Annotated in this window: 57 protein-coding genes (2 of these 57 running past the window's edge); 25 read left to right on the top strand and 32 right to left on the bottom strand. The window is 59.1% G+C overall.

Going from position 1 to position 57155, the window contains the following annotated elements; all coding sequences use genetic code 11:
• The 9 genes from alaS to flgB form a co-directional block, all read right to left on the bottom strand.
• Positions 1-1619 carry the 5' portion of an alanine--tRNA ligase gene (gene alaS / locus RH950_RS07095; protein WP_350055113.1) on the bottom strand. Its footprint begins 1042 nt before the window's first position, so only the first 1619 of its 2661 coding nucleotides appear in the window; it begins with the start codon at positions 1617-1619; its stop codon lies off the left edge, out of view.
• Between the two features lie 301 nt (positions 1620-1920).
• Positions 1921-2997: a recombinase RecA gene (recA, locus tag RH950_RS07090; RefSeq protein ID WP_350055111.1), complete on the bottom strand. Its 1077-nt coding sequence runs from the start codon at positions 2995-2997 to the stop codon at positions 1921-1923.
• A gap of 272 nt (positions 2998-3269) precedes the next feature.
• Positions 3270-5297, bottom strand: coding sequence for an ATP-binding protein (locus RH950_RS07085; protein WP_350055109.1), 2028 nt, complete (start codon positions 5295-5297; stop codon positions 3270-3272).
• 58 nt (positions 5298-5355) lie between these two features.
• Positions 5356-6432 (bottom strand): flagellar biosynthesis protein FlhB, encoded by a 1077-nt coding sequence (gene flhB / locus RH950_RS07080; protein WP_350055107.1) that lies wholly within the window; start codon positions 6430-6432, stop codon positions 5356-5358.
• Between the two features lie 56 nt (positions 6433-6488).
• Positions 6489-7253 carry a flagellar biosynthetic protein FliR gene (gene fliR / locus RH950_RS07075; protein WP_350055105.1) on the bottom strand — a complete coding sequence of 255 codons (765 nt, stop codon included), beginning with the start codon at positions 7251-7253 and terminating at the stop codon, positions 6489-6491.
• A 15-nt stretch (positions 7254-7268) separates the two neighbouring features.
• Positions 7269-7535 (bottom strand): flagellar biosynthesis protein FliQ, encoded by a 267-nt coding sequence (fliQ, locus tag RH950_RS07070; protein WP_350055103.1) that lies wholly within the window; start codon positions 7533-7535, stop codon positions 7269-7271.
• A 93-nt stretch (positions 7536-7628) separates the two neighbouring features.
• Positions 7629-7934: a flagellar hook-basal body complex protein FliE gene (fliE, locus tag RH950_RS07065; protein WP_350055101.1), complete on the bottom strand. Its 306-nt coding sequence runs from the start codon at positions 7932-7934 to the stop codon at positions 7629-7631.
• Between the two features lie 80 nt (positions 7935-8014).
• Entirely contained in the window at positions 8015-8425 is a 411-nt protein-coding gene (gene flgC, locus RH950_RS07060; protein WP_350055099.1) for a flagellar basal body rod protein FlgC, read from the bottom strand.
• A gap of 29 nt (positions 8426-8454) precedes the next feature.
• Positions 8455-8862 carry a flagellar basal body rod protein FlgB gene (flgB, locus tag RH950_RS07055; protein ID WP_350055097.1) on the bottom strand — a complete coding sequence of 136 codons (408 nt, stop codon included), beginning with the start codon at positions 8860-8862 and terminating at the stop codon, positions 8455-8457.
• Between the two features lie 98 nt (positions 8863-8960).
• Here flgB and RH950_RS07050 point away from each other — a divergent pair, with 98 nt between their 5' ends.
• The 4 genes from RH950_RS07050 to fliP all read left to right on the top strand — a co-directional run bounded on the left by RH950_RS07050 (position 8961) and on the right by fliP (position 10952).
• Entirely contained in the window at positions 8961-9395 is a 435-nt protein-coding gene (locus tag RH950_RS07050; RefSeq protein WP_350055095.1) for an EscU/YscU/HrcU family type III secretion system export apparatus switch protein, read from the top strand.
• The gene (locus tag RH950_RS07045) at positions 9392-9724 is read left to right on the top strand and encodes a hypothetical protein (protein ID WP_350055093.1); all 333 of its coding nucleotides are present in this window, start codon (positions 9392-9394) and stop codon (positions 9722-9724) included. Before RH950_RS07050 ends, RH950_RS07045 begins: the two co-directional genes overlap by 4 nt.
• A gap of 116 nt (positions 9725-9840) precedes the next feature.
• On the top strand, positions 9841-10179 hold the full coding sequence (locus RH950_RS07040; RefSeq protein ID WP_350055091.1) for a FliO/MopB family protein: 339 nt from the start codon (positions 9841-9843) through the stop codon (positions 10177-10179).
• A complete protein-coding gene (gene fliP, locus RH950_RS07035) occupies positions 10176-10952 on the top strand; it encodes a flagellar type III secretion system pore protein FliP (protein WP_502889736.1) in 777 nt (258 codons plus the stop codon). The genes RH950_RS07040 and fliP overlap by 4 nt, the downstream gene beginning before the upstream one ends.
• Positions 10953-10988: 36 nt before the next feature.
• Here fliP and RH950_RS07030 read toward each other — a convergent pair whose 3' ends face one another.
• From RH950_RS07030 to RH950_RS06990, 9 genes are all read right to left on the bottom strand, one after another.
• On the bottom strand, positions 10989-14666 hold the full coding sequence (locus RH950_RS07030) for a tetratricopeptide repeat protein (protein WP_350055089.1): 3678 nt from the start codon (positions 14664-14666) through the stop codon (positions 10989-10991).
• On the bottom strand, positions 14666-15382 hold the full coding sequence (locus RH950_RS07025; RefSeq protein ID WP_350055087.1) for an OmpA/MotB family protein: 717 nt from the start codon (positions 15380-15382) through the stop codon (positions 14666-14668). The genes RH950_RS07030 and RH950_RS07025 overlap by 1 nt, the downstream gene beginning before the upstream one ends.
• Positions 15383-15390: 8 nt before the next feature.
• Complete coding sequence (locus RH950_RS07020; RefSeq protein WP_350055085.1) at positions 15391-16035, bottom strand: hypothetical protein; 645 nt, start codon at positions 16033-16035, stop codon at positions 15391-15393.
• A 3-nt stretch (positions 16036-16038) separates the two neighbouring features.
• Positions 16039-16500 carry a protein phosphatase CheZ gene (locus RH950_RS07015; RefSeq protein ID WP_350055083.1) on the bottom strand — a complete coding sequence of 154 codons (462 nt, stop codon included), beginning with the start codon at positions 16498-16500 and terminating at the stop codon, positions 16039-16041.
• Between the two features lie 43 nt (positions 16501-16543).
• A complete protein-coding gene (locus RH950_RS07010; RefSeq protein WP_350055081.1) occupies positions 16544-16933 on the bottom strand; it encodes a response regulator in 390 nt (129 codons plus the stop codon).
• Positions 16934-17123: 190 nt separating this feature from the next.
• Positions 17124-17753, bottom strand: a complete 630-nt coding sequence (locus RH950_RS07005; protein ID WP_350055079.1) for a MotE family protein — start codon at positions 17751-17753, stop codon at positions 17124-17126.
• A 230-nt stretch (positions 17754-17983) separates the two neighbouring features.
• Positions 17984-18541: a DUF6468 domain-containing protein gene (locus tag RH950_RS07000; RefSeq protein WP_350055077.1), complete on the bottom strand. Its 558-nt coding sequence runs from the start codon at positions 18539-18541 to the stop codon at positions 17984-17986.
• A 9-nt stretch (positions 18542-18550) separates the two neighbouring features.
• Positions 18551-19585, bottom strand: coding sequence for a flagellar motor switch protein FliM (fliM, locus tag RH950_RS06995; RefSeq protein ID WP_350055075.1), 1035 nt, complete (start codon positions 19583-19585; stop codon positions 18551-18553).
• A gap of 9 nt (positions 19586-19594) precedes the next feature.
• Entirely contained in the window at positions 19595-20134 is a 540-nt protein-coding gene (locus RH950_RS06990; RefSeq protein ID WP_350055073.1) for a flagellar basal body-associated FliL family protein, read from the bottom strand.
• Between the two features lie 448 nt (positions 20135-20582).
• On the opposite strand from RH950_RS06990, the gene flgF reads away from it, so the two are divergent.
• From flgF to flgH, 4 genes are read left to right on the top strand one after another with little or no spacing between them, the layout of a single operon-like run.
• A complete protein-coding gene (flgF, locus tag RH950_RS06985) occupies positions 20583-21308 on the top strand; it encodes a flagellar basal-body rod protein FlgF (RefSeq protein ID WP_350055071.1) in 726 nt (241 codons plus the stop codon).
• A 24-nt stretch (positions 21309-21332) separates the two neighbouring features.
• Positions 21333-22118 (top strand): flagellar basal-body rod protein FlgG, encoded by a 786-nt coding sequence (flgG, locus tag RH950_RS06980; RefSeq protein WP_350055069.1) that lies wholly within the window; start codon positions 21333-21335, stop codon positions 22116-22118.
• A 34-nt stretch (positions 22119-22152) separates the two neighbouring features.
• Positions 22153-23139 carry a flagellar basal body P-ring formation chaperone FlgA gene (gene flgA / locus RH950_RS06975; RefSeq protein ID WP_350055067.1) on the top strand — a complete coding sequence of 329 codons (987 nt, stop codon included), beginning with the start codon at positions 22153-22155 and terminating at the stop codon, positions 23137-23139.
• Between the two features lie 25 nt (positions 23140-23164).
• The gene (flgH, locus tag RH950_RS06970; protein ID WP_350055065.1) at positions 23165-23929 is read left to right on the top strand and encodes a flagellar basal body L-ring protein FlgH; all 765 of its coding nucleotides are present in this window, start codon (positions 23165-23167) and stop codon (positions 23927-23929) included.
• A gap of 137 nt (positions 23930-24066) precedes the next feature.
• Here flgH and dksA read toward each other — a convergent pair whose 3' ends face one another.
• Both dksA and RH950_RS06960 read right to left on the bottom strand, forming a co-directional pair.
• Positions 24067-24483 (bottom strand): RNA polymerase-binding protein DksA, encoded by a 417-nt coding sequence (gene dksA, locus RH950_RS06965; RefSeq protein ID WP_350055063.1) that lies wholly within the window; start codon positions 24481-24483, stop codon positions 24067-24069.
• 175 nt (positions 24484-24658) lie between these two features.
• Positions 24659-25081, bottom strand: coding sequence for a flagellar assembly protein FliX (locus RH950_RS06960; RefSeq protein WP_350055061.1), 423 nt, complete (start codon positions 25079-25081; stop codon positions 24659-24661).
• A 223-nt stretch (positions 25082-25304) separates the two neighbouring features.
• Here RH950_RS06960 and RH950_RS06955 point away from each other — a divergent pair, with 223 nt between their 5' ends.
• Genes RH950_RS06955 through RH950_RS06945 form a run of 3 tightly spaced genes read left to right on the top strand, consistent with a single transcriptional unit; the run spans position 25305 to position 27255 of the window.
• Positions 25305-26459 carry a flagellar basal body P-ring protein FlgI gene (locus RH950_RS06955; RefSeq protein WP_502889734.1) on the top strand — a complete coding sequence of 385 codons (1155 nt, stop codon included), beginning with the start codon at positions 25305-25307 and terminating at the stop codon, positions 26457-26459.
• A gap of 12 nt (positions 26460-26471) precedes the next feature.
• Positions 26472-26807, top strand: coding sequence for a rod-binding protein (locus tag RH950_RS06950; protein ID WP_350055059.1), 336 nt, complete (start codon positions 26472-26474; stop codon positions 26805-26807).
• A gap of 1 nt (position 26808) precedes the next feature.
• Positions 26809-27255 (top strand): hypothetical protein, encoded by a 447-nt coding sequence (locus tag RH950_RS06945; RefSeq protein ID WP_350055057.1) that lies wholly within the window; start codon positions 26809-26811, stop codon positions 27253-27255.
• Positions 27256-27302: 47 nt separating this feature from the next.
• On the opposite strand, the gene RH950_RS06940 is transcribed toward RH950_RS06945, so the two are convergent.
• The 4 genes from RH950_RS06940 to flgK all read right to left on the bottom strand — a co-directional run bounded on the left by RH950_RS06940 (position 27303) and on the right by flgK (position 31507).
• Positions 27303-28247, bottom strand: coding sequence for a tetratricopeptide repeat protein (locus tag RH950_RS06940; protein WP_350055055.1), 945 nt, complete (start codon positions 28245-28247; stop codon positions 27303-27305).
• A 192-nt stretch (positions 28248-28439) separates the two neighbouring features.
• Entirely contained in the window at positions 28440-28838 is a 399-nt protein-coding gene (locus RH950_RS06935; protein ID WP_350055053.1) for a hypothetical protein, read from the bottom strand.
• Between the two features lie 178 nt (positions 28839-29016).
• Positions 29017-30021: a flagellin N-terminal helical domain-containing protein gene (locus RH950_RS06930; RefSeq protein WP_350055051.1), complete on the bottom strand. Its 1005-nt coding sequence runs from the start codon at positions 30019-30021 to the stop codon at positions 29017-29019.
• A gap of 13 nt (positions 30022-30034) precedes the next feature.
• Positions 30035-31507: a flagellar hook-associated protein FlgK gene (flgK, locus tag RH950_RS06925; protein WP_350055049.1), complete on the bottom strand. Its 1473-nt coding sequence runs from the start codon at positions 31505-31507 to the stop codon at positions 30035-30037.
• Positions 31508-31591: 84 nt separating this feature from the next.
• On the opposite strand from flgK, the gene RH950_RS06920 reads away from it, so the two are divergent.
• Positions 31592-33382, top strand: a complete 1791-nt coding sequence (locus tag RH950_RS06920; protein WP_350055047.1) for a tetratricopeptide repeat protein — start codon at positions 31592-31594, stop codon at positions 33380-33382.
• Between the two features lie 30 nt (positions 33383-33412).
• Here RH950_RS06920 and flaF (RH950_RS06915) read toward each other — a convergent pair whose 3' ends face one another.
• The 7 genes from flaF (RH950_RS06915) to RH950_RS06885 form a co-directional block, all read right to left on the bottom strand.
• Positions 33413-33787 (bottom strand): flagellar biosynthesis regulator FlaF, encoded by a 375-nt coding sequence (gene flaF, locus RH950_RS06915; RefSeq protein WP_350055045.1) that lies wholly within the window; start codon positions 33785-33787, stop codon positions 33413-33415.
• 33 nt (positions 33788-33820) lie between these two features.
• Positions 33821-34639, bottom strand: a complete 819-nt coding sequence (locus RH950_RS06910) for a flagellin (protein ID WP_350055043.1) — start codon at positions 34637-34639, stop codon at positions 33821-33823.
• A gap of 258 nt (positions 34640-34897) precedes the next feature.
• Positions 34898-36847, bottom strand: a complete 1950-nt coding sequence (locus RH950_RS06905) for a tetratricopeptide repeat protein (protein ID WP_350055041.1) — start codon at positions 36845-36847, stop codon at positions 34898-34900.
• A gap of 55 nt (positions 36848-36902) precedes the next feature.
• Positions 36903-37340, bottom strand: coding sequence for a flagellar biosynthesis regulator FlaF (gene flaF / locus RH950_RS06900; protein WP_350055039.1), 438 nt, complete (start codon positions 37338-37340; stop codon positions 36903-36905).
• Between the two features lie 3 nt (positions 37341-37343).
• Positions 37344-37757, bottom strand: coding sequence for a flagellar biosynthesis repressor FlbT (locus RH950_RS06895; protein WP_350055037.1), 414 nt, complete (start codon positions 37755-37757; stop codon positions 37344-37346).
• A 215-nt stretch (positions 37758-37972) separates the two neighbouring features.
• Positions 37973-38800, bottom strand: coding sequence for a flagellin (locus RH950_RS06890; RefSeq protein ID WP_350055035.1), 828 nt, complete (start codon positions 38798-38800; stop codon positions 37973-37975).
• A 343-nt stretch (positions 38801-39143) separates the two neighbouring features.
• Positions 39144-39971: a flagellin gene (locus tag RH950_RS06885; protein ID WP_350055033.1), complete on the bottom strand. Its 828-nt coding sequence runs from the start codon at positions 39969-39971 to the stop codon at positions 39144-39146.
• A gap of 442 nt (positions 39972-40413) precedes the next feature.
• Here RH950_RS06885 and RH950_RS06880 point away from each other — a divergent pair, with 442 nt between their 5' ends.
• The 4 genes from RH950_RS06880 to sciP all read left to right on the top strand — a co-directional run bounded on the left by RH950_RS06880 (position 40414) and on the right by sciP (position 45020).
• Entirely contained in the window at positions 40414-42441 is a 2028-nt protein-coding gene (locus tag RH950_RS06880) for a flagellar hook-length control protein FliK (RefSeq protein WP_350055031.1), read from the top strand.
• 12 nt (positions 42442-42453) lie between these two features.
• Positions 42454-43119, top strand: a complete 666-nt coding sequence (locus RH950_RS06875; RefSeq protein WP_350055029.1) for a flagellar hook assembly protein FlgD — start codon at positions 42454-42456, stop codon at positions 43117-43119.
• 111 nt (positions 43120-43230) lie between these two features.
• Positions 43231-44541 carry a flagellar hook protein FlgE gene (locus RH950_RS06870; RefSeq protein WP_350055027.1) on the top strand — a complete coding sequence of 437 codons (1311 nt, stop codon included), beginning with the start codon at positions 43231-43233 and terminating at the stop codon, positions 44539-44541.
• A gap of 164 nt (positions 44542-44705) precedes the next feature.
• Positions 44706-45020: a CtrA inhibitor SciP gene (gene sciP / locus RH950_RS06865; protein WP_350055025.1), complete on the top strand. Its 315-nt coding sequence runs from the start codon at positions 44706-44708 to the stop codon at positions 45018-45020.
• 1 nt (position 45021) lies between these two features.
• Here sciP and RH950_RS06860 read toward each other — a convergent pair whose 3' ends face one another.
• Positions 45022-46584, bottom strand: a complete 1563-nt coding sequence (locus RH950_RS06860; RefSeq protein ID WP_350055023.1) for a tetratricopeptide repeat protein — start codon at positions 46582-46584, stop codon at positions 45022-45024.
• Between the two features lie 264 nt (positions 46585-46848).
• Between RH950_RS06860 and fliF the strand changes: the two genes are divergently transcribed.
• The 9 genes from fliF to RH950_RS06815 all read left to right on the top strand — a co-directional run.
• Complete coding sequence (gene fliF / locus RH950_RS06855; RefSeq protein WP_350055021.1) at positions 46849-48540, top strand: flagellar basal-body MS-ring/collar protein FliF; 1692 nt, start codon at positions 46849-46851, stop codon at positions 48538-48540.
• Between the two features lie 49 nt (positions 48541-48589).
• On the top strand, positions 48590-49486 hold the full coding sequence (locus RH950_RS06850; protein ID WP_350055019.1) for a FliH/SctL family protein: 897 nt from the start codon (positions 48590-48592) through the stop codon (positions 49484-49486).
• Positions 49487-49514: 28 nt separating this feature from the next.
• Positions 49515-49889 (top strand): flagellar motor switch protein FliN, encoded by a 375-nt coding sequence (gene fliN / locus RH950_RS06845; RefSeq protein ID WP_350055017.1) that lies wholly within the window; start codon positions 49515-49517, stop codon positions 49887-49889.
• A gap of 22 nt (positions 49890-49911) precedes the next feature.
• Positions 49912-50769, top strand: coding sequence for a motility protein A (locus RH950_RS06840; RefSeq protein ID WP_350055015.1), 858 nt, complete (start codon positions 49912-49914; stop codon positions 50767-50769).
• A 47-nt stretch (positions 50770-50816) separates the two neighbouring features.
• A complete protein-coding gene (locus tag RH950_RS06835; protein ID WP_350055013.1) occupies positions 50817-52283 on the top strand; it encodes a sigma-54 interaction domain-containing protein in 1467 nt (488 codons plus the stop codon).
• A gap of 67 nt (positions 52284-52350) precedes the next feature.
• Entirely contained in the window at positions 52351-54489 is a 2139-nt protein-coding gene (gene flhA, locus RH950_RS06830; protein ID WP_350055011.1) for a flagellar biosynthesis protein FlhA, read from the top strand.
• A gap of 47 nt (positions 54490-54536) precedes the next feature.
• Positions 54537-55532: a flagellar biosynthesis protein FlhF gene (locus tag RH950_RS06825; protein WP_350055009.1), complete on the top strand. Its 996-nt coding sequence runs from the start codon at positions 54537-54539 to the stop codon at positions 55530-55532.
• A 36-nt stretch (positions 55533-55568) separates the two neighbouring features.
• A complete protein-coding gene (locus RH950_RS06820) occupies positions 55569-56360 on the top strand; it encodes a MinD/ParA family protein (protein ID WP_502889729.1) in 792 nt (263 codons plus the stop codon).
• A 407-nt stretch (positions 56361-56767) separates the two neighbouring features.
• Positions 56768-57155 carry the 5' end (the start) of a hypothetical protein gene (locus RH950_RS06815; RefSeq protein ID WP_350055007.1) on the top strand. Its footprint extends 1598 nt past the window's final position, so only the first 388 of its 1986 coding nucleotides appear in the window; the start codon lies at positions 56768-56770; the stop codon falls past the right edge of the window.

The following is a 57155-nucleotide window of genomic DNA, read 5'->3' as shown; positions in this document are numbered from 1 at the left end:
GACTCCAACTTGGCAAAATGCACCCAGAGATCACCGACCTTCTTCTGGGTGTCGGAAATCTCGATCTCGGTGCCGCCGAATGTCTTCGCCACACCGGCATCGCCGACCTGACCGCCGGACTCGCCGTAGAACGGGGTCTGGTTGACGATCATGGCGAATTCGGCCGGTCCTTCGATCCGCTTCGCAGGCTTGCCGTCCAGCACCAGCGCCTCGATCTGACCTTCTGCGTGGTCCGTGCCGTAGCCGAGGAACTCGGTGGCGCCGCACTGCTCTCGCAACTCGAACCAGACCGTATCGGTCGCCGCATCGCCGGAGCCGGACCAGGCCGCCCGGGCAGCGGCCCGCTGCCGGTTCATCGCGGTCTCGAAGCCGTCCGTATCCACAAGCCGGCCCTGGCCGCGCAGGATGTCCTGGGTCAGGTCGAGCGGGAAGCCGTAGGTGTCATAGAGTTTGAAGGCCACATCGCCGGCCAGGGTCTCGCCATCTCCAAGCCGGGAGGTTTCCTCCTCCAGATGCTTCAGGCCGCGATCCAGGGTTTCCTTGAACCGGGTTTCCTCCAGCTTCAGGGTTTCCTTGATCAGACTTTCCGCCCGGCCAAGTTCCGGGAAGGCGTCGCCCATCTGCTTGACCAGCGCCGGCACCAGCTTCCAGACCAGCGGGTCCCGGCAGCCCATGATATGGGCGTGCCGCATGGCCCGGCGCATGATCCGGCGCAGCACGTAGCCCCGGCCTTCGTTCGACGGCAGCACGCCATCCGCGATCAGGAAGCTGGAGGCGCGCAGATGGTCCGCCACCACCCGGTGCGAGATCTTGAACGGCCCGTCCGGATCGACATTCGCCTCATGGGCGGATGCCTCGATCAGGGCCCGCATCAGGTCGATGTCGTAATTGTCGTGCTGGCCCTGCAGCACGGCGGCGATGCGCTCCAGCCCCATGCCGGTATCGATGGACGGGCGCGGCAGGTTCACCCGGTTGCCCGGCGCGATCTGCTCGTACTGCATGAAGACCAGGTTCCAGATCTCGATGAACCGGTCGCCGTCCTCGTCCGGGCTGCCCGGAGGGCCGCCGGGGATGTCCGGGCCGTGATCGAAGAAGATCTCGGAACAGGGGCCGCACGGGCCGGTATCGCCCATCGCCCAGAAATTGTCGGAAGTGGCGATGCGGATGATCCGGTCATCGGACAGGCCGGCGATCTTGCGCCAGAGTGCCGCCGCATCCTCATCCTCGTGATAGACCGTCACCAGCAGCTTGTCGGCCGGCAGGCCGTAGCGCTTGGTGATCAGGGTCCAGGCATGCTCGATGGCCTGTTCCTTGAAATAATCGCCGAACGAGAAATTCCCGAGCATCTCGAAAAAGGTGTGGTGCCGGGCCGTGTAGCCGACATTCTCGAGATCGTTGTGCTTGCCGCCCGCGCGCACGCATTTCTGCGAGGTGGCCGCCCGGTTGTAGTCGCGGTGCTCCTGTCCGGTGAAGACATTCTTGAACTGCACCATGCCGGCATTGGTGAAGAGCAGCGTCGGGTCGTTTCGCGGCACCAGGGGGCTGGAGGCAACCTCTTCATGACCGTTCTCGACAAAGTAATCGAGGAATGTGCGTCGGATCTCATTCGCGGTCTGCATTCTGTCCCTCCGGGCCGGCGGCAATCGTCAGCTCTGCCGCTGGTATAGCCGTGCCTCTCCGTCCGCCGCGCCATCGCAGCAAGCGGGCTCCGCTTTTACTGAAGAAGCCCGGTTCTGTCCAGCACGGGCCCGCCGGGAATCCGCCGTTTTCCACATCCATGGCGGCATGGCGCGGACGCGGGCGCCGCCGTGCCGTCCTGATCTCGCGAAAGAAAACCCCGGCGCCGAGATCGGGCCGGGGTTTGTCACAGTCGAACAGCGGCGAAATACCGGCCCGGAAGCCAATTCTCAAACCTGCAAATCAGGCCCCGGCTTCCGGTGCCGTGTCATCCGGGCCCTGCATCATCGCATCCGCGACGAGGCCCGCATTCTGCCGGATCTGCTTTTCGATCTGGTCGGCGATTTCCTTGTTTTCGGACAGGAACCGCTTGGCATTCTCCCGGCCCTGGCCGATGCGCTGGCCGCTATAGGAGAACCAGGCGCCGGATTTCTCGACGATCCCGGCATTCACCCCGAGATCGAGGATCTCGCCATTCTTGGAAATGCCCTCACCATACATGATGTCGAACTCGACCACCCGGAAGGGCGGTGCCATCTTGTTCTTCACCACCTTGACCCGGGTCTGGTTGCCGATCACCTCGTCCCGGTCCTTGATGGCGCCGATCCTGCGAATATCCAGGCGTACCGAAGCGTAGAACTTGAGCGCGTTGCCGCCGGAGGTGGTTTCCGGGTTACCGAACATCACGCCGATCTTCAGGCGAATCTGGTTGATGAAGATCACCAGGCAGCGGGATTTCGAGATCGAGGAGGTCAGCTTGCGCAGCGCCTGGCTCATCAGCCGGGCCTGCAGGCCGACATGGCTGTCGCCCATCTCGCCTTCGAGTTCCGCCCGCGGCACCAGAGCGGCGACGGAATCGACCACCAGCACATCGATGGCTCCCGAGCGCACCAGCGTATCGGTAATTTCAAGCGCCTGCTCGCCCGCATCCGGCTGCGAGATCAGCAACTCGTCCAGATCGACGCCGAGCTTGCGGGCATAGATCGGGTCGAGCGCATGTTCCGCATCGACAAAGGCGCAGGTCCCGCCATTCTTCTGGGCCTCGGCAATGGCATGCAGCGCCAGCGTGGTCTTGCCGGAACTTTCCGGGCCGTAGATCTCGACGATACGGCCCCGCGGCAGTCCGCCGATGCCGAGCCCGATATCGAGCCCAATCGAACCGGACGAGACGGCTTCGGCTTCAGCCACCTGCTCGTTCTTGCCGAGCCGCATCACCGAGCCCTTGCCAAATGCCTTCTCGATCTGGCCGAGGGCAGCTTCCAACGCCTTAGTCTTGTCCATGGGGTCCCGTTCGATGACTCTGAGTGCTAGTTCCGACATACCCGATCCTCCATATCTCACAGGGACGCCTGTGAAGGCAATCAGTGCCGCCCCGCCCGTCCGATTTACCCAATGGAAGGGACGGGGCTGAATTTCGGATTGCAGTATGTACCATCTTTGTTCTCTTTTGCAAGAGAATATTCCCTGTTTGTTCTTGTTCGAAATCTAGGATTTACAATTCCGCCATCCACGACATTTTGCGTTTTCAGTGTGAAAACCTTTGTGTGTTCTCACCATGTTCCAAATCAGACAACCGAATCATCCGAACTCACTCATAGCGGGTGGAGCACATCCTTCACGGTACCGGCGAGCTGTTTCAGGCTGAATGGTTTCGGCAGAAAATGAATGTTGGTGTCCTCCTCGATGCGTTGGCGCAACGCATCCTCGGAATAGCCCGAAATACAGATCACCCTGAGATCCGGCCGGTCCTCGCGCACCTTGCGAACAAGGGTCGGGCCGTCCATGCCCGGCATCACCACGTCGGTGATCAGCAGATCGATCTCTTCACTCTTGTCCGACAGAAGTTGCAGAGCCGCCTCACCGTTGCGTGCCTCGATCACCTTGTAGCCCTTGTTGCGCAGGGCGCGCGCACCGAACAGGCGGACCGGATCCTCGTCCTCCACCAGCATGATGGTTTCGATCCCGGTCAGGTCCTTGCGCGACTCAGTGCCTTCCAGGTGTCCGTCCGCATGTCTGCTAAGTGCCTCCGTGCCTTCATAGGCCGGCAGGAAGACCGAGAATGTGGTGCCCTCCCCGACCACGCTCGCCACGGAAATGAAGCCGTTGATCTGCTTCACGATGCCATAGACGGTCGACAGGCCGAGGCCGGTCCCCTGTCCGACCTCCTTGGTCGAGAAGAAGGGCTCGAAAATCCGGCCGAGGATCTTTTCCTCGATGCCGGTTCCGGTATCCACCACATCAAGCTGCACATAGCGTCCGGCGGGCATCATCTCATCGCCGCGCCGGACCGGCGTCGGGGTTATGAAATCTTGGGTCTTCATGGTGATCGTGCCGCCGCTGGGACAGGCGTCGCGCGCATTCACCACCAGATTGATCACCACCTGCTCAAGCTGCCCCTGATCGACCCGGATCGGCGCGAGTTCGCGGCCATGGGTGATTTTCAGAACAATGTTTTCGCCGATCAGGCGTCGCAAGAGATGCGACAGGTCCGCGACGGTTTCAGTGACATCCAGAACCCGTGCGATCATCGTCTGCTGGCGCGAGAACGCGAGCAATTGCCGCACCAGATTTGCCGCCCGGTTGGCATTCTGCTTCACCTGCATGACATCCGAGAAGGACTGGTCGCCCGGCCGGTGCCGGGCCAGTAGCAGATCGCAATAGCCGTTCATGGCCGTCAGTAGGTTGTTGAAATCGTGCGCAACACCGCCCGCGAGCTGCCCCACGGCCTGCATCTTCTGGGATTGGGCCACCTGCGCCTCCAACTGACGGCGGCGGCCGATATCAATCAGGTAAACGGCAAGTTCCGAGCCTTCAGGCCCTTCGCCGGTTTTCAGGGGACGGCAGTAAACCGCAACCTCTATACCGTCGCCACCTTCATGGTCGATGAGCTGAACTTCGATATTCTCCCCCGTTATGGAGGCCGATTCCAGAAAACGCGCGGATCCCGCGCGGTCCTCCTCGTCGATCAGGTCGAGAAAGGATCGCCCGCTGTCGGCTGCACCCGGCCCTGTCCGCTCAACCAGTGCATGATAGGCCGCATTTGCGTGAATGGTCCGGTGATCGGGACCGAGGAAAACGATTCCCGTCGGCGCGTAATCGAGTGCCGGCGCGGTCCAGCTGTCCGTAGCCGGCACCAGAACAGCCACAATGGCCCGGCCGTTTCCGGTTTGCCCGTCCGCCGTAAGCTGCACCTGCCAGGGGGTGCCTCCTGCTTCGCCCGGAACCGTGCCTGCCGGAGTAAGAACCCCCGGCGCGTCGGCCAGGACCTGCTCCATATGCTTGCTGACCAGAAGACGCAGGCGGAGAACGGCCTTGTTTGAACGCACCTTATTCTCATCACCGTCCGCGAACACACCGAGAAAAGCCTGATTGGCCGACACAAAGCGGCCCTCGTCGGAAAACCGGCAAACCGGCAGCGGTGGAGCGGATTCCGCTTCTGCAGCCTGTTTCAGCTCGGAGAGTTCCTGCGTCAGGGCCGCAACATCGCGCTGCAGCAATTCACGCTCCGCCTCGAAGCTTCCGGATGCCTCTCGTACGCGCCTCAGCATCACTGCCGCAGCGATGCAGACGGCGACCGCCGCCAGAACGCCCGTCACAGCGAGCAAAATCATCGGATCCATCGGGTTTCCCACCTGCGGAACGGTTGAGGATAGCTGCCTTTCCCCACGCCGCTCTTATTTATAGAGAGATGTTCGCGGGCACGTTTGATTTGTTCATCTTGAACACATAGCTGATCACTTCTGCCACGGCCTTGAAATACTCCTCCGGGATTTCCTCGTCGATCTCGGCATTGTCGAACAGTGCCCGCGCGAGCGGCCGGTTCTCGACGAGAGGAACATCATTTTCCGTCGCGACTTCCCGGATTTTGAGGGCAACAGCATCCATACCCTTGGCAACCACCCGTGGCGCGGCCATGACGTCCATCTCATACTTGAGGGCCACCGCGAAGTGAGTCGGGTTCGTGACCACGACCGTCGCATTCGGAACTTCGGCCATCATCCGTGTTCTCGCCCGCTCCATCCGCAGCTGACGCAAACGTGCTTTCACATGCGGATCGCCTTCGGTCTGCTTGTGCTCGTCCTTCACCTCCTGCTTGGACATCCGCATCTGCTTCATGAATTCGTAGCGCTGGTAGAGATAGTCGACGGTGGCCATCACCCCGGTTATCGCCAGGACTCCGACAAACAGTTTGATTGCGACCCAGTGGGTCTCGTTCAGCAGTTCCGTGATATCCATCTGCACCATGAGCTCGATGCGGCTGAATTCCGGCGACACGATCAGGTAGGCGACGAAACCGACAAGCATCATCTTGACGACGCCCTTCAGTAGTTCGACCACGGATTTCAGGCTGAACAGACGTTTTGCCCCGGCGATCGGCGAAATCTTTTCAAGCTTTGGCATGATTGCCTGTGGTGCGATCAGCCAGCCGATCTGCACGAGGACCCCTCCGGCAGCAAGCACGACAAGCAGCCCAAGCGGCGCCGCCATCGCGAGCCCGACATTCAGCAGGGTCTCGAAGAGCACCGGTCCGGGAGCACTCAAGTCAATGCGATCAGGACGTTCAATCAAGACCAGAAGTGCGCGACTCATATCCGTCAGCAGATAGGGACCGATCAGGCCGACGATCAAAGTTGCGCCCAGCAGAACGGAAAAATTGTTCACCTCTTTGGAGCTGAGCGTTTGTCCCTTCTCGCGCGCTTGAGAGAGTTTTCGCGCAGACGGTTCTTCTGACTTATCGCCATCGTCGTCGGACATGCTACCGGCTCCGAAAAACTCGGCCGCCGCAGCTCCCTTGCCGCGGCGCCCCCAATTCAGATCGGGGTCAAGTAACCCCCGATATTCGCACCATAATACTCTAAAAACACCATCATGGCCCCACTCAGAACCAGAGAGAGCACAAACAGTCCCATGACCACCTGGATTGGCAGCGCAACGAAGAAGATCTGCAACTGCGGCATCAGCCGCGCCATGATTCCCATCACGATATAGAAAAGCAGTCCAAGTACGATGAAGGGGGAGGCAATCTGAATGGCAATCTCAAAACTGTGAGCAATGATCTTTGAAATTGCGTCCGCAAAATCAGCAACAGGAAGCGGCGCACCGGGCGGAAACAGAGAATAGCTGTCGATCACGGCCCGGATCAGCAAATGATGCAGGTCCGCCATCAGCAGCATCAATGTCGCGATGTTGAGCAGAAAGAATCCGGGCAAAGAGCCTTGCGTGGCAATCGCCGGGTTGAAAATCTGCGCATTCGACAGGCCTGTATTCATCGCAATCACCTGCCCCGCAGTATCAAGGGTCAAAAGCAGGATTCTGGACACGATTCCGAAATAGAGGCCGATGATCAACTCGAAAAAGATCAGCCGGACAAGGTCAGGGGTACTTGGCGCCAGCGGCAGCGTATGGCCAACAACAGGCGCGACGATGAGGCTCAGCCCCATTGCCAGGATCAACCGGTACCGGACGGGAACAAAGGTCTCTCCGACGCCGGGGATCAGCATCATTGTTCCGCCGATCCGGCTCAGAACCAGCAGGATGATATAGACCTGGGCCGGAAGAAAATCTTCAAAGGGCATGGTCTCGCGCCATCCCTATCCGAGCGATATGATCTTGTCGGCAATCGACTGCATGAAGGCCGTCAGCGTGTTCAGCATAAACGGCAGGAAGAAAACCAGGCCCCCGAACACGATGATGATTTTCGGCACGAACACCAGGGTCATTTCCTGCAGCTGGGTCAAGGCCTGAAAGAGCGAAATCAGCAACCCGATGGCGAGGCCGAGCAGCATGATCGGCGTCGCCATTGTCAGCATCGTTATCACAGCCTCACGGCCGATTTCGAGTGCATCAGCTTCGTTCATCGCCTCGTCCCGGACAACAGATGCAGCCCGGCAATATCTGCCGGGCAATTAATGACTGCGCGATTATGTCCCGAAAGACAACCCAAAGGACCATCAAATCGGCATGCGGATGATTTCCTGGTAGGCCTGAACCATACGGTCCCGCAAGGTGACGACGGTCCGCAAGGTGATATCGGCACTGTTGACGGCCTGCACCACGTCGGTCAGCTCCGCCTCGCCGGCGATTCCTTTCATGGACATTTTTTCGCCGGCATCCATGGTGCCGACGGCATCCTCTGCGGCCTGTTTCACAAAACTGGCAAAATCGGTCCCGACCATGTCAGCCGATTTCGGTCCGTCGGCGCCGGGAATCTTGCCCATTCCGGCAGCCCCGAGCACATTTCCGATATTGCCTACCATGGAGATCTCCATTTCCGTTCAAGCCGATATTACGTCGAATCGGCCGTTCTTGCCAGCTCTGCCCGGCGGCCGCGAAGAGCCTAGCCGCGCAACAGATCGACGGTACGCTGCAGCATGTTGCGCGCCATCTCGATGGAGGACAGGTTTGCCTCGTAGGTACGCTGTGCCTCGCGCATATCCATCATTTCAATCAGGCTGTTGACGTTGGGTCGACGGACATAACCGTCTTCGTCTGCGAGCGGATGGAATGGCTCATAGCCAAGCTCGAATTCCGAATCGTCGCGCCCGATCTTGGATACGCGCACCATTTCGGCGTCTTCACCCCGGTTGACATAATTCTCGAAGACGATCGTCTTCCGGCGATAGGGGTCTTCCCCTTTGACAGAGCCGAGCGAGTCAGCGTTCGCCACGTTCTCGGAGATGACCCTGAGGCGTGTGCCCTGGGCCCGCATGCCGGACGCGGAAATCTTGATTGCCGAATTGAGATCCATGACGGTGTCTCCTTCTTACCTGTGCACGCTTACCGGTTGCCGCCGAGGGCGGTACGGAACATGCCCACCTGCTTGCTGTAGAGGTTCAGTGCGAGGTCGTACTGCAACTTGGTATCCTGAACAGCGATCATCTGCTCTTCCAGAACCACGCCGTTACCGTTCGGGCTCGCCTCGTAGACCTCTTTATAGCTCGATTTATCAATACGATAGTCGCCGCGCGGAGCGGTCCCGGTGAGATGACTGCCTTCCGTAACCGCAACCGGAAGCTTGCTCACTTCCTCAACCTGCCGCTTGAAGTCGATTGGCGTCAGGTCTTGCGACCGGTAGCTCGGAGAATCGGCGTTTGCGATATTCTGCGACAACACGGACTGACGCTCGGAAAGCCAGTTCAGTTTCTGCTGTGCCATGTTCATCAGTGTCAGATTGGTGATCGACATATCGAACCTCGCTTGCGCACTTTCTCGTCCTGCTCCGGGAGCCCCATGGCGCCCGCAACAACAAAAGCAAACATCATGCCAAGATTGCCGTGTTTGGCTTGGATCACGGCTGGCATATACTCCGCGACATGACGGATCGCTCGCGGGACCTGACAAAAGTTTCAATAACCAGCGCGGAGCTGCCCACCGATCCGGGGGGCCAGCGGACGGCGGCGGAACGGCGTGCCGCCAAGGCCCGGCGCGAGGCCAACGCTATGAAAGACCGCCAGGTCGCTATCGCGCTCGACCATGATCCGGGAGGTGAAGAGGCGCCGCGTGTCATTGCCAAAGGCTACGGCGAGCTCGCGGAGAAAATCCTGCGTCTTGCCTTTGAGAATGATGTGAAAGTACGTAAGGATTCGGACTTGGTTCAGATCCTGTCGGCAGTCGAAGTCGATTGTGAAATTCCGGTTGAGGCCTTCGCTGCCGTGGCTGAGATCCTCACCTATGTTTACAGTGCCAATGAACGGATTCGTGTCGAGGAACAGAAATGACATCCGACAAGTCTGAAAAACCGGCGGACCGGCTGGCATCGGTCCGGGCGCGTCTTGAAGCAACACTGCAGGACCCGTCCACGGCAGTTTCCGGCGCGCTATTCGGACTTGAAGCAGACGTCGCCTCGATCTGTGCGGCAATCCCCCACCTGCCGGCCAAGGAGGCGCATGCGCTCGCCCCGGACATGAAGCATGTCATCGGACTTCTGGAACTGCTGTCAAAAGCCATGGCCGAAAAGATAGAAGAGCCCCCACCAGTATCCGATTCCGCCAATCTGCGACGACAGGCAGCAGCAGCCTATGGCCGCCGCGGGCCGCGCAAGGGCTGATCGCGAATGCCCCGAAAACCTGGAACTCTGGGCCGCTGCCCGGTGCCTTGCAGCTCACCCACCTCAAGACCGGGTTGCTGGTTCCCATCCGCAACGCCTTGTGAAATGCTTCGGCCATGGGGTTAGAAATCTATGTCAGGCTGTTCTTTGCCTTCGCTTTTACAATCGGCCTGATCGGTGCGGTTTATTGGCTTGCCCGACGTTACGCCGGCAAACTGGGGATCGTGCGCCCGCATGCCGCCGGGCGCCTCTCAGTCATCGGCCAGATTTCCCTCGACGCGCGGCGGCGGGTCATGCTCATTCGCTGCGACGGACGTGAGCATCTCTTGATGCTTGGTCCGAATAACGACCTGGTCATCGAGTCCCTACCCGCAAGCGGAAGCAGCGGTTTTCAGGCTGCGCTGAAGACGGCCGAGTCCGCCGAAAACCTGACGAACACGGGAGAACAGCCATGAGACGGGTTGCATTTGCCCGCCGGTGGCCTTTCTGGGTTGGGTTGTCTGCAGCCGCATGCATTGCCCTGGCCTGCCTATTCATGGCGCCGGAAGCGTTCGCACAAAGCCTGACACTTGATATCGGCGAGCCGGGCGGCTCGACAACGGCGCGGTTGATTCAACTTGTCGCCGCGATGACGCTTCTTTCCATCGCGCCTGGGATCCTCGTTACGGTTACGTCCTTCACCCGGCTGGTGATCGTACTGTCCCTCCTGCGCACGGCGCTCGGCACACAGCAATCTCCGCCCAATATCGTTATGATCAGCCTCGCGCTTTTTCTGACCGGCTTCATCATGGCGCCAACTTTTGAAAAAGCATGGCAAGACGGTATCTCCCCGCTGATCGAGGAGCGCATTGACGAGTTCGAGGCTTTTGAGCGGGCGGTCGAGCCGTTCCGGGTCTTCATGCTCAGTCAGGTCCGGGACAAGGATTTGCAGCTTTTTGAGGATATCGGCGGCGTCGGAGCCGGTGAGGTAGGCGCAAACGCTCCGCTGAAAGTCCTGGTCCCCGCCTTCATGATCAGCGAGTTGCGTCGCGCCTTTGAAATCGGCTTCCTGATCTACCTGCCCTTCGTCATCATCGACATGGTGGTCGCCTCGATCCTGATGTCCATGGGCATGATGATGGTGCCGCCGATCATCGTCTCCCTGCCCTTCAAGCTGATCTTCTTTGTTCTGGTAGACGGCTGGTATCTGATTGCCGGCAGCCTCGTACGAAGCTTCGGCGCCTCCTAGACCAGCCTTCCGGGACCATTCGCGCCATTTGAGCGACTAGTTTGTCGCACTCAGCGGCTTGTCCTTCAGACGGTCCCGATAGGAACTCAGGAAGGCCTGAAAGCGCCCGATTTCACCAAATCGATCGGCCAGAGTCCGGAAATCGTCAAGCTCACCCTCTGTCTTGTTGGTAATCAGCCGGAAGGCTTCGCGGAACGGCGTGTTATCCATTTGCTGCGTGAAGATCTGACGGACGCGGCTTAACTGGTCGATATTGTTGCTCAGCGACAGGGAGACTGCCCAGTTCAGGATCAGTGTGGCCGACAGCTCGTCAATCCGGCGGCCATCCTGCCCCGATCTCCCGACCAGGCGTTCGAAAACTTCGCCGGCCTGGGCCCAGCGCTGGGTTCGCCAGAAAATGTCTGCGCGCAACAGGTCCGCATCCCGGCTTTGGTCGCCGGACAGCAGTCTCAATGCCCCGTCCGCGTCACCCAGCTCAAACTGCGCCCGGGCGCGAAGACGCTTGCGCTCCAGTGCCAGGTCGGCTCCCATGCCCGGAGCGACACTTTCATCAAGCGCGGAAAGAGCTTCTTCGGGCCGGCGATCCAGCAGTCGGATCAGCGCAAGACGCGCCCCTACCCTCGCTTTGTCGCCTCCCTGCAGGCGGAATTTCACCTGCCGCTCCAGCAGGATGGAGGCGCGGTCAAGCAAATCAACCTGAACAAGGCGATCTGCAAGGCGTTGAATAATCACGTCTCCCCGGGCCCCGACAGGGGTCAGTTCACGGAACTGGTCGTAGAGCGACAATGCCTGGATCGGCGTCATCTTGTCGGCTTCACCCTCGGTGAAAATTCTGGAAAAGGCGTCCGTCATCTCTTCGGCCACCTGCTCCGCATAGAGGTTATCCGGGAAGAAGGTCACGGCTTCACGCAACGCGTTGAGGCCCTCGACATATTCATTTTCTTCCAGATAGAGCTTGCCCAGCTCGCGCAGCAGATCGAACTCGACCTGGTCTCCCCGCCACGTGTAGCGCAGGCTTTCCAACCCGGCGATGGCATCCAGACGACTGATTTCACCCGCCCGCAGACCATGCTCGATCAGCGCCCGCTCGGACCGGACGCGTGACCAGCGGTCCAGTCCCACGGACAAGCGGCGCCAGTAGTCGAGCGCCGAGTCCACGTCGCCCGATGCGTAAAGCACCCGACCCCGCAAATAATTCAGACGGGCCTGTTCGCCCGGTGTGGGCTGACCGTCCGCGACCACATCGATAAAGGCGCCGGCCCCGCGATAGTCACCGGCCCGGATTGCCGCCTCCGCCGCCAGCAATGCCATCTGCGTCGCGATGTTTCGCGGGTAGCCGCCCGGAATCTCGCCGGCTCGCGCAAAATGCTCGACGGCTTCCGGCCAGCGTCCCTGAGACGCCTTCGTCGCACCGCGCCACAGCTCAGCCTCCGACAGGCCGCTCAGATTGCGGTCCATCAGGTCTTCCTCGGCCTCCTTGTAGCGCCCCAGCATGAACTGGGCCGCACCACGCAACGCTTTCACGTCCGGTCTCCGGGAAAGATCCTCATCCTCGGCTTCGATTGTGCGCAGCAAGCCCATGGCTTCTGCCGAAAGCCCATGCGCGAAATAGAAATGAGCCAGTTCGAGGCGCGGACCGCTGCGCGCGATACTGGTGGCCTCCGATATCCGCCTCTGGACCGCCTGCTTTTCCCGCAAGAACTGATCCGTGTCGCCTTTCCGCCAACTGCTGAAATCGAACACCCGGCCAGGCGGCAGGCCGGGCGGCAGGCCATCGATCCGTTGCGCCACCTGATCGTCCGTCGATTGCTGGACGTTGCGCGAGATGGCCAGACCGCCGAGTTTGGTGATGGCAACACCATCCGGCAGAGACCTGATGGTAACGTCATCGGCCAAAGGCTGAACGACGACACCCTGCGCCGAATTCAGCAGGTTGAATTCGGCGAACTGCCGCAGCCCGTCAACGCCGCGGCTGAGTGATGCGACCGGCACAACAAACAGCTGATCGCCGATCTCCGGATCCCGGATAATGACGGTCGCGCCGTGATCCTCGAGCGGAATGAAGACACGCGGTCCCTGCGCACTGACAAGCTGGGTATCAATCCGAAGCGGGACATCCGGGCGACTGTTCTGCGGCCGGAAGTCAACAATCCAGACGGCATTGTCCCGCCAGACCCTGGGATTGACCCCTTCGACGATTGGGAACCGGACCGCCGATCCTCCGGAGACCGGTATTTGGACTTTTTCGCCAAACAACTGATATTCCGAGCGATTCAGGCCAGCCAGATCAAAGCGGGCGGGCGCACCGAAAACCACCCAAACATATCCGGCGCGGGCAAAAACTGCGGCGGAGACGGGCTGGGTCCACTCGAAACGAACCGAGACGATGTTGTTGTCCAGCGTCGCGGTGACCGGGATCGTCGGCCCTTCGATAATCCCCTGATTCCCGCTGGTGAGGCTTGCGACCAGAGACTCGCCATTTTGCATCAGGGTCTTCAGATCAGTATCCTGAAGTCTGGTCGCAGTTCCGAACGCTTCGGGTTCCACCTCAGACGAGCGACCAGGCGCTGTCTGCTGCGCCCGTGTCGCTGCCACGGAGGGCGTCCCGGTGACCGGCTCGGCAGCGAGTTGCTCCGGGTCGGTTGCGGGAGTCTGCACGTCACTCCCGGCAGCATCACCCTGCGGCGCCGTCTCTTGCGCAGCTGACGCAGGCGGCACCGTAACACCAGCCGGTGTTCCTGCCTGCGGATTCAGACCGAACTGGGCGGCAACCTGTTTCGCAGAGTCTGTCGCCTGACTTTCCGGAACCGCGGCCGTCACCGGCTCGACAGGGGCAGCACGCGGCCTCGGTACGGCAGGTTCTGCCGATGCCGCCGCCCCAGTTCTGCTTGGTTCACCTCCGGTCACCACATCGACGACGACCCGTGTCCCGTTGGTAAAATGCCGAACTCCGGCACGGGCCTGGAGCGGAATCGTCACGTCAATGGCATTGCTGCCCGGAACCGAACTGAAGCTCTTGAAGCGTTCTGGAATAAAGCGCCTGACCGCCTCGTCATCAATCCAGGCCGGATTCTCGAACCGGATGATCGCGCGGTCCGGTTGTTCCGAAACGCTATAGGACGTTTGCTGCGTCCAATCGAAAACGAAGCGGTAGAAATTATCATGCGTCCCGGTCCGCACGGACAGCTCGGGAACGTTCGGGGGACGCGGTCGAGGCGCTAGCGGAGCGGGAGCTGCGGATGCCGGTGCCGCGGGCGCCGACGATGCGCGCGGAGCGGGAGCGGGAGCGGGAGTGGGCGCCGGTGTGACCGCCGGCGCCGGCGCATTCCTGTCAAAGAAATCCAGGATAACCGACGTTCCGACCCGGTTTGAACGAAACCGCGGATTGCCGACAAGATCGATCAGAACCGTCCTGCCATCGCTGTCGAGGCTTACACCGGAAACAAATTTCCCGACACCGTTCGCCACTGGCCCAAAATCGGCCGCCACCGAACGGTCAAAGACCACAGCCAGCGTATTTCCGAATTTCTGCGCCGCGTAACCGACCCGCGCCGGCCAATCGAACCGGAGACTATCGACACCATTCGCGCTTCCGCTCGATATGCCAACAGTCTGGGCTCCAGCCGGGGCCAATGTCGCCAGCACCAGACAGAGGGCGGCGACGGCCCGGATGACGGCCAGCCGCTTCAGCGCGAAACCAGCGAGCTGCCGCATCATCGCCGGTCCCTCTCGTGATAGATCACAAGATCGACCCGCCTTGCCCGGCGATATTGATCTTCCAGCGGCAATGATGTGTCGATCTCCCCGAATTTTCCGTCAGCAGCACCTCTGACCTCGATCGGCTTGCCGTATCCGAACCGCCGAAGCGTATCAGCTACGGACAGGGCGCGGGCCAACGATAGATCCCAATTCGAACGGAAGGATCCGGACGGTGCAGTGAAGGGCCTGGGATCCGTATGGCCGACAATGTCGATCCGGTTGTCGATCTGCGTGAGTGCGACAGCAAGATTGAAGAGCGCACCTTCACCAGAAGCCTGCAAAGCCGCGGATCCGGGCCGAAAGAACACATCACTGGCCACGGAGAGGACAAGTCGCCCGTCCTTCGCAGCAATGGTCGCATCCCGCAAAATAGCGTCCCGGGACATGGCCGCTTCGAGCAGACGCCGGAGATACCCGAGATCGAATCCCGGTCCCGGATCTTCAGATTCGAAGCTTTCCGGCATCGGGGCTTCCCGCGCCCGAATCTCCGAATCGGATGAAAATGTGGATCTGAGGGAGGCCGTGAATGCCTCCCATTGCGGCGCGTCGGGCGAGCTCATTGAAAATAGCAGCACGAAAAACGCCAGCAGCAGCGAGACCAGATCGACGAAGGTCAACATCCAGGTCACGCCCTGCTTGTTGTTCCTGCGACCGTTCCGCCGTCGTGTCACACCATCCCTCATGGGACCCGGCGTCCTTCCGGACCAAGATGCACGGCAATACGTACCGTGTCCGGACGGGGGAGCGTGCGGAACCCGATCGAGACGCTTGCCCGGGGCGTCCCGGAAGCAATCATGATTTCCGCGAGTCTGGCCGCTCTCTGCCGGGACAGGATCATTTCAGAACCCGGGGTCGGGGAATCGAACCAGAACCGGATTTCCGCCTCGTCGCGCGCTGTCTTCAACGCAAGCACAGCTGAGACCCGTTTTGAAAACTCGCGAAACTCAAGCACCGGATCAACACGGTCGCCATCGAACAGGTGTCCCGTTTTGAAATCGATGAAGAACGGGTTTCCGGAGAGTTCTCGGACCAGGTCGGTTTCGCTGAGGAGAGCGTTGAACGCGGACAGAAATTCCTCGCGGAGCCCGTCACCATCGACCTGGTCAGGCACGCCCTCGAAAACACCCACGCCGGTGCCGCCCTCAAGCACCGATGCAAAGCTCGCACGCACACTGTCCAGCACGTCGTTGCTCTTCCCGGACTCCCGGGTCGAGATCGAATTGAGAAAAATGAAAAACGCGAGGAGGAGTAGGAACAGGCTCAGAAACAGCGGCAAGCTGCCGAGCTGGCTTGCACCACGCGTCTTGTCTTCGCCTTGGGCCATAGACTACTTGCTGAGTTGGTCCATCAGCGCATCAATTTCTTCCTGGGTCTTGGCATCGGAAGGCAGCTGAGGACCGTTCAACAAACCCTCTTCTGAGAACGGTTCACTAGCTGATTTTTCTACATTTTCCGGGTGTTTGTCACGATTTCTTTTCGCCTCGGATGAAGGAGCGTGGCCCGTATGGGTCATTACCGCCTCAACACGGTCCGCGACGCCATTGAGTGTCTGGTGAATGCGGCCGACGCGCTGGCCGGTCAAATCCTGGAAACCGCAGGCTTCGAAAATCTCGATGATAGCTTCGCCGACCGCCTCGGAGACGTTCTCCGGCATGCCGGCGCGCAACTCGTCGATCTTCTCGACAGCCGTCAGAATTCTCTCGGCGGCTTCCTCGGCGACCAACGCGACGGCATCGAGTTCCCGTGACGCTTCCGGAAGAAGATCGTCGCGGATTCCGTTTTCAGTCATCAAACCACCCCGCGATGTCGCCGAAACCGGCGTTTCTTCGTGATCAGAAAGCGCCGATAACCGCCGTCATTTTCGTTTTGAGTGTCGCTGCATTGAACGGCTTCACAATATAGTTGTTCACCCCGGCCTGCTTCGCCGCAACAACGTTCTCGGTTTTGCTTTCCGCCGTGATCATGATGAACGGAGTGTTTTTCAGCTTTGCATCAGCCCTGACTTCCTTCAGCAGTTGAAGGCCTGTCATCGGCTCCATGTTCCAGTCGGAAATCACGAGACCGTATTCGTCGCCGCGCCGCAGAACCTGCAAAGCAGCGCTTCCATCGGTTGCCTCGTCCACATTATTGAAACCAAGCTGCTTAAGGAGGTTCCGAATAATGCGCAGCATTGTCTTATAGTCATCGACAATGAGAATCCTCATGCCCTTGTCGACCGCCATCGGCACATCTCCACTTTCCATAAAATCCGGACTAGGCCGGGCTTTCAATTAACCAACACTCAGACACTAACGTGGATCTTGTTAAAAGGACGTTAATGCCTGAATTAATGATGGAATACTGCTAATTGCATGGGCGCGGCAAGCAAAGTCTTATGCCGGCGTCAGGAACTCAGGGCCATAGGCGATTCGTCTAGTTCGTGTTCGGGATGGTTCTGCGTTCCGCAATCCGCGAGGTCACTTCTTTCGCTTTTTGCGGCCGCATGTTGGCCAGCAAAGACGCCGACTTCGATGCCTTCATTCGATCAAAGACCTTGAGAAGAATATCCATATCGAGCTCGTCAAAGATACGGGCCGCATCTTTTGGCTTCATTTTCTCGTAAATCTGAACGAGGCCTTTGATTTCTTCTTCTTCCTGCTCGTTATAGGTCTTAATCAGCCCCTCAATTTCGGTGCGGACCTTCTGCAATTCGACGATCTTCTTGTCAATCCGGTCCTCCGCTGCGGTCAGGAGGCCCTCTTTCTGGATCACGGTCTGCTCGCGCGCATCCAGTTCCTTGCGCCGTTTCGACAAATCCTGCAGCAGCTCAATCTCGGAGCGCGTGAACAGCACCGGATCAAGCGGTTTGTCATCTTCGCTTTTTGCCGGCTCCGTCGCTTGCGCCAGTTGCTCGGGCTGCGGCCCGGAGCCCTCGGCATTGGCCGGAGCGGGACTGTCAGCCTCGGCGAATGCAGCGACGCTTACGGGGGAGCGTCCGTTTTTCAGAGTATCCCAGATACCGACGACTTTGACGCTGATCAGAAGCGCGGCAACAAAAACCACGACTGGCAGGACACGGATAAAGGCACCGGACCGCCGCATCCGCTTCCGGGCGGCTCCAGCCTGCCGCTGTTCACGTGCAACCGCGGTGTCTCCCGCAGCGCGTCTTTGAGCCGCCGGCGCCTTACCTTTGACAGCCTGGCCGCCCTGGATGCGGGCGGCGTTCGGCGTCGCCGTTTGTTCGACCGGGTCGGTTGGTGGTGCAGCTTTCCGTCCGCGTCTGTCATATGCCATCAGCGTGCGTTCCTCAGTGCTTTCAGGAGCTCTTCCTCAGCTTCCGAACGGGACGGGCCAGAAGCGGAAGCCTCACCCGCTGCCGGACGCCCGGCGCCCGCCCGTCCCTGCTCCTGATTTCGTCCAGTATTCTGGTCCCGTCGGCTCGCCTGCGCCGGTCTCTTTGCACCGGTTGCGCGCGCCGGGTCTGCGGCGGCCCTGGCAGCTGGTGCCTGCGCCGCGACCACCTTGGTGCCTTCACTCACGGACGCAAGCCGGCTGGAAACGATATCGGCACGCTCCACCAGAAAAGCAAGTTCATCACGCAGGGCTTCTGCCTTCGAGGCCGATTCCCTGAATACGGCCTTGCCGTTCTCGCCGGCATTGCGCAGCCCGGCGGTTGCCGCTTCGGCCCGGGCGCAGGCGACATTCAGTTTGTCGACAAAGACTTCCATCTCGTCGTGATTGCCGCGCAAGCGATTGAGTTTGCGGTTCAGTATCATCGCGTAAACGATGGTAGCCAGAAGCAGCAGGACCAGAAAGCCGTCGAGAACCAGAGGCAAAGTCGTTTCAATCATGCTGCCCGCCTACATCTTCCGCAGCTTCTGCTTGATTTTGACCGCGATATTGCCGTTTCGCTGTCCCATGCCACCGACAAAGAGCGGCACGTCGCCGCACCGCATGTCGATTGTGGATTTCGGGCTGGCGTTCAGCAGCAACCGCGTGCCGGGCTTCCAGTTCAGGACATCGTTCAGCGACAGGACAACCTGGTCCAAGACCGCCTCAAGTTCGATATCCGTGGCCCAGAGCTCGTTCGCAAGGTGGGTTTCCCAGATCGAGTCACGGCCGAACTTCTCGCCCATGAACATCTGCAGCAGCAGTTCCCGCACCGGCTCCAGGGTCGCATAAGGCAGCATCAGTTCCAGGCGACCGCCGCGATCTTCCATGTCGATACGCAGCCGCGCCAGCACAGCGGCATTCGCCGGCCGGGCAATGGTGGCGAATCGCGGGTTTGTTTCCAGCCGGTCGAACCGGAATGTGACAGGGCTCAGCGGATCGAAAGCGGCGGACAGATCGCTCAGCACGACCGTGACCATGCGCTCGACCAGATTGCGTTCGATCGTGGTGTAGGGACGGCCTTCAATCCGCATGGCCGCGGTGCCGCGGCGACCGCCAAGCAGCACGTCGACGATGGAATAGATCAGCGCCGAGTCGACGACGAGCAAACCGTAATTGTCCCACTCCTCAGCCTTGAACACGCTCAGCATGGCCGGCAGCGGAATGGAGTTCAGGTAGTCTCCGAACCGGATGGAGGTAATATTGTCGAGCGAAACCTCGACATTATCTGAGGTAAAGTTACGCAGACTGGTCGACATCATGCGCACGAGACGGTCGAACACGACCTCAAGCATGGGCAGACGTTCATAAGAGACCAGCGCGGAGTTGACGATCGCCTGGATACCGGAAGTATCGCCGTCACCGCCGGCGCCTTCATCGAACCCGAGCAGGGAGTCGATTTCGTCCTGGTTTAGGACCCGGGCGCCCGTGCCGCCACCGCCGCCGGCATCGTCGTCATCATCGGCCATTGCCTCCCATTCGGCGGCAAGATCATCATCGGCCATGCGAATTCCTCACTGAACCAGCATTTCCTTGAACAGCACGTCCTTCACCCGCGCCGGGCGAACCGCAAGATTCACACGACGGAGCAATTCCTCACGCAGTCGATACATGCCGGCAGATCCCTGCAGGTCGTCGACTCGAAGCTCGCGCAAGTATACCTGAAAATTGTCCACGATACGCGGCAAGTTCTGATTGACCACGTCCACGTCCGCCGGGTCGCCGACTTCCAAAGCAATCTTGATCTTCAGAAACGCAGTCTTTCGACTGTTCGTGTTCAGATTGACGATAAGATCGGGAACTTCGAAGAAGATCGCCTGCGCCGAGGACTTTTCTTCAACCACCGGAGCCGCCGCCTCCCCCTGAGCCACCTCGGGTGGGGGCTCCTCGCCACCAATCATGCCAAGCATGATCGCAGCCCCGGCCCCGGCCCCGACCAGCAGCAGGAGCGGCAGCAACACGAACAGGATAATTTTTTTCGGACTCAGCTTTCGGCTGGCGACGTCTTCGCCTTCTTCACCGCCATCCTCGACGACTTCGCCTTCCTCAGCCATGCGCTCCGTCCTGCTCCAAGACCTATTAAACAGCCATCAGATGACTGAAATATGGCAAACGTGACCACTTTCACCTGACATGACGGAGATGCAAACCAGACCGCGCTCCCGTCTGAACCGGCAAACCGGACACAGTGAAAGAGTAAAGCATATCGCGCTTGAATCTTCCATATTTATCATAAACTTCTCGAAACCGGCGCACCCAGTCTCTAAAGCCGCACGGGCAAAAAAGCCTCAACCTTCTGGATAGAAGGCCGACCCATCTGCCGACAGCCGCCCGGCAAAAGCTTCCGCGCCGGCGCTCCTTGCCGAACTCTCCGTGTCACGTACCCCAGCAGAATTCGCAACCATCTGTTTTTCTTTGTTTTTCCAACTGGCACGAAACCTGCTTATCCATCGGCATGGCCGTAGAAGGCGGCGGATTCGACACTGGTTGGGAAATATCGTCATGGAAAATGCGATCTATATCGGGCTCTCCCGGCAGTCCGCGCTCCGCCGCGAACTGTCTCTGGTCGCCAACAACATCGCGAACTCAAGCACCACCGCCTTCAAGCGGGAAATCGCGCTCTACTCGCCTTATCAAATGGACACGAAGATGGAGGAGAAGCTGGATTTCGTGATCGATCACGGAACCATCGTCATCCACCAGCCAGGGACACTTCAACCGACGCGAAACACCTTTGACCTTGCCATTGAAGGCAACGGTTTCTTCACGGTCGATGACGGCAAGCAACAATTGTTCACCCGGAACGGCAACTTCAAGCTCAGCCCGGACAACGAGCTGATCACCAGCGACGGTGAGCGGGTCATGGATGTGAATAACAACCCGATTTTCATCCCGCAGGACGGTCGGAAAATCGAAATATCGACAGACGGCACCATCAGCGCCGGACCGGAAGTGCTCGGCATTCTGAAGCTTGTCGAATTCGATGATCTGCCGCGCATGCAGAAGCGGGGTGGCAGCACCTTCGAGACAACGGAACGCCCCCGGCCGGCCGAGGACTCCGAATTGCTCCAGGGCCATCTCGAGACCTCGAACGTCTCCGCGATAACGGAGCTGACGAGGCTGATCGACATTCAACGCAGCTATGAAAGCGTGAAAAACATGCTGGATCAGGAAGCCGAGAGACTTCGTACATCGGTCCGCAAACTCGGCACCACGACAGCCGCCTAACTTGTTGGAAGAAGGAATAGAATAATGCAGTCACTGAATATCGCCTCTACCGGCATGTTGGCTCAGCAGACCAATGTCGAGGTTATTTCCAACAACATCGCCAACATGAACACCACCGCCTTCAAACGGCACCGGGCCCAGTTCCAGGACCTGCTGTACCAGGATCTGCGTCGGGTCGGCTCGAACTCATCGGATGCCGGCACAATCGTCCCGTCCGGTATCCAGCTCGGTGTCGGTGTTCGTACCGCTGCCACCTACCGGGTCAACGAGCAGGGTTCCCTGATCCTCACCGACAACCAGTTTGACCTCGCGATCCGCGGCAACGGCTACTTCCAGATCCAACTCCCCGACGGTGAAACGGCTTATACCCGTGACGGCTCCTTCCAGGTCAGCCAGACCGGCGAGCTGGTTACGGCCGACGGCTACATCGTGCAGCCGGGCATCACTGTCCCGTCCGGCGTGGTCGGCGTGACTATTAACCAGTCCGGCCAGGTGCTGGTGAAACTCGATGGCCAGACCGCGGAATCGAATGTCGGCCAGATCCAGCTGGCGGTCTTCCAGAACGATGCCGGACTTGAACATGCCGGCAACAACCTGCTGCTTGAAACCGAGGCTTCTGGCGCACCGAGCACGGCCACCCCGGAAACCGACGGTTTCGGTGCCCTGTTCCAGGGGTACATCGAGTCCTCGAACGTGGATCCGGTGCAGGAAATCACCGATCTGATCACGGCCCAGCGGGCCTACGAGCTGAATTCGAAGGTCATCGAGACCTCGGACCAGATGATGGCCACGGTTAATCAGGTTCGCTAAGGCAGCCTGACCACCGCAACCAGGGAGTAAGGACATGACACGCAGAATGCTGACGCCTCTGACGCTCATCACAGCCACCGCGCTGATCGGGATTGCACTCGCCATCCCGCAGCCGGTGGCGGCGAGTGAAACCCAGGGCACACCGCTGTTTGCGAACGAGACAGTCATGCTTGATCGGGATTCGCTGATGCTGAGCGACCTTTTCGTCGGCCTGCCGGCAGGAAAGGACGCCAGGATCGGTGACGCCCCTCTCCCGGGAGAAACCATGACCGTCCGGGTCAGCACGCTGCGAAATCTTTCCGATATCCATCACCTGGACTGGTCCCCGCTTCATAACCGGGTCCATGTCACCGTCCGGCGCGAAGGCCGTGCGATACCATTGCAGCAAATCCGCAACGCGATCGAAGAGCGCCTCGCTGATGGCTTTGTTTCCGACCGGGTCGAGGTTGAGCTGACCAATCGCCGCCTGTCCCTGATGGTACCGGCCGATATCGTTCCTGAGATTTCGGTGGACAATATCGACTACAACAGCCGGAACCAGCGTTTCGCAGCGTCCATCTCCGTTGCCATCGGAAACGGCAAGGTGATCCGGGCCCAGACCCAGGGCGAAGTCCATCCGGTCATCGAAATCCCCGTGCTGAGCCGGCACATGGCACCGGGCGAAACGATCCAGGCCGGCGATATCGTCTGGACGGAAATGCGGGCCCGCCGCAGCAGCTACAACACTGTCAGTTCCACTGACCAGCTCGTCGGCATGAGCGCCCGTCGGCCGATCAGTGCCGGCCGCGTTATCCGCCGCACCGATGTGAAGCCGATAGAACTGATCCAGAAGGGTGATCTGGTGACCATGATTTTCAGAACCGCCTTCATGACACTGACGTTGCGCGGCAGGGCGCTTGAGGACGGGGCTCGAAAAGACACGATCCGCGTAAAGAACCTGGCCAGCGGCAAAACGGTTGTCGGTTCGGTCACAGATTCCGGCATCGTCTCCGTCGCCGGCCCGCGTCTTGCGATGAACTAGGCACTCCTGATAGGGAACCAATACGATGAACAAGAAGCCCATCTCCGCTCAGCTTTCGCGCATCACTGCCGTCGCCCTGATCGGCATGTCCGTAAGTGCCTGCAATGTCTTTCAACGCCTCGCTGACATCGGCAAAACCCCGGAGCTTTCGGAGATCCAGAACCCGACACAGGCCGAAAACTACCGGCCGGTCTCGATGCCGATGCCGGCACCGGTGACCGCCACCCGGCAGGCCAACTCACTCTGGGTTGAAGGTTCCCGCGCCTTTTTCGAAGACCAGCGCGCAAGTCAGGTCGGCGATATTATCACCGTCGTTGTCGAGATTGCAGACGAGGCCGCCATCGACAACCGGACCCGGCACGACCGGACCCATACCGACGGCTTTAACATGAACGGGCTGTTCGGTGCCCAGTCCCTGCTGAGCGATGTCTTTGCCGAGGGAACGACGGGCGCCGGCCTTGTGGACCTGAGTTCATCCCTTGCCAATGACGGCCGTGGCCGGATCGACCGGAATGAAACCATCAGCCTGCGCGTTGCCGCCGTGGTTACGCAGCAGCTCCCGAATGGCAATATGGTGCTGTTCGGTCGCCAGGAAGTCCGGGTCAATATGGAAGTTCGCGAGATCGTCGTCGGCGGTGTTATCCGTGCGGCCGACATCACATCTGAAAATACGGTCGGCTACGACGAGATGGCAGAAGCCCGGATCGCTTACGGCGGCCGCGGCCAGCTCTCCGATCTGCAGCAGCAGCGCTACGGTGCCCAGGCGCTCGAAATCCTGATGCCCTTCTGATCAGACAGTGCCGGGTGGCAAAGTTGCGGCCCGGCACCCTTTCTTCGCACAGCTCCCCAAAGGCCCGCTGCAATCAAACGAAAACGGGCCGTTCCTTGTGGAACGGCCCGTTTTCATATTCTCAGTATAGAGCCACGTCAGTCGTCGCGATGTGTCCGCTCAAGGCGCTCATGCCGCTCCTGAGCTTCGAGGCTCAGAGTCGCAATCGGCCGGGCTTCGAGACGACGCAGCCCGATCGGCTCGTCCGTCTCTTCACAATAGCCGTAACTTCCGTCCTCGATCCTCTGTAACGCAGAGTCGATCTTGCTGATCAGTTTGCGTTCACGGTCCCGGGTGCGCAGTTCAATCTGCTGATCGGTCTCTAGCGAGGCGCGATCAGCCATATCCGGCTTCTGCAGATTTTCCTGGGTCAGGTGGCTCAGCGTCTCGTTCGCATCCTGCAGAAGCTCAGCCCGCCACCTCAGCAGCTTCTGGCGGAAATACTCCTGCTGCTTTGAGTTCATAAACTCTTCGTCTTCCGACGGTGTATAGTCCGGCGGCAAAGTGACGCTCATCCCGGTCCTCCACGACAAAGGTCAATGAAAGGCAAGCTTTCTGCCCTTTTCGAGCGGCCGGAGTATATGTCCGGGGCCCACTAGGTTTCAACCCTCTGATTTATGCTTGTTCAGATCATTTTATTCCGCGTAAGCAATTGAAATTACGCGTAAATATTGAAATCAGACAAAAAACTCACAAAAAAGTCCCGAGTTTTGCGAGCTCGACCCGCGCCCTGAGCTCGATTTCATCCAGTATTTCACCCAGACGGGGATCGGTAAAATTCCGCTCCCGTGTCGCCTTGATGCTGGTCGCAAGATCCCGCAACTCGGATTCGGGGATCGCCCCCAGCAGGAGCCCGTCGCGAATCCGCTCCAGCCGGGAGAGCAGGTCTTCGCCCCGCTCCGCGCCCTGCTTTCCGCGACCGCGACCGTCCGGGTTCGTTTCCTGGACCGCAAGCAGTCCGTCAACGGACATTGCCGCACCAGCGCCTTTGGCGGACGTACTTTCCTGGGCGCCGTCGAGCAGGCCGGAAAACTGCGTCCCGCTTGCGCCGCCCGACTTGGATGTTTTGCGGGCGGCGGGGCTGCTGACGCGGCGTGATGGATCTATCTTCATGGTACAAATCCTACCTATTCCGGAGTCATACACTATCGAGAAGATGCCGACATAGCGAATAAAGCCTTGTGAAATTCAATCTAATCAATGCCCGGGGAACCATGGAAGGGCGATGACTGACAATCATGAACATCCCGGCACGATAACTGGCACGATCTTCGCATTAACTTCGTCGACGGGAGTCCGGAACACGACTGCAAGAGAACATGAGGAACCGATAGAGATGTGGCCGCAAACAAACGACAAGACCCGCTCATCGCTTTTCAGAGGCTCAATCTTCGGGCTTTTTGCCACCGCGTTGATGATCGCCACGCCGGTTCAGGATGCCTATGGCCAGACCCGAATCAAGGACATCGTCAATTTTGAGGGCGTCCGCGAAAACATGCTGGTCGGCTACGGTCTTATCGTCGGCCTGAATGGTACCGGCGACGCGCTCGGCAGCGCGATCTTCACCCGGGAGAGCCTGGTCGGCATGCTCGAGCGTCTCGGCGTCAACGCCCGGGACGACAATCTTGACACCGCCAATGTCGCCGCCGTCATGGTGACCGCCATTCTCCCCCCCTTCGCCAAGCAGGGTAGTCGGATTGACGTTTCCATCTCCGCCATCGGGGATGCCGAGGATCTGTTGGGCGGCACCCTGCTGGTGACGCCGCTGGTCGGCGCCGATGGGGAAGTCTATGCCGTCGCCCAGGGATCGGTCGCGACCGGGGCAATATCTGCCGCCGGCGACGGACAGAGCGTCATTCAAGGTGTGCCGACCAATGGCCGGATCGCCAACGGCGCCATCATTGAGCGCGAGATCGAGTTCTCCATGAAATCCATGGAATCCGTCACCATTGCCCTGAAGAACCCGGATTTCACCACGGCGCGCCGCATTTCTCAGGCCATCAACGCTTTCATCGGTCTGCCCATTGCCCAGGCAAACGATCTTGCCTCCGTGCGGATGATCGTTCCGGAAAATTATCGGGGCAACGCCGTAGCACTGATCACGGACGTGGAACAGCTGCGGGTAACACCCGATACCGCTGCCAAGGTGGTTATCAACGAGACGACGGGCATCATCGTCATGGGCGAGAATGTGCGGATCAGCACGGTCGCCATCGCCCAGGGCAACCTGACGATCCGGATCACGGAGACACCCCAGGTATCGCAGCCACAGCCGTTCGCGCAGACTGGTGAGACCGTCACTGTCCCGCGGACCCAGATTGAGATCGATCAGGATGAGGACAAGCAGTTGTCCGTTCTGGCCCAGAGTGTGACGCTCCAGGAACTGGTGGACGGACTGAATGCACTCGGGATTGGTCCGCGCGACCTGATCTCGATCCTGCAGGCCATCAAGGCCGCGGGCGCCCTGCAAGCCGAAATCGAAGTTCTCTAGGGGAGCAGAAAGATGCAGATCACATCCCTCGCTGATTCCGCCGCCGCCAGCGCCCAGGCGCAGACCGCCCGGACCGATGCCGCCGTCCAGAAGCTAAAGTCCGTTGGCAGCGACAAGACAGAAATCCGCAAGGCCGCCGAGGACTTTGAAGCCATATTCATTACCCAGATGCTCGGTCACATGTTCAAGGGCATGGAAACCAACGAGATGTTCGGTGGCGGTCAGGCTGAAAGCATCTACCGAGACCTGCTGGTAGACGAGTATGGGAAGACGATGGCCGGCAATGGCGGCCTTGGACTTGCAGATTCAATTGAGCGACAGTTGATCTCGCTGCAGGAGGTGAATTGAGATGCTTGACCATGCCATCGTTGAAGCTTTCCGAGAGAGCATGATCGGTCTCATGAAGCTCTTGAATGAAGAAACCGCATTGCTGAAAAAGCGCGAATTCAAAACCCTGGACAAGCTGCAGGCACGGAAACGCCAGCTTTCCATCACGTATGACAAGCATCAGACGGCAATGCGGAACCATCCGGAAGTGCTGGACGACGTCCCGGATGACGAGAGGGCCGAACTGCGGGATCTCTATCAACGTTTCCGCTGTGCACTTTCGGACAACATGCTGGCACTCCGTTCCAGCCATGATGCCGCGGAACGAGTTGTTTCATTGATTATGGAGTCGGTCCGCAAGCAACGCGGGATTAATGCGGATACACCAACCTTCGGCAAGACGCGGACAGGTTACGCAGCCTATGCGCCTCTCGCCCAGCCGACTGCAGCAGTCAGCAAAAGCCTTTAGAGCCTAGCGCTGCTTGGTCAGTCAGCCTGTTGGAAACCTGAAAACGGTCAAGAAAGAGCCGCCGCCCGCTCATCAGCATCTTTAGCCGCTTCGACGTTGCCAGCCTTGCTGTGAAGGCGTGCAAGCAGCTTGAAACTTGCTGCATCGCCGGAATTGAGCGCCACGGCACGTTCAGCTGCAACGATCGCATCATCGTCATTTCCGAGCGCCTCGAGCATGAGTGCGATTTCGTTGAAAGTATCGCTCTCCGCAGGCGCCGCGACAAACGCTGCCTCAAGTTCCTTTATCGATTCGTCGCGTTTACCCATACGTTTAAGCAGGACGGAGAGGCGACAGCGGGTGCCGATGTCGCCTGGTGAACGCTCTTTGATCGAGACATAACAACGCTCCGCGATTTCCAGCTCGTCGAGCTCCATCATCACGTTTCCAAGATGCATCATCGCTTCGATATTTTCATTGTCGGCGCTGATTGCCTGATGCAGGAATTCGGCGGCACTCGGCAAATCGTTCCGATCAACCTCGAGAATTCCGCGCCAGGTGAGAAGCCGGCTGTTGTCGGGATCGTGGGATAGCCCGTCTTCCAAGACGGTGATTGCCTCACCGGTTTCATTCTGCGCCCGGTATACCAGTGCAAGAGACAGGAACGATTCGCTGATTTCAGTATCGCGGGCGATTGCTTTCCTGAGAAATTCGATGGCCTTTTCAAAATTGCCAAGATGCAACTCAAGGGTGCCTGCATGACAAAGATAGCGACCGGAATCCGGATCGAGCTCAATAGCGGAGGTGAAGAAATCGGCCGCAGCGTCAAGCTCGTCGCACTGCATGCATAACAAGCCGGCGAGATCCAGTGCCTGGTGATTCTGAGGATCCCTTTCAAGGATCTCTAGATAGACATTTCGCGCTTCAGCAACTTCGCCAGCTTCATGATGCTTGATACCGCGTTTCAGCAGTTCATTAATCGCGTCTTCATTCACCACGCTGGACTCCTCCATCGGAACTCTCAAATCCATCCTGTGGATTCGTAACATACTTGGAACTGTAGGGGAATTTCATGAATGTTCAGCCCTACATCACCCATGTGTTTTAGCCCAGACACGAAATAAGGGCGCCGGACCTGTGGTCCTCGCCCTTCTGCACACTTACGCGAGACATGCTTGTACATCCACTCGAAACTTCACACCGTGTCAGATCAGAACATCGACTTCCTGATCCGAACCGGCACCTGATCGCGACTCGCCACCCCCCGGGATCTGGACGGTTTTCTCGTCGACCGCGTCAGCAGTGTCGACGGTCCGCTCTGTCGTGGTCGAGGTTTCCTTTGCAAGGCTGGCACTTTCCTCAAGCGCGCGCGCGGCGCGTTCCGGCGGAAATTGCCTGGTTACCTCGCCTGACCGGCTATCCCGAAGCTCAAAAATCACAGAAAGGGATTCCGGATCAAACCGGATTACAGGGCTTAAATAAAAATCGGAGATGATACTTGCGGATACATTGCCAGCGTCAGCATTCGGCGCTTTCAGCGACGGCGATGGAACGGCTTGCGCAACAGATCGTGCGGCGGTCGCCCCAGAGAGGATCTCGACCATGACGACCTCCATTCTGGAGACAGCTAACGTGCCTTTCATAGGCAACTGCAGATATATATATCACTCAGCAATCGGAATGTCGAGTCATAGACACTTAAAGATGCAATTTAGACAAACTCCGCACTACGGGGACAATCCCCGCTCTTGCTTGGACTTACCGAAGAGCGCCCCGCTCTGTTTACAGATAATTGGCGAGTGACAACTGGCGCAGTGACGCAGTCGTCTGATAGGCGGCTTGTAGCTGGCCCTGAATCAGCTGAAACTCCGCGGCCGCTTCAAAGGGATCCACATTCTCCACCCCGTCGAGCTGCTTCGTCAGCAATGTATTGTCGTCTTTGTGCTGGGCTTCGATATCCGTCATCCGAGCCTGCGTCGTGCCGAGTGACGCGACCATCAGACCAATCTCGTCCGCCGCGGCCTCAACCCTGGTCAATCCATCATTGACCAGGGCGCGGTAGTCGTTGTCCAGGCCGGCCGCAAAGTCCACATCGGCAAAGATTGCGAATACTTCGAAGAGTTCTTCGAAGGTCGCATTGTCATTTGCAAGCTCGCCAAACTCCAAGCGCACACCTTCCGCCGCAGTGAACGCGAAGGGCTTGGTTTGTCCGGGCACAATCCCGGCAACATTGTTCCAGTTCGCATCGGTCCCGAATTGAGTCGCGGAGGCGGCGATTACGGCCGCCGAGTTTCCGACGGCAAGAGCCGGAATAGCGGCGAAAGCTGCCGTTTTCAGAGTCGTGGCGTTCTGCAGAGGTTGTGTGGAAACATCTGTACCGTTGAACAGATACCGGCCTTCGGACTGGCTATTCAGGAGACTGACGAGTTGATCAATGGCGGAATCCGCGAACTGCTTCAGCACGGGAGCCGTATCGTCGAACTTGCCTTCCTGTTGATTGATCAATTCAACCCGCATTTGCTCCGCAAGATCCTGTATCCCGGTCAGCGCCGCTTCCATGATCTTGGTCCGGGTCCGGACCTGCTCGATGGTCTTGACGTAGGTTTCCTTGGTCTGGATCTCTTCGCGCAACTGAATGGAAACGCGCGCGTCGTCACCGCTCAATCCACTATAGATCTGAGAGATTTTCCCGGTAGAAACCTGCTCCTGCGCCCGCGAGAACTGATTCTGCAAGTTGAGGACAGTGTTCTGCGCCCGGAGTGACATTGTCAGGGTAGCGATGCGCATCAGCTCAATCCCTCTATCGAATAATGTTGACGATTTCGTCGAGAGCCTGCTGGACAGTCTGCAAGACACGCGCCGATGCCGCGAAGGCGGCTTCAAGCTCAATCAGTTTCGCAAGTTCCTCGTCCGTATTGACCCCGGTTTCGTCCCGGTAAGTCTGCACCAGGGTATCGCGGAAATTCGTCTCGAACGTGAGCTGGCTTTCAAAAGTTGCATGCTGGTTCGCCTGGAAACCGACCAGTTCGGCTGCGAAGCCTTCAATACTATTGCTGGCCGTCAATCCGAACCCCGCGACAAAGGTCTGGGTAACCTGAAACACATCAAGCATGGCGTTCGCGACACGATGGTCACCGGCACCGATGGAGACGTAGGTGTTGGCCACATCCCCGGTATTACCGGTCACCAGGAAAGAAGGCGTCCCGGTCACTGTGGGATTGACCCGAATGACTTCAGCGAAGCCTTGTTCATTACCGAGCGCGTCCGCCGGAACCGTGCCGCCGGCATCGACGAACAGGTTGACCACGGCCGTCGTGCCATTGATCGTGAAGGTATCGAGGTCGTTCGCCAGTTCATGCGCCAACGTGTCGAGCTGATCCTGAGCCTCGACCAGCAAGGTATCGCGTATCCGCAGCAACCCCGCCAGTTCGCCATCCCTGCCTGACACCTCGCTTGAGATGTCTGGGTTCGTGGCCACACCGGCAAGACCGTCCTCGATCCGCAAGGGCTGACCGGCAGTCGTTGCAGTGAACAAGGACGTTTCGACGAACGTCAGAGGGAACATCGTATCGTCGAGCAGCAGCCGGCTGTCGCCAGTCAGGATGGTCAACTCACCATTCGACCGCTCAATCACGTTGATGTTCATATATTGAGACAGCTCTTCGACGAACTTGTCGCGGCTATCCTCAAGGTCGGCGGTCGTCAGCCCCTGGGTCCTGCGGGTGGCGATCGAGTCATTGAGCGTTTCGATATTCTCCAGGGCCGTATTCACAAGACCCACAGTGTCCGCAATCGCCCGGTCGGCCTCCTTGCGCAGATTGCTGATTGTCTGCGTCATGTCCTGGAATTCTGCGGCCACGGATTCCGCCGCGCGCAGCACCTCGGCCTGGTTCGCGCCCAGTTCCGGCGCAATCGACAGTGCCTGAAGTTTTTCTTTGAGATCGGTGATCTTTGCTGAAACCGAGTTGTCGTCGCCCGGACGACCGAAAGCCTCAACCAGCCGTTCGAGATAGGTATCCAGAACCGTCAGTTCGGAAACTGTCGCCTGCTGAGCGCGGATATCTTTCTGCAGGCCCTCATTGACCGTGCGCACCACCACACCAAGATCCACACCCTGCGCCTGACCGCCAATGATACGGGTCTGCAGATTCTGGTTTTTCCGTGTGTAGTCCTCGTTCGCAGCGTTCGCCACGTTGCGGGAAACCACATCGATCCGAGACTGCGCCGCGGTAAGGCCAGACGTTGCTGCAGTTAGTGCGCTGCTGATTGACATGGTGGCTATCACCTCCGAAGTCTCTATAGGCAAAGTGCCTCACGGAGTAGAAAGCAAGAAGCGGGCCAGTTTTAAACTGCAAAGGTGCCGGAAAAACTTTCCGGCGCATCCGAGTTGGTGCAGCATCGGCGCATGCCAAAAGAATCAAAAGCCGTCGCGATTCAGAAATTTCAGGATGCGTTGGCCCTGCACACCGCAGGCCAGATCGCGGATGCCCAAAAGATCTATCATTCAATTTCGTCACAGCTGCGGAATCTGGCGCCGTTCTGGCATTTTCACGGATTGGCGCAGTTCCAGACAGGCGACCTGAAGAGCGCCACAGTTTGTTTCAAACAGGCGCTCCTGCTGACTCCGAATGACGCGAACTGCTTGAATCGATTCGCCTGTGTGTTCCTGATGGAATATCGCGCTGATGACGCGCGCCGCCATCTGCACCACGCATTGACGGCCGCGCCGGATCAACCGGAAGCTTGGAGAAATCTTGCCGAAGCTGAGCGGCTTAACGACGATCCTGTCTCGGAACGCAAACTTCTGAAAAAGGCACTGGCCCTGCGTCCGGATGAACGGACATGGCGAATGTCCTACGTTTCAGTGCTCAACGATCTCGAACAACCGGAAGAAGCCCTGGCAGCGATGCGGCCCCTTACCGGCGCAGCAGAACTCGCCCCCGTGTATTTTTTTCAGAAGGCCCGCGCTCACTACGATGCATTTGAGGCGAGCCGGGCAGTTCTTTCCTACCGAAAGTCCCTGCTGCTCACCCCGGCCGCGCCGCCGACGCTTAACAATCTGCAACTGGTAGAACGCAGAACCGGGCGTATGCAGGACGCTGTCAGAAGCGCCGAGCGTGCCCGGCTGCTCGACCCGGGAAATCCGGACCTTGAGCATAACTTCACAGACGCCTTACTGGCTGCGGGCGAGATCGAACGCGGTCAGGCACGCAATTTCTGGCGTCATTGCAAAGCCGAGATTCGCATTGAACGGGTCGGGTTACCGAAAGCATGGGACGGAACGCCATGCGACGACGGCAAGGCTCTGCTGATCTGCCAGGAACAAGGCATCGGTGACGAGATCCGTTTCGTATCCTGCATCCCCGACATCCAGAAACGCTTTCGCGGCCCCGTCATTCTGGAAGCGGACAAACGGCTTGTCCCCCTTTTTGCACGATCCTTCCCAGACATAACCGTCATCGAAAAGCGCGCGCGTTCAGAGACCATGCCCAGCAGCGCCGATTATAGCGGCTCGGTCGCGGCGCTGCACATCGGGCGGCATGTCATGCTCGCTGACTTACCAAACCATGTCCGCACATCCATTGCCGATTTTCCGACGCATGCCGGGTATCTCCTGCCGGATTCCGATGAAGTCAGGTGCTGGAAAAACACCTTTAGCGCAAACAAGCATGAACAGTCCGTCGGACTCTGCTGGCGCAGCGGTATGCGTCGACAGGGAGCACGGCATAATTATCCGACTTCGACAGAAATCGCCTCGTTAATGACGGTTGGGAACTTTCTTCCTGTTTGCCTGCAATATGACGTTTCTGATTCTGAAATCGCAGCCATACAGGCGATCTCCAACCGGCAGCTCTATCTGCCGCGTGGGATTGATCAGAGAGAGGAACTGGACCGGCTGGCAGCAATGATCGCCGCTCTCGATCTGGTCATATCACCGAATACATCAGTTCTGATGATTGCAGGTGCCGTCGGAACTCCGTCGATCGGTCTTCACTCCCAATGTGGAGCAATTTTCTTTGGAGCCAACGCGGACCCCTGGTTTCCGAATGAATGCAGTCTGGTAAAAAACGGGGATCGTTCCTGGCAGCCTGCTGTCGATGAGGCCGTACCGCACCTGATCCGGATGCTTGAACAGGCAGGTCGATAACAGTCCCGCCGCGCAGCACATGTCCCTGGACTAGCTCGCCTCAGCCAGCCGAAACTGATCCTGAAGACCTTCCATGATCTGCCGGTTGACATTGATCATCGCTGTCAGTTCCGCCTTGCCCTCAATGGCAAGCTCGGTTTCCTGCGCAACCCAGCGGGCAAGCTGGATAAGACTGTTCTTTAGCTGTTCGGGTAAATGGTTTCCCGGTTCGGAAAGATCACAAAGAAATGCGTCCCAGACTTTTGCGTTCCACAGGATCGCATTGAGCCGGTCTTGCAGCGTTGCGGAGTCCTCTTGCGCCTTGCGCAAGGCGCTCGTGACCTGACCGAGCAAACGGTACTCAATCTGCTGATTGCTCTCGGTCTTGCTCTGAACATTGGAATAAGCGGCGTACCCTCGACGCATCTTATAACTCTCCGAGAACGTTTACATTGCCGCTTACTGGAACAGGCCGAGAAGAACCTGCGGCGCGTTATTGGCAACGCTGAGAACCTGAATACCAAGCTGCTGGCGCACCTGCAGCGCGGTGAGCTGAGCGGACTCGCGGGCGAGATCGGCATCGACGATGTTGCCTAGCCCCTCTTCCGTCGCGTCACTGACCGCCGTCAGAAACTCTGTCTGGAAGTTCAGGGCGCGGGTATCGGCGCCGAGCTGTCCGAGAGCGATATTGATCGTCGATTCCAGGTTGGAATACTGCGCGGTCAGAACACTTTGGGCATTCGTCGCAGTACCCAGTGTTGCACCGCCGAGCGAATTGATGTCGGTCAGAAGATTTCGTGCCCGGAGCGTGATCGTATCGTTATTCAGGTTTGACAGCGTGTTGATTGCCGTCGAGGTATCCAGCACGTTCACGCCATTGAATACCGCGTTCGCAACAAAGTTCCGTGCCTGAGAGATCAACTCGTTGAAGTCATCCTGAAGAATGCTGCGCTGCTGCGTCGTGATACCTTCGTTCGACAGTTCCGTCAGTTTCTGGCGGACATCCTGCATCAGGTTGGAGATCGAGGTGGTGCCGGAGAGCGCAACCTGGGCGATACCTTTGGTGTTATTCAGCCCCTGCTGAATGGCACTTAAAGCGCGCAAATCACCGCGAATGCCCTGCGCGATCGCAAAGTTCGATGCATCGTCCTCGGCTCCCGTCACCTTCAAGCCAGTCGAGACACGATCCTGTGTCTGCGCCAGAAGGGAATTGGTCCGCTCAAGATTTCGGAGAGCGACCAAAGCCTCCGGATTCGTCAGAATCGAGTTGCTAACCATCTCTAGTGTTCCTTCTCTCTTCGCGTCGCCTCCGACCGTCGGCTCCGAGTTCATTTCTTGAACAAGGTCTTTTTTGCCGGGTAGGAATAGCGACGAACCACTATCTCGACCTTCATGTCGCAATAGTCAGGCCAACCAGAGAGGAAACCTTAATTTATTGATTTATATTGTTTTTTTACCTGAAGATGATCCAACCAAGAAAGCGTGGATCAAGAAGGGCACGCCATCACCGGCATATTTTGCACCTGGAGCAAGACACTATTTACCGCGGCCGGACTCTTCGAGAATTTTCGGCAATGCAATCCCTGCCCTGCGCAAAGAGACGTCAACCTCAAAGCGTTCGAGGTTACTGGTCGTCGGATGACACGAGCCAAACACAGCGTCATGGCCGTCACTTAGGCGCAGGTGGCTCCAGCCCAGACGGATGGTCGGGATTCCTATCGACGCCGCGAGGGGACAGACGGCCGTATCCACGGATACTACGGCATCCAGAGCAGACAACATGGCTGCCACGCGATCCAACTCGTTTCTCTGATCGATGCCTTCCGGATCATAGATGACACATCCATCCACCTGTCGGGCTGCGTCCAGCTCTCCGGGCTGAAGATTGTAGATCAGGCTGACATAGTTCGCCTTACCTGCGCCAAGCGCCCGCACCATGGATTCCGCGTTGCAGTAAAGCTGATCGCGAAACCCGCCGCCCAGCCCACTGCGCCAGCAGAGACCGACCCATGGTCCCCCGCCCATTTGCATAAAACGCTCTCTCCAGCGCTGACGCTCCTCTTGGTCAACGTCAAACACCCGGGCCGGGCCGGGCTTGGATGTATCCTGCAGAAAAATGCCGGGAAGAGAACCGGCAAGAACAGCGTGATCGAAGGTGCGCTCCGCTCTCAGGGGCCTGTAATCGAAATATGGATCTGCGTTTTCGCGACCGATAATCTGGCGTTCTACAAATTGAATGCCGGGAAAACTTCTCTGGAACAAAGGCAGGTTTCGCTTGTCGCATTCGACGGTAACATCCGAACAGCACTCCAGGAGCGACGGCAGCATGGAGAGATATATGTACTCGTCACCGACACCCTGCTCCGCGGCCACCAGCAAACGGCCAGGATCGCCGGCGCCCTCCCAGAACGGGGGCAATTCGATGCGCTCCGAGCCGAACCGCGCCGTTCTGCGGACATCGAAATGCTTCCAGCCAACGGAACTGTTTCCGAGAGCGAATTCCGCTTCCGCCACCATGAGGTGGAATTCCACCACATCCGGCGAGACAATTAGCCCGCGATAACCGGCCGCCCGCGCGCCTTCATGTCTGGCCATACGATACAAAGGATTCGGCAGGTTGAACATTGCCATGCTGTCGGTTGGATTGAGCATGAGCGCACGTTGCGTCTCCCGAACCGCATCATTGATTTCCTGATGATGTATCAGTTCTGCGCCGAGAAGCGTCCATAAATGCGGGTCGGTCGGCGCGATCCGGGTCGCGCGCCGCGCCCACGCAACCCCGTCGACAGCCCCGACACCAGGCTCCTTGGATTTCTGAAACAGGAGGAAATGCGGGTATGAAGTGACTTTGTCAGGAGCAATGAGCATGCATTTCCTGATCGCCCGTTCAGCGTTTTCATTTGAGTGAAGCGTCGAGAACGCAATGGCCAAATGCAGGTAGGGTTCAGGATCAAGCGGCGAGAGAGATATGGCACGCGTGAGCGGGTCTACCGCATCGCTTTCGGCCCCTGAGTGCAAGAGTGCAGCGCCAAGCCGTGCCTGAACCTGGACCCACTCCGGCTGACGGCCTGCCGCGCTCCGCGCAGCATCTACTGCAAGAACACGCTCTCCGCATTGCTCTGCAAGCCGCGAAAGGTTAATCCACGCATCGACATTGTCCGGATCGGTATCCACCGCTGACTGGAACGCGTGCATTGCGCCCTGATAGTCAGACAATGACGCGCGCACCGCCCCCAGATGATTCCATGCAGGGCCGCGAGATGGATCGAGCCCCACGGCCTTCTCAAGCGGCGCGAGGGCCAACATGGCGCGGCCTGTTTGAAACAGCAACGTTCCAAAAAGATCGAGGGTAACCGGATGATTTGGAAACCCGTCGAGCACCTCACGGTACCCGGATTCAGCAATGTCAAAATCACCGGTTTGATGAGCGGCGAGAGAGTTTTCCAGTAATTTGGAAAGATAGGCACTCCGCTGATCGGGAGTCATTCCGCAACTCCACAACGCTTAAACATCAACGGCGATACTATCAAGAAGTCCCGGGTTAAGCCTGATCGAGAATGGAACCCACCGCGCTGCCCGGCTTTGGCGTCGTCTGATTCTCAGCTGCCGGCGAAGGTTTCAATCCCTTCATAATATCCCGGTTTACAGCCACCAGGGAATCGATGTCACCCTCGCCTTCGAGCGCAAGGGCCGTTTCCTTTGTGACCCATATGCCGAGACTGACAATTGCCGCACGCAGGTCCCGGGGCAATTGATTGCCCGCAGTGCCGCAATCCTCGACAAACACGTCCCATACCTGCTTGTTCCAATTCAGTGCCGATGCAACTTGAGACATCTTGGTCGGATCGTTGCCGGCACCATCTTTGTTGCCAATGGCCTTAATCAATTCCGACGTGACCTGCGCCAGCAAGCGATACTCCGTATCGCGCGACGTCGCGGTTTGATTTATCGTCTTCCTGTAGGCATCAATGCCGGACATAAACTAACTCCCAGCCACCTCTGGCGTGCCAATCTTGAAGATTTCAGTCTCATAATTTATGAGGGCTTTACAGGTTTTCAAAGCTCTGTAGAAGCGCTTTTCATTCACATCCTGAACCAGGTTCAACAATGTCATACGAACTTCTTTAAAGGTTGTCGCTTCGAGAAAGCTCTCAACCAGTTCGAGGAACATGCCTCGATATTGATCCGGGTCATCGTGATCGAGATACATTAACAAAATGGTAAAATAGATCCGCTTTGCGGGTGACGTTGCATCCTCTTCCTGCATGATGTCTTTGCCGAGAAGGATCGTCGCTTCATTTTGAAGGACGAGAGACGCACCCTTTTTTCCGGCCACCATGACAGCGCCGTTCACGACAAATTTTTCACCCGGCTTCACATTGATTTTCAATGGCATTCTTCTGAACCCGCGCAATCGACTACGACGCATATTCATAGCACTAATTAGGCAATTCGGAAAATGCGCTTCGTCACACCTCTAACAGTACAGACAAGGTTACGAAAGCTCAGTCGGGAAAAAACAGACACCGGCTGCTCGCAGGTCTAAGAATTTTCCAAAAAAAAAATCGGGGGAATTTCTTCCCCCGATTTCCTTGAAGATAGTGTCCGCTGTTAACGGAACAGGCCGAGCAGAGACTGCGGACGCTGGTTTGCAATTCCCAGGGTCTGCGTGGACAGCTGCTGCTGCACCTGCAGAGACGTAAGACGTGCAGACTCACGTGCCAGATCAGCATCGACCAGGTTGCCGAGACCTTCTTCAGTCGCATCCCGGATCTGCTCAAGGAACTGCGTCTGCAGGTTGAGGGCCCGAACCTCCGCACCGAGAGAGCCGAGCGCCGTGTTCACGACGGACTCAAGGTTCGAATACTGGTTCGCAATAACACTCTGAGCGTTGGTCGCCGTACCAATTGTGGCAGCAGCAAGACTGCCAACCTGAGTGTTGACTCCGCTCTGCGCCGTCAGGGACAACGTGCCGCCGGCCAGATTCGAGAGCGTATTGATGCTGGCCGCACCCGAATTGATCAGGTTAGCGCCATTGAAGGAAGCATTGGCGATGAAGTTACCAGCCTGCGAGAGCAACTCGTTGAAGTCAGACGTGAGAATGTTTCGCTGCGCAGTCGTGATACCTTCGTTGGAAAGCTCGGTCAGCTTTCCGCGGATGTCGGAAAGCAGATTGGAGATACCGGTCACACCGGCGATCGCAACGTTACCGATACCCTTGGCACTGTTCAGCCCCTGAGTAACCGCATCAATGCCACTCAATTCAGACCGGATACCCTGCGCGATGGCAAAGGTAGAGGCATTGTCGAGAGCACCCGCAACCTTCAGCCCCGTGGAAACACGGTTCTGTGTGGTATCAAGACTACGATTAATGGAATTCAGGGTACGAAGCGCCGTGAATGCTGACGTATTTGTCAGGATGGAATTTTGAACAGCCATTTTTTGGCCTCCTCTTTCTAAGGACAGCGGGATTTTTCCCGCAGTATTTAGGGGGCAAGCCCCCAGAGCAAAACCCGCTTCTTTGAGCGGATAGGACAATATTAGCACACAAAACCGTTGCTAAAAGATTAATATGGATGGGTGATTTGACCCAACCTCGGATAACCCCCGGTTGCGTCAATCTAAAATATTGAAATTATTCGAAATTTACACCCGTTTCCGGATATTGCGGAATGTGCGATTTCTCGCACTGTCATGGCCGGAAAACCGGGTCGCTGCCACCCGAAACGCAAAAAGGGGCGGCAAAAGCCGCCCCCTTCGCAAAAATATGTTCGAGCAGGTCTTAGCCAAACAGGCCAAGCAGAGTCTGCGGACGCTGGTTGGCGATCCCCAGGGTCTGCGTCGACAGCTGCTGCTGCACCTGCAGAGAGGTAAGACGCGCCGACTCGCGGGCCAGGTCGGCATCGACAATGTTGCCGAGACCTTCGTCGGTTGCATCCCGGATTTCCTCAAGGAAAGTGGTCTGCAGGTTGAGGGCACGAACTTCCGCACCAAGAGAGCCGAGGGCCGTGTTCACAACGGACTCAAGGTTGGAATACTGGTTCGCAATCACGCTCTGAGCATTGGTTGCGGTGGCCACCGTTGCGGCAGCAAGACTGCCGACCTGGGTGTTGACCGCGCTCTGCGCCGTCAGACTCAGCAATCCACCGGCCAGGTTGGAAAGCGTATTGACGTTGCCCGCACCGGACTGGATCAGGTTCACACCATTGAAGCTCGCATTGGCGATGAAGTTCGCGGCCTGCGACAGCAACTCGTTAAAGTCAGCAGTAAGAATGGTGCGCTGTGCAGTGGTGATGCCTTCGTTGGCCAGTTCGGTGAGCTTGCCACGGACGTCGGAGAGAAGGTTTGAAATCCCGGTCACACCGGCGATCGCGACTTTACCGATACCTTTGGCATTGTTCAAACCCGAGGTAACCGCATCGATCGCCGTCAGTTCCGAACGGATGCCCTGAGCAATAGCGAAGTTTGACGCGTTATCCAGTGCACCCGCGACTTTCAGGCCCGTGGAAACACGGTTCTGCGTGACGTCGAGGCTACGGTTGATGCCATTCAGGGTGCGAAGGGCAACAAAGGACGACGGGTTGGTCAGTACAGAGTTTTGGATAGCCATGGTTTCAAGTCCTCTTTCTAAGGGCTCAGGTTGAGTCAGCGTTTTGCTGACGGTGGGGTATCCCCCATGACATCCATAATCTACATTTGACTAAACATTGTCAATAAAGAATTTAAAATTGTATTCAAATTATTTATATCAATAAATCAATACGTTATGGGTATTCCGAAGATCTTGACGATTTCGCCGTACAATTTTTCTCCCATCCCACCCATCAAGTTTCGTGCCATTCCCCGCAAACAACCGGGTCAAGCCAACTCAGCGTCAGGCCGGCGAGCGGCAGGAAGCGGAGCGCGAATATTTTACCTGCTCCGGCCCGCCCCCCTGCCCCGCGTGCCCTCTCCCATCGGTCAATAAAGATCGGCAACAGGCAATTATTGCCGCCTGGAAACTGGCCCGTTCCTTGCTTCTACCAGCGCAGAACAACGCGTGAGGGCAAGAGATGTCTCCGGTATCAACGACAAGCAACCCGACAGTCGGTTACACCAATAAGCGCGCAACTGGCCTTGGCTTCGATCCAATTGCGGCGCGCAACACTGATCGCCCCAAATTCCGGCTCGATGACTATAAAGATGCGGACAGGACTCGCAGCGCCGATCCAGCGCGCGCGGAACGCGCCCAATCTGACTGGGACCGGAAACCGGATCGTACACGGGACGATCGGAATGTGAATGACGAGGCGGTCGCGCGATCCGATACATCCGGCAAGACCGAAACCGGCAAAGGCAAGGCGTACGCCGAAAAACCGGCCCCAGATCCTGCAGCTCAGGTCGACTCTGCGAATATCACTGAGAAAACCGAGAAGCCTGTTGGTGCCGCGGCGGCTGAGAGCTCTGCCGCTGATGTCGAAAGCACGGAAATTATTGCCGACCAGCCTACATCAGAAGAAGCAGATGTCGCTGCGCCGGTAACACCGACGCAAGATATTGCGCCCGAAACGAGCAAGAAACCCGTCCCCGGACCGGATATAGCGGCAAACTCCGCAGGTGAAGTGCAGGGAAAGCCGGCAACACAGATTGTTGCTGCTACCGATGACATGACCTCCGTTCAGGCCCAGGAAAGCGGACCGACCAAGGACACGGCCTCTGCGTCTGGTTCTGCTGCGGTCCAACAGACCGCCGCCTCCAAGGACCCGAAGCTCGCAGCTCTCGAAAAACTGACCCAGAGCAGCCCCAGCGCCGGAACCACGGCCGCCGGAACCACAGCCGCCGGAACCACGGCCGCCGGGGCAAGCACCGGCGACGATACAACCACCTTCAAGCTTCCGGTTCCCTGGCCCCCAACGGCGTCGCAGGGGCAAACGAAGCAAACAGTAGAGCCAACAGCAACATCGAAAGCTGCCGGCCAAGCGCCGGCCACCTCGCAGACACAACCGGCGGCAACACCGAAGAATGCCGGAGAGGAATTGCCCACAGCGGCCACCAAACAGACGGCCGCAGCAACAGCCTCAAAGGGAACAGGAGCAGACATCCCGAAGATAGAAATCGTCTCTTCGGCTCCGATCAAGACCGCTGCCTCTGGCGATACGGCCGTTTTCGCGAACAGCCGGACTATCCCGGCAGAAGGCGCGAGCAAACAGCAGGCTCTTCCGAGCTCGACCGAGACCATCGCGGCCGCAACGGCGCTGAATAGCCGCGCTCCGCGCTCCAACGCACTTGGCGGGGCCAGTGCGAAGCGCAGCAACGCCGTGACGGCCTCCAACGAGAACAATGGCACGAAGACACCTGCCGGCACCGGACAGCCAAATCCGGCCACCGTTACCCAGCAGCAGTCGACCCAGACAAACCCGGCGGCAACCGCCTTTGCCGCTGCCGCGCAGCCCCAAGGCGCCGTCACGACACCGGAGCAGCTGGCGCAGGTCAGGCAGCAACCTTCCGGCTCCCACAACGGGCCAGCAGACCAGAGCGGCACATCGACCAGCGCATCGCGCGCGCCAGATCTTCCGGGCCAGGGCAACAACAGCGGCTTCGCGGACACGCTCAGGACAGCTTCAACAGACCGCGCGGCGGCTACTCCGGATCGGCAGACTTTGCCGACCCCCGCCACGGAACAGGTCAGGGTGAAGCTGGTCAAAGCCGCCCAGGGAGGCCTTGACAGGATCAAGATCCAGCTCAATCCGTCCGAGCTTGGAAAGGTCGAGGTTCGCCTCGAATTCGGCGCTGACGGCGGCGTTCGGGGTACCGTGATTATTGATAAGCCAGAGACCATGGATCTTTTGCAACGCGATGCGAAGCAATTGGAACGGGCCTTGCAAGATGCTGGGTTCAAGACCGGTGGCGACGGGCTCGACTTTCAGATGAGAGGCGGCGGCACCAACGAGAGGCACCAGCAACAAGCCGGCTCCGGAAACGGGCCCCTCTCGCAGGATGGCGGTGATCAGACAGGTGGCGATGCGCTGCCGGACACGAACACCACCGGAACAGAACACGACGGTATCGGCGACGACGGGTCGTTGAACCTGGTAGCCTAGGAGGCTGATGACATGGTGGATGCAGTTTCAAGCACAAGCGGCGCCAGCATCTTTCAGACAAAGCAGACAACCGAGGAGCGCCTCGAGGACGAGCGCGACCAGTTCCTGACGCTGTTTCTGACGCAGTTGCAGAACCAGGATCCGACCAGTCCGATGGACACGAACGAGATGACCAACCAGTTGGTCCAGTTCACCGCCGTCGAACAGCAGATCGAGACCAACAAGTCCCTGGCGTCACTGGTTTCCGCACAGGCCGCGAACTCGAACGCGTCGGCGGTCAACTATATCGGCGAACATGTGGTCTTCAACGGCAACAACACCAACCTCACCGATGCCGGCGCCAGCTGGGGTTACATGCTGCCATCCGAGGCCAACGCGACCACCATCAACGTCTTCAATGCGGCCAAACAGCTGGTTTATTCTGAAGCTGGCCAGACCGCTCCGGGCGAACGCTTTGAGTTCAACTGGGACGGCACCGACGCGGATGGCGAAAAACTGCCGAACGGCCCCTATTCAATTCAGATCAATGCACTCGACGCTGACAATGACGGCATTGCGGCAGAGGTCGAAGCTGTCGGTCTGGTGACCGGTGTTGTTACCGGAGAGGATGGGCCGAGCCTGATGGTCGGAAAGATCATCGTCGAAATGAATGAAGTAACACGCGTTTCCGCCACCTAAAGCGGAAGGACCGGGCGGCCAGAGAGAAGCCCCCGGCCACGATGCCAGACCGGCATCATCGGTAGAAACGGCCAGCGGGTCACGCCCTGGTCAAGCGAATGGAGATTTAACATGAGTGTTACCGGTGGACTTTTTGCAGGCGTTGCGGCGATTGCGTCGCAGGCGACCGCATTCGGGATCATCTCCGACAACATCGCGAACTCGCAGACCGTCGGCTACAAGGAAACCCAGGCACGTTTCCAGACCCTCGTTACCCGCAGCCCGACAGCGACGGCCTTCACGCCGGGCGGCGTGCAGAGCAAGCCGCTGACGGATCCAAGCCGCCAGGGTCTGCTGCAGGGTACCAGCAGCACGACCGACATCGCGGTCGACGGCAATGGCTTCTTCGTGATCAATGGTGCAGCCGAGCCCGGTTCCGACGATGAATACCTGCTGACCAGGGCCGGCGCGTTCAACACGGACGAGAACGGCCGTCTGATCAATACCGCCGGATACTACCTGCAGGGCTGGCGCACCGATGTCTCGGGCAACATCGTCAACCAGAATACCCGCGACCTGCTGACCAGCCTGGAGACGGTTGACCTGTCCCAGTTCGGCCAGATCGCGAACGCGACGGATGAGGTGACCATCAACGGCAACCTGCCGGCAGATACCGCAACCAGCTCTACGGTCGTGACAAACATCACGATCTATGACTCCCAGGGCTTCGATTACCTGCTGCGGACCACCTGGACAAAATCCGCCGCCGCGAACACCTGGACCTACGATTTCACCCTGATCCGGAACCCGGGCTCGACGGGCGCAACCTCCATGTCGCTCGGCGGTGCCGCGCGAACCATGGTCTTCAATCCGGACGGCAGCCTGAGAGCGATCGGAGCCGGCGCCGCCGGAACGACCAACGCTTCCGCAACGGAAACCTTGACCGTGAGCTCCGGCGAATTCAGCCGATCGGTTGCGCTCAACACGATCACCCTCAACTGGGGAACATTCGGGCAGCCTACCGGCATGTCACAGTTCAACGGGGACTTCGAGACCTCGCTGCTGAACCAGGACGGTTCCGGTCCGTCGGCCCTGACAGGCGTTTCCATTTCGGATGAAGGATTGGTCGCCGCGAACTTCGCCAACGGACAGTCCAGAAACATCTATCGATTGCCCCTCGGGACGGTACCCGCCGCGACCGAGTTGAGTTCGGCGAACGGAAACGCCTACGGGGTCACCTCGACTTCTGGTGACATTGTCCTCAGCATCCCGACAAATGGCGGCACGGGCCGGATCCAGTCGGGTGCCCTGGAGAACTCAACCACGGATATCGCAACCGAGTTCACCGATCTGATCATCACACAGCGTGCTTATTCTGCTGCGACACGGATCATCACCACCGGCGACGAACTGCTGGACGAGATCATTCGCATCAAGCGATAAGCGTTGTCTTCATTCACTTTCTACCGAAGTTATTTCGCCCCGGCTTATTGCCGGGGCTTTTTTTTTGCTGATGCCCACAACAGAAAGTGCTGGGTCTTAAGGATTTTTTAGGGAGCGGGGTCTATTTTTATCAACGACCGGCATTTTCATCATGCGTTGAAAAGATGACCGCAGAAAAGCACCCGAATAAAAAGATGACCCTGACTGCAGCAGAACCCCTCCAAGCATCGGAGGACCCATTTGACGATTTGCCGTCAGCAGACACCAAGCGGTGGGTCGTCAGTCGCAAGGCGCAGGTCGTCCGCGCTGTCGAGGACGGCTTGGTCACGCTTGAGCAGGCCTGCGCGCGCTACAGCCTCAGCCACGAGGAGTTTGCGAACTGGCGGCAACTGATAAAGAGTCATGGAACACGGGCCTTGCGGGCAACGCGGGTGCAAGATTACCGACGCGCCTCACGACGGTTGCGTACCGAAGACTGAATCACGCTTTCAGAGCTTCAATTTCAGTGGCGATCTTGCGAAGGATCTTGGTCCATTTCTCGGATTGCCGCTTTGCGAAATAACGCACACTCGGGAACCAGGGGCACCGCCCGTTCTTGAAGTAACTGTCGGGAATCGGGAACGGCCGGAATTCGATTGTCTCGACTCCCAGGGCGCCGGCCATGACCGAGACAGATGTCGCCGGGCTGACAACGAGATCCATGCAACGCGTCAGCGCCGCCGCCTTATCCAGATCGTTCTTCAGATCCACGTCATCCCAGGCGACCAGTTCAACGCCAAAATCTGACTTTGCCGTCTGGAGTTCTTCCGGCGTCGCATCATATTGCAAATTCACGAAAGTCACGCCGTCGACCTTCATGAGCGTGCGCATGTCCTCGATCGCCGAATAATATTCCGTCCGGTATGCACCCGCGAGCCCGCTGCGCCAGCACAAGCCGACATAAGGGCCCGGACCAGCCTGCTCCAAACGCTTTCGGAATTGGTCCACGAGCCGCGGATCAGGCTTCAGATACCCTGAATGAACCGGAAACGCTTCCTTGCTTTGCCGGAACAATCGTCCCAGCGTCCCGAACGGGCAGGCAATGTCAAACGGCTCGATGCCCTCTTCCGCCGGCCAGTATTTGGCCGGCACCACCCTGACTTGCGGAAAAGAGCGCTGAAACAGCGACACCAGACGCGGCGCGCATTCGACGACCACCTCTCCGCCCCGGGCGATCGCTTCGGGGATCATGCTCGCAAATCTGAGTTCATCGCCGATGCCCTGCTCCGCATAGAGCATGAGCCGCGCACCCTGAAACGGGTTCCCATTCCAGAGCGGCTGCGGAAACTTCCTCCACGGCACACCCAGATTGGTCGCAACCATACGCCACTCGCAATGGAACCACGCTTCGTCCCAGAATCCCTGACGCAGCAGAACGATGCCGAGGTTGTGGTGTGCGTGCGCACTTTCCGGATCCAGTTCCAGTGCACGGCGAAAGTAATAATCGGCTTGCTTGAAATCACCGAGATCACCGAGCATGGTCGCCATATTGGTCATGGCCTCCGGGAACTCGACACCTTCTTTCAAAGCTTTCCGGAACGATATCAGAGCCTCTGCCCGGCGCCCCAGCTTAGAAAGAACGCTGCCGATATTGTTGTGGATTATGCCGTCGCGAATGCCCCATTTAACGGCGTTCTTGTAGGCGGCCAATGCCCCCTCATAGTTCTTCATTGCTTCGTGAATCGTACCCAGATTACTGGATATCATCGGGTTCCGCGGGTCGAGCTCGAGTGCCTTCTTCATCAGTTCGACGGCAACCGGCAAACGCCCCATATCCCGCGCAACGAGCGCAACCCCATGTAAAGCGAACACGTCCTCTTCATTTTCATTGAGGATTTCCATGTACAGCTTTCGAGCCGGCTCAAGCTGCCCCGCGCTCAGCAGGCGTGTCGCCTCGTTTGCCAATGCGACATGACGGGATTTCGAGATATCTACCGCCCCCGTGAAAGATAACGCGGACTGCGAAGCCTTGGACTTCCGCTTTGGGGAATCGGTTTTCGCCATAATTATCGCTCCACGACGCACGCCAGGGGACCAATCGGTGCTGCCAAGAATATTCGCGGTCAATTATTCCTTAACCAATAGCACAAGTTCACGCTCTAATTAATTGTTCTCTTTCGATTCACAGTCAGATATATTCACTAGGCAGTTTTTGCCCAGAGGGTTCTTTCAATTTTCGAAAGATACATATAAAATGCAATATATCGACAGAAACCTCCCGAATCAATTTCGGGCATCTGCTGCGCGCAACTGCGGGGATTAAAACCCATGAATCCTCTGGTCGACTTACTCAGGAATCTAGGCCCCATCCGCATCGCGGCCCTTGTCGGCACGGCGGTTGCGGTCCTCGGCTTCTTCATATTCCTGGCCTCCCGTCTCTCAACCGGCGGGATGTCGCTGCTTTACGGCGACCTGGACCCCGGTGACAGCGGCGCCATCGTCAAGGAGCTCGAAGCCCGCAACATCGAGTATGAGCTGAAAGCCGGTGGCCAGCAGGTTTATGTCCCCGGGGACGAGGTTCTGAAGCTCCGTGTGACTCTCGCCGAACAGGGCGTGCCCGGCGGCGGCACCATGGGTTACGAGATCTTCGACAAGTCGGACGGCCTGGGCACAACGAATTTCGTGCAGAATGTGAACCTGGTGCGCGCGCTTGAAGGCGAGCTCGGCAGGACCATCGGCGCGATGAACAATGTTCGCGGTGCCCGCGTCCATCTGGTGCTGCCGCAGCGCGAACTGTTCAGCCGTGAACGCCGCAAGCCGAGCGCATCCGTCGTGCTGCAGGTGCAGGGAGCGGGCCGCCTCGGCCGCGAACAGGTGCTGGCAATCCAGCATCTCGTTGCCGCCGCCGTGCCGGACATGGAACCACAGAATATCTCCATCCTCGACAGCCGGGGCCAACTGCTGGCCCGGGGCACGAATGACGAGGACGGCACCCTTCCCGGCCAGAGTTCGGAAGAGATGCGGCTGGCCTTTGAAAACAGGATACGGGGAGCCGTCGAGGAACTGGTCGAACGCATTGTCGGCCTTGGACGGGTCAGGGCGGAAGTCAGCGCCCATATCGACTATGACCGCTTTACCGAACAATCCGAAATCTATGATCCGGACAGCCAGGTCGCGCGCTCGACACAGACAATCGAAGAGAGCGAGAGTTCCCAGGAACGCAACAAGCAGGATACGGTCTCGGTAGAGAACAACCTACCGGAATCCGAGGCTAATGCCGGAGCCGGCGACCTGTCCGCCCGCTCGGAGTCCGCCCGCACCGAAGAAACCGTGAATTTCGAGATCAGCCGCACCGTTCGAAACCGGGTCAAGGAAGCCGGAGAAATTCAAAATCTCTCCGTCGCGGTCCTGGTGGACGGGCGTTATGTCGAGAATGATGACGGCGACAAGGTCTATCAGCCGCGCACCCCGGAAGAACTTGAACAGATCGCGACGCTGGTTCGCTCCGCGGTCGGCTATAATGGAACCCGTGGCGATACCATCGAGGTCGTCAACATGCAGTTCGTCAAGCTTGAGCCGCTGGACCTCGACGACGGATCCCTGTTGTTCGGCATCTCCAAGGACGAGTTCCTGCAACTCGCGGAAGTCCTGGTCCTGGCGGTTGTCGGACTTCTCGTTATCCTGCTGGTCGTCCGCCCGGTCCTGACCCGTCTCTTTGAATCCATGCCGACCACGCTGGCCGCAAGCGGTGGGCCCGGCGGCATGATTGCCGGCGCGGACGCCATCGCCCAGCTGACCGGTCCGGGCGCCACGGCCGATATGGCCGAACTTCTGGATGGCGACGACGAAGAGGAAAGCCTGCTCGATCAGATGATCGACATCAATCAGGTCGAAGGCCGGGTTCGCGCTTCTTCCCTGAAGAAAATCGGCGAGATCGTCGAGAAACATCCGGAGGAAGCTGTCGCCATCATCCGGAATTGGATGTACCAGGAAGCCGGCAATACCGGGGGCGGCGGTTGATGATCACCAGGCACCGTCACGCTGAGCCTTGTTCGACGGACCAGGCGGCATGACAACGCAAAAATCACGCTTCCTGTTCGACAATATTTTCGATGAGGAATATCAGGAGAAGATGCGCCGCGCGGCCGAGGCCGCGCGACAGGCGGAATTGGAAGCCGAGGAACACGCGGCACCAACCTACAGCCAGGATGAAGTCGACGAAGCAAAGGAAGCCTCCTACCAGCTCGGCCGCCAGGAAGGCATGTCCGCCGCCATGGCCGGTATCGAGCAACAGGTTTCCGTCAGCCTCGAAGGTGTTCTCAGCAAGGTTGACGCCCTGAACAAGCTGCATCGGCAATGGGCCGGGGAAATGCAGCGTGACGCCGTCCGGCTATCGGCAACAATCATGCGAAAGATGGCGCCGGAACTGACACGCGGTTCCGAGCTGCCGCAAATCGAGCATGTCATAAACCAGGCATTCCAGTTTCTCACCGAGCAGCCAAAGGTAATGATCCGCGTCGCCGCGGAGCTGGAGGCACCGCTCCGTGACAAGGTCCAGCTGATGGCATCCCGTGTCGGCTACGAGGGCGAAGTCGTCCTGGTCGGTGACCCGGAACTTGTCGCCACGGATTGCCGCGTATCCTGGGCCGCGGGTGCCGTCGAACGGGCACTGGATGAAACCTGGAACGAGATCGACGAAATGGTGGAACGGACCATGTCCGCCCTTCCCGTCCGGTCAAATATCGGCTCCGACATGCCGCCGGAATCTGAGCCGGTGGACGTGCCCGAACCGGAAGAACAGGCCCTGCCCGACGAGCAAGCAGAACCCGAGAACGATGAGGCGCATGACGAACCCGCATCGGTCGAGGCGTCCTCCCTTGAAACATTCGACGCAGTCCCGGAAACACCCGACGAGGGTGTGGACGAGGACGGCAATCCCAGCGAAGCTGAATTGATCCAGAACTAGCGCCACCTGGCCGCCAGAGGAGAGCGATATGTCCGACGAAAGCGATGTCGATTTCGAAGATCTCGAAGAATTGGATATGGCTGCCGCCATGGAGCAGCAGGCCGCGGAGGAACCGCCCGAAGTGGTTCCCGAAGAGGCCCGGCAGCAGATCAGCGCGCGGGAACTCGAGGCGGTCTACGACATTCCTGTTCAGGTTTCCGCCGTGCTGGGAAAATCCAGCATGCAGGTCAGCCAGCTTCTCAAGCTCGGTCGCGGCGCCGTTGTCGAACTGGACCGCAAGGTTGGCGAAGCGATCGACATCTACGTAAACAACCGTCTCGTGGCCCGCGGCGAAGTCGTGATCGTCGACGAACGCCTTGGCGTGACCATGACGGAAATCATCAAATCCGACAGAAGCAGCTAAGCGGCGGGATCAGGAAAAATTGATGGCAGACCGCGCGACTGTAGAGAATGGCGATGCACGCCCGCGTCCGGCCCGGGTCAGAACGTTCGACGTTCCGGCAAGCGGACGCACAATCGATATCGCCCTGATCCTGGGGCTTTCCGTTGCGTTTGGACTGGTTGTGACCGCCCTGGTTCTCGGTGGTTCGGTCAGTTCGTTCTACAATCTGCCGGCCGTCCTGATCGTCCTGATCGGTACATTCGCCGTGACTCTCGTATCCTACAGCATTTCCGAACTGTTCGGTGCCATCGGCGCTGTGTTGGAAACGCTGATTCCCAATCGGCATGATCCGCGGCAGGCTGGCGAAAGATCCCTCAATCTCGCGGCCATCGCGCGGGACAATGGCGTGCTTGCACTGGACGCGATCATCCCGTCCATCGACAGCGAACCCTTCCTGCAGCGCGCCGTCGCCATGGCAGTCGACGGCTCCACACCACACCAGATCGATCAGGTTCTCGCCCAGGAAATCGATGCCATACAGGATATCCGGCACCGTCACGCCGGCGTGCTTCGGAGGGCCGCCGAGGTCTCTCCGTCCATGGGATTGATCGGAACCCTGATCGGCCTCATCCAGCTCCTCGGCAACCTGAATGACCCGGGCTCGATCGGGCCGGCCATGGCGGTTGCCCTGCTCACAACCTTCTATGGCGCCATCCTCGCCTACATGGTGCTGGCGCCGATTGCGGCCAAGCTGGAACGTAATGCGGAAGCGGAGCTGCTGGAGTGCGAAATCTACCATGCCTGTGCGATGTCCATCGCCCGGCAGGAGAACCCGCGGCTTCTTGAACGCATGCTGAATACCAAACTGCCGCCATCACAGCGGCTCGACTATTACGAGTGAAGATCCGGGCGGCTCCTATCCGGCCGCCCAAACCGGAGAATTGACAGATGCGATTGCTGATCGTCGGCACACTTGGCGGACATATTAGCGCAGCCGGTCAGATCGCCCTCAAGAAGGGCGCGAAAGTCAGTCACCTGGACAATGTCGAGGGCGCTATGCATGCGCTGCGCAGCGGACAGGGCGCTGACCTCGTCATGATCGACGTTGCCCAGCCGGTGGCAAAATTGCTGCGGGCGATGAACCAGGAACGGATCAACACGCCGGTGGTGGCCTGTGGGCTCGAGAACGATTCCGATGCCGCCGTCGCGGCCATCAAGGCCGGGGCGCGGGAATATATTCCGCTTCCGCCGAACGCGGAACTGATCGCCGCCGTGCTCGCGGCAGTCACCGAAGAGCAGAGCTCGGTGATCTTCCAGGACCCGATCATGGGGGCCGTCCTCAAGCTCGCCGATCAGATCGCGCCGTCCGACGCCAGTGTGCTGATCACCGGTGAGTCCGGAACCGGTAAGGAAGTGCTTGCCCGCTATCTGCACGAGCGCAGCAAGCGTTCCGACAAGCAGTTCGTCTCGGTGAACTGCGCCGCGATCCCCGACAACCTCCTTGAATCCGAGCTGTTCGGCCATGAGAAGGGCGCCTTCACGGGTGCGGTCGCCAGGCGGGTCGGCAAGTTCGAAGAAGCAAATGGCGGCACACTGCTGCTCGACGAGATCAGCGAAATGGACATCCGCCTGCAGGCAAAACTGCTGCGCGCGGTCCAGGAGCGCGAGATCGACCGGGTCGGCGGCAACCAGCCGGTGAAGGTCGATATCCGGCTGCTGGCGACGTCCAACCGGGACCTCGAGCGCCATGTCCGGGAAGGCAATTTCCGGGAAGATCTCTATTTCCGGCTCAATGTTTTCAATCTGCAACTGCCGCCACTGCGTCAGCGGCCGGCAGACATCAAGCTCCTCGCAACCCACTTCGCGAAGAAATATGCCGACGCCAACGGCGTGGCCGACAGGCCGTTGAGCGACGATGCCATCGCCCGGCTGCAAGGCCACCATTGGCGCGGCAATGTGCGTGAGCTGGAAAACACCATGCACCGGGCTGTCCTGCTCTGCTCCGGCGACGAAATCGGGGTGGACGCCATCACCCTGACCGGTGAGCAAACGAATCCGCCCCCGCAGGAAGCACCGCCCCTGCAGGCGACGCCGGCATCCCGCCCGGCATCGTCCCCGGCACCGAATGCGTTCGAGCCTGATTCGTTCGACGAGCCGAACGCTGCACCGGTGGCACCCGAATCAAATGGCCCGGCACCGGCTGCCGAAGCCACCGGCGATCTCGTCGGCCGCACGGTGGCGGATGTCGAGCGCCAGCTCATCATCAATACGCTGAGCCATTGCCTCGGCAACCGGACCCATGCCGCAAACATCCTCGGCATCTCCATCAGGACCTTGCGTAACAAGCTGAAGGCCTATTCCGAGGAAGGCGTTAGTGTTCCCCCGCCGGGTGAAGCGGATCGGGCGACAGTCTGAAACGCGGTACGGACACCGGGACGCCATCCGACATGGAGAAACGAGCAGTGATGTTGAGAGGCCTTGAATGACAGATGCCTCCAATCAATCTCCGCAACCGGAAGGTGGCGGCGGATCGGGAACGGCATTTCCGTCCATCAATCTCGGCAGCCTGAGGGCAGCAGCGGGGCGGGGCGATATCTTCCTCGCGCTTGGTGTGATCGGCATCCTGGCAGTCCTGATCCTGCCGGTCCCGACAATGCTGCTCGATGTCCTTCTGGGGATTTCGATCGCCTTGTCCGTGGTTGTCTTGATGACCGTTCTGTTCATCGAAAAACCGCTTGATTTCAATGCTTTCCCAACGATCCTGCTAATCGCGACGATGCTGCGACTGTCGCTCAATCTCGCATCAACACGGCTGATCCTGGCTGAAGGTCATACCGGCACGGATGCTGCCGGAGATGTCATCCAGGCATTCGGCGGGTTCATGATGGGCGGCAATGCCGCCATCGGGATCATCGTCTTCTCGATTCTTGTGATCGTGAACTTCATCGTCATCACCAAGGGCTCCGGCCGTATCGCGGAAGTCGCCGCGCGGTTCAGTCTCGATGCGATGCCGGGCAAGCAGATGGCGATCGACGCGGATCTGTCCTCGGGACTCATCAATGAGGATCAGGCACGGAAGCGGCGCGAGGAACTGAGTGCGGAGAGCACCTTCTTCGGGGCCATGGACGGTGCTTCCAAATTTGTCCGCGGTGACGCCGTCGCCGGTCTGCTGATTACCGTGATCAACGTGATCGGCGGCATGGTCATCGGCATCGCCCAGCAGGGAGTCAGTTTCTCCGACGCCTTCTCGACCTACACGCTGCTGACCGTTGGCGACGGGCTTGTCAGCCAGATCCCTGCCCTGATCGTATCGACCGCCGCCGGCATGCTGGTCACCAAGGGCGGCACCACCGGGACGACCGAGAAAGCCGTCTTCGGCCAGCTCGGCGGCTATCCGAAAGCTCTGGCGCTCTGCGCCGTGTTGCTCGTCATCCTGTCGCTGCTGCCCGGCTTTCCGACCTTTATCTTCCTGGCGCTCGCGGCCGCGGTTGGCGGCCTCGCCTTCATGATCAACGCCAGTCAGGACAAGATAGCCGCGGCGGAAGTGCAGCGCGAAGTGGATGAAGCTTCCGCACCGCCGCCGGAAGAACCGATCTCGGCTGCCCTGCATATCGACCTGGTACGGCTCGAACTGGGCTACGGACTGCTGCCGCTGGTGAACGAGACCAGCGAGGGCCAGCGCCTGACAGACCAGATCCGGGCATTGCGCCGGCAACTCGCGGTGGAAAGCGGCTTCATCATGCCGCAGGTCCGGATCCAGGATAACCTTCAGCTGCCGGCCAATACCTACGTCATCCGGATCAAGGAAATCGAGGTCGGGCGCGGCGATATCCGCCCGAACCGCCTGCTTGTGATGGATCCCGGCGGCAACCAGATCGACCTTGCCGGAACCGACACCCGCGAGCCGACCTTCGGCCTGCCCGCCATGTGGGTCGGCCCGGAGCAGCGCGAGGAGGCTCTCTTCAAAGGCTATACTGTGGTCGATCCGTCGACCGTGGTGACCACGCACCTGACGGAACTGATCCGCGACAACATGCGCGATCTGCTGTCCTATACAGAGACCCAGAAACTGCTCGACGAGCTACCCGATCAATACCAGAAGCTGGTCACCGACGTGGTGCCGTCGAACATCTCCGTCGGCGGCCTGCAACGGGTTCTGCAGAACCTGCTGAGCGAGCGGATCTCGATCCGTGACCTGGCCACCATTCTCGAAGGCGTGTCCGAAGCCTCGACTTTCACCCGCAACATCACCCTGATCTCGGAACATGTCCGTACCCGGCTCGCCCGGCAGATCAGTGAACAGAACACGGCGGATGACGGTGTCATCCATCTGGTGACCCTGTCGCCCGACTGGGAGCAGGCTTTCGCCAACTCGATCATCGGACAAGGTGAAGAACAGCAGCTCTCGATGCCGCCAAGCCAGCTTCAGGATTTCATCACGGCACTCAGGAATGCCCTTGACCAGCTTGCCGAAGTCGGTGAATTCCCGACCGTCCTGACATCTCCGGGGATCCGGCCCTATGTCCGCTCTATCGTCGAGCGTTTCCGGCCGCAGACTGTGGTAATGTCTCAAAATGAAATTCACCCCAAGGCACGGATCAAGACCCTTGGCCAAGTGTAGTTTTTATCTAGGGCGCGAAGCGGGAGCGCATTGCCTGTGAGGACTGTATGCGCCTGAAGACTTTTTCCGCCGACACGATGAACGAAGCCATGATGCTCGTGAAAGAGCATTTCGGCGAAGACGCCATCATTGTTTCGACCCAGGCCGGTGAAGACGGCCAGGGCGTGCGCATCACCGCCGCCATCGACCAGGTCGAGGACGAGTATGATTTCGACGACGATAGCCTTCACGGGGCCTATGGCGACCCGGTCGAGATCATCGCCGATGCCCTGCTGAATAACGGCGTTCCGCCACAGATATCGGACGAGTTGATCAGCGCCGTGGAAGAATTGTCGATGGAAGACCCGGTGCTCGCACTTGCCGGTGCTCTCGACCGCTATTTTTCCTTTGCCCCGATGCCGATGGGCACCGCGGAAAAACCCATTCTGCTGGTCGGCATGCCCGGCGCCGGCAAGACGGTCACCATTGCCAAGCTGGCAACCAGGATCGTAATGCAGAAACAGCCGGTGCGCGTCATCACGACCGATACGGTCCGCGCCGGCGGATTCGCCCAGCTGGAAGCCTTCACCAAGATCCTGAAGCTGAAGCTGATCAGCGCCGGGATCCCCGGGGAATTGAGAACAGCCGTGTCGGAAGCCAGTGGCCGCGGCCATATCCTGATCGACTGCCCCGGCGGCAATCCGTTTGACGATGACGATATCGACCGTCAGGCACGACTGATCAAAGCCGTCGACGCGGATGTCATTCTTGTCATGGCCGGCGGGGTTGATCCGATGGAAGCCGCCGAGATTGCCGGCATCTACCGTGAGCTGGGCGCCCGCCGACTGCTCCTCACCCGGATCGACATGACTCGCCGTTTCGGCTCGTATCTCAGCGCCGCCGCGCTCACCGGCCTGCAAATGACCGATGTCGGCGTTGGCCCGAGCGTGGCCGACGGACTCCGGCCGATGAACCCCGTCACACTGGCACGATTGTTGCTGCCAAAGTCTGTGGTGGAGAATTTCGACGACCAGCAGCAGACGGCACGGGGTGCCTATGGTTGAGGTCGCTTTGATGGAACGGACCCAAGGATCAGTCCAATGATGTCGCCCGCAGACAAGCCTCGCCCGACCGCGGCCAGCGGTCCTGCCACCAAAGGCGCGAACATTCTTGCCGTTGCCTCGGGCAAGGGCGGCGTCGGCAAGACCTGGTTCTCGGTCACACTGGCGCATGGACTTAGCAGGATGGGGCAAAAAGTCCTGCTGTTTGACGCCGATCTCGGCCTGGCGAATGTCGACATTCAGCTCGGTCTGATGCCGCAGCGTGACCTCGGCGGGGTGATCGCCGGGCGACTGTCCCTTTCGCAGGCCAAGGTGCGCTACGAGGACGGCAATTTCGATATCATTGCCGGCCGCTCCGGCTCAGGCAGTCTGGCAACCCTGCCGTCGAACCGGCTGCAGTCTCTCGGCACCGAGCTGGTTGAGCTTTCCGGCAGCTATGACCGTGTGGTCATGGATCTTGGAGCGGGCCTCGACCGGACCGTCCGCATGCTGGCGGCGCGGGCCGGGAAGATCATCGTTGTCACATCGGCGGAGCCGACCTCGCTGACGGACGCCTATGCCTTCGTCAAAGTCGCGCACCAGAATGATCCGCACTGCGATGTCTCTATCGTCGTGAACAGCGCGGATTCGGTGAATGAAGGGCGGAAGACCTACGATACCCTGCGCAAGGCCGCGATGAATTTCCTTAAGTTCGAGCCGCAGTTGCTCGGGATCGTTCGCCGTGACCGGAAAGTCATCGAATCGATCCGAAACCAGAGCCCGATCCTGAGCCGCTATCCGTCGGCCCCGGCCGCGACCGACGTGGAGGCCATCGTCGACAAGCTGCTGTAGCAGCCGAAGAGAGCAGATTGAGCACCGTCCAACCCACCGCCCCTGCACCGCAGGCAACAAGTCCCGCCCAGCCGGCCAACGCGCCGGTCGAAGGACGGGTGACCAGTGGCGCGGACGCACTGCAATCCGCCGGCCAGGCCCGGCCGGCGCAAGGCGCTGCCGCTGCACCCGAGGCAGCGCGGCAAGCCCAGCCAGCCCAGGGGCAACCGCCCCAGGCCCCGGAGACATCCCGGGGTCAGCAGGGCCAGGCACAATTGCCACAAGGCCAACCAGCGCAGACCCGGCAATCCCCCGCACCGCAAGTGCCGTCGTCCCCAACGCCGCAATCTCAAACGCCGCCGCAACAGACGCAGGCCCCGGCAACGCCACCCAACCACCAGAATGCCGGTTCCCAGGGAGCGCCCACGGTGCGCCCCACCGCACAAACCCAGCCGTCGACGCAGGCCCAGGCTTCGCAACCCGCGGCTCAGGATGTGGAGGTTGTCCGCGTCAGGACGGACGGCACTGTCACGGTACGCACACCGGCGGGTGAGGCAGCGATCCAGGTCAATCCACGGCAGATCCCCGCCTTCCTGCGTCCGGGCGCCGTCGTCAACCTGATCCTGCAACGCACGAATAACGGTCTGCAGGCCGTGCTGCAGCCCCGTGCCCCGGTTTCGGGGAATATCGCGGCAACCAGTACCGCATCCCCCGCACAGCAAACCTCTGCAGCGGGTACGCCGAGCAGCGCCGCGTCCGCCACGGCGCCGGCTCCAAAGCCCCTGCCGGACCTTTCGAGCGGACAAATCGCCCGCG

It is taken from the genome of Nisaea sp., from assembly GCF_040217065.1.
GTDB lineage: Bacteria > Pseudomonadota > Alphaproteobacteria > Thalassobaculales > Thalassobaculaceae > Nisaea.
The sequence above is the reverse complement of the archived record's forward strand: the minus strand, read 5'-3'. Positions and strand labels throughout refer to the sequence as shown.

What these genes read in the sequence shown, in the direction of transcription:
- recA (WP_350055111.1), bottom strand. Translation starts at nt 2,997, where the DNA reads ATGTCGGAACTAGCACTCAGAGTCATCGAACGGGACCCCATGGACAAG.
- RH950_RS07085 (WP_350055109.1), bottom strand. Translation starts at nt 5,297, where the DNA reads ATGGATCCGATGATTTTGCTCGCTGTGACGGGCGTTCTGGCGGCGGTC.
- flhB (WP_350055107.1), bottom strand. Translation starts at nt 6,432, where the DNA reads ATGTCCGACGACGATGGCGATAAGTCAGAAGAACCGTCTGCGCGAAAA.
- fliR (WP_350055105.1), bottom strand. Translation starts at nt 7,253, where the DNA reads ATGCCCTTTGAAGATTTTCTTCCGGCCCAGGTCTATATCATCCTGCTG.
- fliQ (WP_350055103.1), bottom strand. Translation starts at nt 7,535, where the DNA reads ATGAACGAAGCTGATGCACTCGAAATCGGCCGTGAGGCTGTGATAACG.
- fliE (WP_350055101.1), bottom strand. Translation starts at nt 7,934, where the DNA reads ATGGTAGGCAATATCGGAAATGTGCTCGGGGCTGCCGGAATGGGCAAG.
- flgC (WP_350055099.1), bottom strand. Translation starts at nt 8,425, where the DNA reads ATGGATCTCAATTCGGCAATCAAGATTTCCGCGTCCGGCATGCGGGCC.
- flgB (WP_350055097.1), bottom strand. Translation starts at nt 8,862, where the DNA reads ATGTCGATCACCAATCTGACACTGATGAACATGGCACAGCAGAAACTG.
- RH950_RS07045 (WP_350055093.1), top strand. Translation starts at nt 9,392, where the DNA reads ATGACATCCGACAAGTCTGAAAAACCGGCGGACCGGCTGGCATCGGTC.
- RH950_RS07040 (WP_350055091.1), top strand. Translation starts at nt 9,841, where the DNA reads ATGGGGTTAGAAATCTATGTCAGGCTGTTCTTTGCCTTCGCTTTTACA.
- fliP (WP_502889736.1), top strand. Translation starts at nt 10,176, where the DNA reads ATGAGACGGGTTGCATTTGCCCGCCGGTGGCCTTTCTGGGTTGGGTTG.
- RH950_RS07030 (WP_350055089.1), bottom strand. Translation starts at nt 14,666, where the DNA reads ATGCGGCAGCTCGCTGGTTTCGCGCTGAAGCGGCTGGCCGTCATCCGG.
- RH950_RS07020 (WP_350055085.1), bottom strand. Translation starts at nt 16,035, where the DNA reads ATGGCCCAAGGCGAAGACAAGACGCGTGGTGCAAGCCAGCTCGGCAGC.
- RH950_RS07015 (WP_350055083.1), bottom strand. Translation starts at nt 16,500, where the DNA reads ATGACTGAAAACGGAATCCGCGACGATCTTCTTCCGGAAGCGTCACGG.
- RH950_RS07010 (WP_350055081.1), bottom strand. Translation starts at nt 16,933, where the DNA reads ATGGCGGTCGACAAGGGCATGAGGATTCTCATTGTCGATGACTATAAG.
- RH950_RS07000 (WP_350055077.1), bottom strand. Translation starts at nt 18,541, where the DNA reads ATGATTGAAACGACTTTGCCTCTGGTTCTCGACGGCTTTCTGGTCCTG.
- fliM (WP_350055075.1), bottom strand. Translation starts at nt 19,585, where the DNA reads ATGGCCGATGATGATCTTGCCGCCGAATGGGAGGCAATGGCCGATGAT.
- RH950_RS06990 (WP_350055073.1), bottom strand. Translation starts at nt 20,134, where the DNA reads ATGGCTGAGGAAGGCGAAGTCGTCGAGGATGGCGGTGAAGAAGGCGAA.
- flgF (WP_350055071.1), top strand. Translation starts at nt 20,583, where the DNA reads ATGGAAAATGCGATCTATATCGGGCTCTCCCGGCAGTCCGCGCTCCGC.
- flgG (WP_350055069.1), top strand. Translation starts at nt 21,333, where the DNA reads ATGCAGTCACTGAATATCGCCTCTACCGGCATGTTGGCTCAGCAGACC.
- flgA (WP_350055067.1), top strand. Translation starts at nt 22,153, where the DNA reads ATGACACGCAGAATGCTGACGCCTCTGACGCTCATCACAGCCACCGCG.
- flgH (WP_350055065.1), top strand. Translation starts at nt 23,165, where the DNA reads ATGAACAAGAAGCCCATCTCCGCTCAGCTTTCGCGCATCACTGCCGTC.
- dksA (WP_350055063.1), bottom strand. Translation starts at nt 24,483, where the DNA reads ATGAGCGTCACTTTGCCGCCGGACTATACACCGTCGGAAGACGAAGAG.
- RH950_RS06960 (WP_350055061.1), bottom strand. Translation starts at nt 25,081, where the DNA reads ATGAAGATAGATCCATCACGCCGCGTCAGCAGCCCCGCCGCCCGCAAA.
- RH950_RS06955 (WP_502889734.1), top strand. Translation starts at nt 25,305, where the DNA reads ATGTGGCCGCAAACAAACGACAAGACCCGCTCATCGCTTTTCAGAGGC.
- RH950_RS06950 (WP_350055059.1), top strand. Translation starts at nt 26,472, where the DNA reads ATGCAGATCACATCCCTCGCTGATTCCGCCGCCGCCAGCGCCCAGGCG.
- RH950_RS06945 (WP_350055057.1), top strand. Translation starts at nt 26,809, where the DNA reads ATGCTTGACCATGCCATCGTTGAAGCTTTCCGAGAGAGCATGATCGGT.
- RH950_RS06940 (WP_350055055.1), bottom strand. Translation starts at nt 28,247, where the DNA reads ATGGAGGAGTCCAGCGTGGTGAATGAAGACGCGATTAATGAACTGCTG.
- RH950_RS06935 (WP_350055053.1), bottom strand. Translation starts at nt 28,838, where the DNA reads ATGGTCGAGATCCTCTCTGGGGCGACCGCCGCACGATCTGTTGCGCAA.
- RH950_RS06930 (WP_350055051.1), bottom strand. Translation starts at nt 30,021, where the DNA reads ATGCGCATCGCTACCCTGACAATGTCACTCCGGGCGCAGAACACTGTC.
- flgK (WP_350055049.1), bottom strand. Translation starts at nt 31,507, where the DNA reads ATGTCAATCAGCAGCGCACTAACTGCAGCAACGTCTGGCCTTACCGCG.
- flaF (WP_350055045.1), bottom strand. Translation starts at nt 33,787, where the DNA reads ATGCGTCGAGGGTACGCCGCTTATTCCAATGTTCAGAGCAAGACCGAG.
- RH950_RS06910 (WP_350055043.1), bottom strand. Translation starts at nt 34,639, where the DNA reads ATGGTTAGCAACTCGATTCTGACGAATCCGGAGGCTTTGGTCGCTCTC.
- RH950_RS06905 (WP_350055041.1), bottom strand. Translation starts at nt 36,847, where the DNA reads ATGACTCCCGATCAGCGGAGTGCCTATCTTTCCAAATTACTGGAAAAC.
- flaF (WP_350055039.1), bottom strand. Translation starts at nt 37,340, where the DNA reads ATGTCCGGCATTGATGCCTACAGGAAGACGATAAATCAAACCGCGACG.
- RH950_RS06895 (WP_350055037.1), bottom strand. Translation starts at nt 37,757, where the DNA reads ATGCCATTGAAAATCAATGTGAAGCCGGGTGAAAAATTTGTCGTGAAC.
- RH950_RS06890 (WP_350055035.1), bottom strand. Translation starts at nt 38,800, where the DNA reads ATGGCTGTTCAAAATTCCATCCTGACAAATACGTCAGCATTCACGGCG.
- RH950_RS06885 (WP_350055033.1), bottom strand. Translation starts at nt 39,971, where the DNA reads ATGGCTATCCAAAACTCTGTACTGACCAACCCGTCGTCCTTTGTTGCC.
- RH950_RS06880 (WP_350055031.1), top strand. Translation starts at nt 40,414, where the DNA reads ATGTCTCCGGTATCAACGACAAGCAACCCGACAGTCGGTTACACCAAT.
- RH950_RS06875 (WP_350055029.1), top strand. Translation starts at nt 42,454, where the DNA reads ATGGTGGATGCAGTTTCAAGCACAAGCGGCGCCAGCATCTTTCAGACA.
- RH950_RS06870 (WP_350055027.1), top strand. Translation starts at nt 43,231, where the DNA reads ATGAGTGTTACCGGTGGACTTTTTGCAGGCGTTGCGGCGATTGCGTCG.
- sciP (WP_350055025.1), top strand. Translation starts at nt 44,706, where the DNA reads ATGACCGCAGAAAAGCACCCGAATAAAAAGATGACCCTGACTGCAGCA.
- RH950_RS06860 (WP_350055023.1), bottom strand. Translation starts at nt 46,584, where the DNA reads ATGGCGAAAACCGATTCCCCAAAGCGGAAGTCCAAGGCTTCGCAGTCC.
- fliF (WP_350055021.1), top strand. Translation starts at nt 46,849, where the DNA reads ATGAATCCTCTGGTCGACTTACTCAGGAATCTAGGCCCCATCCGCATC.
- RH950_RS06850 (WP_350055019.1), top strand. Translation starts at nt 48,590, where the DNA reads ATGACAACGCAAAAATCACGCTTCCTGTTCGACAATATTTTCGATGAG.
- fliN (WP_350055017.1), top strand. Translation starts at nt 49,515, where the DNA reads ATGTCCGACGAAAGCGATGTCGATTTCGAAGATCTCGAAGAATTGGAT.
- RH950_RS06840 (WP_350055015.1), top strand. Translation starts at nt 49,912, where the DNA reads ATGGCAGACCGCGCGACTGTAGAGAATGGCGATGCACGCCCGCGTCCG.
- RH950_RS06835 (WP_350055013.1), top strand. Translation starts at nt 50,817, where the DNA reads ATGCGATTGCTGATCGTCGGCACACTTGGCGGACATATTAGCGCAGCC.
- flhA (WP_350055011.1), top strand. Translation starts at nt 52,351, where the DNA reads ATGACAGATGCCTCCAATCAATCTCCGCAACCGGAAGGTGGCGGCGGA.
- RH950_RS06825 (WP_350055009.1), top strand. Translation starts at nt 54,537, where the DNA reads ATGCGCCTGAAGACTTTTTCCGCCGACACGATGAACGAAGCCATGATG.
- RH950_RS06820 (WP_502889729.1), top strand. Translation starts at nt 55,569, where the DNA reads ATGATGTCGCCCGCAGACAAGCCTCGCCCGACCGCGGCCAGCGGTCCT.